The following is a 57,008-nucleotide window of genomic DNA, read 5'->3' on the forward strand; positions in this document are numbered from 1 at the left end:
GGCTGGAACTGCGCTGGATGGAACATCGGTAAACGTGCGGACCAGCGTCATGCCGGTCAATGATGCACCGGTCGCCAGTGGCAGCGTTATCCTGCCTTCCGAATACGCCAGTAGCGAGGAGGTGCGTGGCGAGAGTGTCGCAGCCCTGTTCGGGCCGACATTCTCTGACGCGGCGGATCAGCAGCGGAGTGCGGTCAACCCCGACGGGTCGGTAGCCGATCACCTGCAGGGCATTGCCATTGTGGGAAATACGGCCAACCCCGCAACGCAGGGCGTATGGCAGTATTCCACCGATAATGGGCAGACGTGGCAGCAGGTCAGCACATCCGTGTCCAGCACGGCCGCCCTGGTGCTTCCGGCAAATGCGGAATTGCATTTTGCGGCTGTGCTTGGCTTCTCCGGCACGCCCGGGGGCCTGTCGGCAGCACTGGTGGAGACCGGGGGTACCCTGGCGACAACGGCGCATGTGGCCGATGTCTCGGCCATGATGGCGGATGAAACCAGCCATATCTCCAGCGGCATCGTGCCGGTGACCACGCGGGCGACGTATGTACAGTGGGGCAATCCTGCCCTGTCCGGATCGACACTGAATAACGACATCAGTTCGTCCGACCTGCTCAAGACATCGGTGGAGGACGGCTTCGAGACCGAGTTCCAGCGCGGTTTTGGGGTTGCCCACCAGACGTGGATACGCGGTACGTCGATCTATCGCTTTGTTACCACCGGCGAGCAGTATGATATCGACGTACCGTCCGGGGCATTCATCAGTTCGGACGGGACGGACCTTAACCTGACACTGACGGCACGGCAGGCTGGTGGCGCGCCGCTGCCGGACTGGGTTTCATTCGATGCCCAGCGGCGCAGTTTTTCCATGATCGCACCGGATGACGCCACAGGCTCCATCGACCTGACGGTTATCGGTCGTGATGAATATGGTCATGAGGCCGAGGTGGACGTGCATGTGGTGATCGGGCGGGAACATCCGGCATGGCAGGTCGCCGATGACCCGTCCATGGTTCAGGCAGTGGACCGCGCGATGCAGGTGGTGGAGCAGGACATGAACTGGCTTGCCTTCAATCCCGATTTCCATCGCACTGTCCACAAACCCGCCGATGCGACACATGGCAAGAGGGGGCTGCGGGCGCAGATGCGCCAGATGGGGCTTCGCGCCGCCCATGCGCGTGGCCGAAACCTGATCAATCAGTAGCAGCAGGCAGCGGGACGGGGATGGCGGCAGGACCGGATGGACCTGCCGCCATTCGTGTATTTTGACCGGGGCGGCTGCGGTCCGGACAATGGATCAGGCCATGATCCGGCCTGATGGGGATATTGCGCGGGTCAGTTCACGTGACGACGCGCGCGGGAAAACAGGCCCAGACGCCTTATTCCGGCTTCTGGTCCAGACGGGTTATCTTCATATACCTGAATTCGGTCATGCCGTTTTCGGAGAAAGCAATGATGCGGTCAGCTTCGACAGGCGGGAAGATGAGGTCCGTTATGACGATGGAACCGTTTCGTGACAGCACTTCGACCGAATTACGGTCGATAATGACATGCAATGAAATCTCACCGTTCGGGGCAGGCATGGAGACGGCATGTTCAGGACTGAATTTGGGTGAGAAATCGGTCAGGCCCGAACGCGACCGGTCAACGATCAGCTCATGCTTTTTCATATCATAAACAATACAGGTGCCGATCTGGCCATCCGCCGTGGCCCGTACGAACAGACCGGCACGATCCGCGTCCTGTATACGCATGCTCATGTCGATATCCAGGACCTGCCCACGCGCGTGATCGGGCAGCAGATGGCGTTCGGATGACAGGCGCAGCCCATCGAAGGAAAGTGCCGGCCGGTCGTTGGCAACCAGCGTGGTGTAGTGTTTTTCAGGGGTCAGGCACAGTTGCGGGCGGCCCCCAATGGTCCGCAGGGCCATGGTCATGGGGAGGGTCATCTGGCCTTTCCATGGTGAGGTCGGCATCTGGACTGCGTAGTCCCAGTTGCTCATCCAGCCGATGGTTACGGGCGGGCTTTCAGGCAGGCCGGAAAAGACAAGGGCGGCATAATGATCCGCGCCGTAATCGAGCCAGTCATATGCCGCGGGGTCCGATCCATCGGGTGGCAGTCCCTCGGCATGGAATGTCGTACCATCGAAGGAGCCGACGAAATACATGCTGCCCGATCCGCCCGCGATGCTCCATGGATTGATCCCCAGCATCAGGACCCATTTCTGTTGTGCCGGATTTTCGTCCAGAGGCAGGGGAAACAGCGAAGGCATTTCCCACAACATGTCCGGGTGGACAAAACCGGTCGGCCCGAAATCGCTGAGGAACGTCCATTCCGTCAGGTTGGTGGATTTGTACAGCTTGACCATCTGTTCATTGGCAACGACGGCCGTCATGACCCAGTAACCACCGGGTGCGTACCAGAACACGCTGGGATCACGGAAATGGAGCGAGTCCGGTGACAATGTCAGCACGGGATCCTTGCCGTAAGGCTGCCACGTCCGCCCGTCATCCAGGCTGTATGCAAGGGACTGGGCCTGCACGCCTGCTGGTCTGGGGGCGTTTTCCTTGAAAACACTGGTGTATAATGCCACCAGCGGCGGATTATCCGTCGTGCCAAGCCCGGACGTGTTATGTGTATCCACGACGACCGTGCCGGAAAAAATATCCTTCGTGTCGCTGAACGGGACGGCCACATCATGTTCATGCCAGTGCAGCAGGTCCGGGCTGGTCGCATGTCCCCACGACATGTTTCCCCATTCCTCGCCAAGGGGATTGTACTGGTAGAAAAGATGATAGACCCCCTTGTAAAAAAAAGGACCATTGGGATCATTCATCCAGTTACGCCGGGGCGTATAATGCAGTAGCGGACGCCACTGAGGGGTTGTATCCTGCGATGGGGTGGAGAGTGCCTGCTGTGGGCTGTCGGCTGCCTGAGCATCTGGTCGCATGGTGTTGATATCTCCCCTTCAGGATACGGGTGCTATGGGACGGACGGTTCCTGCAGTATGGTTGTGGTACGAATATGGCTGGTGGCCTTCCGGACCGTGGCAGGTTCCGTACAATCCTCTTCAGTCCAAATCATACCGGTTTGCCAGCATATTGCCAGACCTCCCCGGTCCGTTCAGACCATGACACAGACTGGTCCATTATTGTTGCGCCACTGATCTGGAGTTTTAGGGCTGGCGCTTCCCCACGGGACCGATCCGGTTTTGCCACCAGCAGTGAACCCGTCTGACAGAAATGGCGGCACGTAAGGCCATGCCGGACAATCCGGCTTTATCGGTTATGGTGGCCGCAATGCCTGTCAGGGCGGCCTGTATGCAAGGAGCCAGTCGTGCGCAATCTTGATTTCAGTTCATGGCACAGCCTTCTTGCCACAATGATCGGGTTGTGCCTGATTACCTTGATTGGCGTTGGTATCCGGCTGCTGGTCATGGTCGTGGTCCAGCAGCGCCGGGAGCGCATGAACCGCCAGATCAATGAACGCCTGCGCACCCTGATCGCCGCCTATCGCACCCTGGGTGGTTCCTTTACCGGGGATCTGGCTGTGGATCCCCGGCATCGACGGGACATGCGGATGGTCGGGAATGGGGAGATGCTGTCCCCCGATGGCGCCAGTGATGGAACAGATACGTCTACCGTGGCAGGTTCCGACCGTGCCCGGCGTATCCGTGATGCCGTGGAGGCTGCCCTGTCAGATATCATTTTGCTGGGAACGGGCGAACAGGTGCGCCTGGCCACCCACGCGGCGCGGGAACTGGTTACGGGACAACGCGTGCATACACATGATCTGGTCGTCTCCCTGCGGGATTTTATCCGCAAGGCGCTTGATCTCGAACCCGTTCCGTCTGACCTCGACCTGCCCATGCAGGGTCCCGCCCGGATCCAGGCGACCGGCAGCCGTGGCAAGGACGACGGCAAGAAGGAGGGGGGGGGCAATGCCGGTGGTGGCGGAGGCATGCAGTCAGGCGGGGATACGGCCGTCACCGGTGAAACAGGCCTGGACGGTCACGAAAGCATGCCACAGGCCTGATGGGTTCATATCACGAACCATGTCCCCGGCGTGGCAGGACCGACGGAACCGGAATGGCACGGTGGTCGGTCCTGCTGGCGTGTCCGTTCTTTTACGGACGGGCGGTTGGAACATGGGTTGCATAACGGGCCCAGTTCCCCGTGAGGGTATGCGTGACCGCGCTGCCAACGCGCCATGCCGCCTCATAGGCGGGCATTCCCTCATCGGGATATTCAGCGGTCACGGATTGCAGGGCCGTCTGACCCTGCGGCGGCAGGGTATAGTTTGAAGCGGTACGCAGCACCATCAGGCGCTGATAGTCGACCCGGTGCATCCGGTCGAGCCGGAACATCGCGGTGGCAATGGCGGAATCTTCCATGTTGCTCATGGCGAATACGCCATGGGACGCCGTGAACATGTGCACCCAGTCGCGGGCATACTGGTTGAGGTGGATTCCGTGCCAGTACTGGTCAGAGGCAAAGCTGTCCCCCAGGATGACGGCCGGCTTGTGACGCGCACCGGGGTAGTCTGCCCACCCTTTGGAAAAGTCACGCATCTTTGGCGTATCCATCAGGTGCGTGGCGCGGGTGGTCCGCCATGCCCACTGGGCCAGTCCGGCGTTGAGTGGAAAGACAATCGGGTAATCCGCCAGGGCACCATGGTCCGTTCCGGTACCGTCCAGCGTATCGGGACGCTGCGCCCCGTTGGCGTATATCCCGTATGGCCAGTCTTTGGGGGCCTCGCGCATGTCGATGGACTGCGCAACGTCATTGACGACATAACGCGCCCATGCGGCAGACCCGACCGAGGCAACCTGCGGATCAACACCCGCAATGCCGGCAACAAGCCAGTAAGCCTGATGGAGGTCAAAACGGGGATCCGTTCCCAGCGCCATGATGGAAGTCCCCGCATTGACCAGCGACATGCCGGTCACGACCGCGATGACCGAATGATCCGGCGTGGACAGGATGGAATGCACGCCACCCGGGAAGTCTATTTTTTCGCTCAGATGCTCGCGTTCGGCCCATAGCTGGAGTTCACCGGGCTTGTCGCCGGTGTCGGCGCCGTTTTCGAATGTCGTGACAATGACGACCTTGACCGGCCATGGCGCATCCGCCGCCAGGGCCAGCGACGGCGCCGTGCATAAGGCACCCATGAGCAGCCCGGCAGCGCGAAACCTGGTCATGAAAGAGAAGGACATGATGTTTTTTCCTTATAGTTGGGCGGTGCAGGACAGGTCCATCAGAATGGATGGGCCAGCGCCTGTGTTTCAAACCGGGCGATATCGTGTTCCAGCCGCCATTGTAGGGCCGCCTTTTCGCTACGGTGCAGTAATCCGGCGCAGGTGAGTGAGGGCTGCGGGGCATCTGTCGGGGCGCAGGCCGCAACGGGCATGCCGGGCGTGTGATCGCGCCACAGGCTTTCCCCCGGCAGGAACGAGAATTCCAGCGCGTTGCGCACGATCTGTCTGATCTGATGGTAATCAAGATGCTGATCGACGACGGCGCTGACATATTCTTCCGTCAGGTCCGTGCGCAGTACGCCGGGATCATCGGTCGAGAGCACCACCGGCACGCCTGCGGCCAGATAAAGGTGCAGCGGATGGGCGCGCCCATGTACGCCAAGGATGACATCGTTGCTGGTCAGGTTGACCTCGATCGCTACGGGGCGTTGCGCCATCCGGGTCAGGGTTGCGCGCGCCTGATCTTCCATCGCGATATCGACACCGTGGCCAATGCGCGACGCACCGGCCTCAACCGCCTGGGCAATGTGTGACGCCAGTGCCGTCGGTGGCGCGACCGCCCGCGTCAGTTCGCCCGCATGTAGCGAGAAACGGACATCGGGATACCGAGCGGAAAGATAGCGGAACATTGCCATATGCAGCGCATAGTCCCGGACGGCGGTCACATTGTCTTCCGGTGCAAGGATGTTGACCCCCACCACGCGCGGGTCGGCATGGGCCAGGGCAAAGGCTGCCAGCATTTCGCCAAACACGCGGGCGGGCGTGCCCGTGCGGGTTACGGTGGCCAGGAACCGTACCGTGACCCCGCACGGACCCGCAGTTTCGCGCAGGGGAGCGGTGCAGGCCTGACGCTGGTCCGCACCTGCCATCCACGTATCGATTTCCTGCCGGGCTGTATCCAGCATGGTTGGCAGGGATGGGGCCAGCCTGTCATGCATGATGTCCAGCCGGGCAGGGTCCAGATGCATGGAACTGGCACGCTCGCCCATGGCGTCAACGCTGGCGGGACTGGACATGAATTCGACATACGAACTGTTCTGCCGGGCCTGCATCGTGCGCAGCAGGGTCAGTTCATCAATGAGCGAACGGGAGGCCACGGGGCCCGCTACATAAAATGTTGCAAAAAAATGGTCATGGCGCGGCAGGACCGGACCGTTCACTGCGTCCTCGCTTAGCGCGGCAATCAGGGCTGTGCGCCGGGCGTCGTCCATGCGCGCGACTGGCAGTGCATGATGCCTGCCACACGGCGGCGGCACGAACCGGGGCGCACCGCGGCGGGTAACGCAGTAATTCCGGTCCTGCGCCCAGTCGATATCGGTCTCGGCAAAGGCGGTTCCCCATGAATGGATATGCAGTTCGCCACCTTTGGGCATGGGCTGGAGGAACAGCCTGACCCGTGCCCGGTCTCCTGCAATGTCGTGCAGGCGTCTGGCGACAGCAGCCTCGCGCCCTTGCATGGACAGGGCCGGATCCGCGCAGGCCACCCATGGCGCCAGAAGGACGCATATCGCAGCAAGGAAGGGAAGAACGCGGAAATACAGGTTGTGATGATATGTCACCGGATGCTGCGGCACGGTTTCAGTCTCTTCATGTCTCGACCGGCATCTTTCCGCGCGCCGCGTCCGCCCTTCCGTCCGACAGGCGGTGTGACCTGTCGGGAAACAAGGAACCTGCATTATGTGGCGGATGCCATCATGCCGGCCTTCCGGGCAAAATCATCAAGCCGGTCAAGATAGGTCTGGCGTTCTTCTTCCCCGATCCAGGCGGCATTGAAGGCGTTTCGGCTGATGGTCAGCAGTTCGTCCGGTGTCAGATGTGCGCCATCACGCGCCATTTTCATTGCTTCCGTCATATAGACACCCTGCATGTATCCCGGATCATCGGAATTGATGGTAATGGTCAGCCCGGCATCCAGAAGGGCACGGATATCCTTCTCGTTACTGCTGGGGCGGATCGCCATGTTGGGGAACGGGCAGACCGTGAAGGGGATATGCCTCTCCCGCGCCTGACGTAGCAGGTCCGGCTTTTCCAGAATATTCAGGCCGTGGTCAAGCCGCTCGCTGCCCAGGTCCTCCAGTGCCTGCCGGATGTGTTCATGTGTATTTTCCTGATCAATGTCGCAATGCATTGTCACATGCAGTCCCGCATCGCGCGCGCGTTTGAATACGTTTGCGAATTTGGCGGGTGGGTTGCCTTTTTCATCGGAATCCAGCCCTACGCCAACAATGTCCGACAGATAGGGCTGCGCCTGCGTGAAGGTTTCTTCCGCTGACTGCGCACTCATTTCGCGGATAAAGCACATGACAAGCTGTGAGCGGATACCGAAATCCCGCTGTGCATCCTTTCGTGCCCGGTTCAGGCCCGAGATGACGGTTTCAAAGGCAATGCCGCGACGGGTATGAAGTTGCGGGTCAAAGAACATTTCCGAATAAAGGACATTCTGTGAGGCGGCTTTTTTAAGATAGGCATGGCACAGATCATAAAAATCCTGCTCGGTATGCAGCAGTTCCACGCCTTCATAGTACAGGGCCAGAAAGGATGGCAGGTCATGAAACCCGTAGCTGGCCCGAATATCGTCTTCCGTCATGTCCTGAAGCGGATGGCCATTCCGGCGCGCCAGAATGATCTTCAGCCCCGGTTCAAGCGTGCCTTCCAGATGGACGTGAAGCTCGGCCTTGGGGAGTGCCTCAATAAACGTATCGGAAGCGGGCATCATGATGTGAAAGCCTTCTGAGGGTCATGCAGAAAGGTCCATCATACACGTATGTCACGAAAATGAAACGATATTGTAATGGCCGGAACCGGAGTGGCATTCCCCGCCCCGATGCCTGCATGCATGGTTCCGTGACCTGCGCCCCGGACTGGATATGGGACAGCAGCAGGGAAGGCTGATTTCAACCTGCAGCGGGCATATCCTGATCCCTTTGCGCCGTTTCACGCTGAGCGGAATGTATTCGGTTCTGCTATATATAATCACGGTATATTCCCCTACCTACTTATTGCAATATGTTTGCAAATATAGGAAGAATCGGCAGGGATTGAGCATGTCCAGCCTACCGGGATGCCATCATGGATATTTCGATGCCCCGCATGTTATTTCCAGATTTGCATTTTTATTCATTTATATAGCTTAATTTTCCGTTACGAAAGTCATGGGTATTTTTGAATAAGAAATACGGTTTGTACGGGAATTATTTATTTTATGGTCAAAAATAACATGTTGCAACATAACATTGACACGTTATGACATTTAATAGTTAAAGCTGCATTTCTGGGAATTTAGGGCCAGATTTCTAAAGTGGAACGCAAATCGATATCGATGCAGTTGTTTTTTTAATTCCGGGACAACGGCTGTGCGCAAACCTGTTCCAGTTAAAAAACAGATTGAATACCAAAGTCCCACAATCCTGCGTTCCCATGGGTAATGCACGGCCCTGACAAGTCTGACATCATGGCGAAATCTGTTCCATGGTATAAGGCAGAGCCTGCGCAAGCGGGGGGACAGGGGCGCAGTCAGGCCGATATCGACAGCCATCCTTGTTCTGGGCTTTCCGGTCGCGGCGTCGGCCCAGTGCGTCACAAGTGGAAGTTCCATTCCCTGTACAAGTGGAACACAGACAACTACCGTGGAGGGTGTCACAAACGGACTATCCGTTACGGTCGGGGCGCAACCATTGCGACGACCAGCAATGCGGCCACCAATCCTTCAACGACTGATAACGATGCGATTGTCGTGCGGACAAATTCCAGTATCGAGGTGGCCGGAACGGTCGAGACCCAGTCGAATAATATAGTCGGCAAGGGCGGCACTATCCCGGGTCTGAACAGTACCGATACAATCGAAGGGGAAAACGGGACGACGATTACTGTCGATTTCGGTGGGCAGGTCTTCTCTGCGGGAACCCAGAAAACGGCAGAGGCCATCAACCTTACCGGTGAAGGCAATACCATTATCAACAACATTAACATTGAAGCGCAAAATGTCGATGCAATGTATTTTGATGATGAGAAAACGAGCGTTGGCACTGCGACCACTACCGCGACAATAATCAACAACGGTACCATTGCAGGATATCTGGCGGATAATACAGCAGCCAATCCGAATGGGAACGCCAACACCGTTGCGATTGGCGAAGGTGGTGGCGAGACATTCAACATTACCAATGAATCAGGTGCCACGATCGAGGGGGAGATCGTCTTCAACAAGGGCGTCACAAACCTTACGGTTGATCCGGGCTCCACGATTACCGGCAGTGTTCATGCCGATGGAGTTGCATCCACCAATACGGTCATTCTTGGCGGCGATTCCTTATCAACCGGCATCATGTCTTCATCCCTTCAGGGCGTGGTCGACGGTTTTTCCACCCTGGACAAGACCGGGACAAGCACATGGGAAGCCGACAAGTCCATTAATTCGGAACTGCTTAACAGCAAGGGTGGCGCAGAGGTGGTTGCGATTGATGTAAAGGAGGAACCCTTGCCCTGACTGGGAACGGCAGCATTGCGGATTCCCGTGGCGTCACGGTTAATTCGGGCGGGACGTTCGATATCAGCGGCACGACATCCGGCACGTCGGTCCAGCCCCTTGTGGGCACGGGCGATGTTGCGCTGGGGGCGAGACCCTGACGCTGTCTGACGCCAATGGTAATTATGGCGGCGCACTGTCGGGAACGGGTGGCTTGACGGTTGCTGGCGGGGTGGAAATCCTGTCGGGGCAAGAACAGCAGTTATACCGGCACGAGCACTGTGGCGTCCGGCGCGGTGCTGCAGCTTGGCACGCGTGGGACATCCGGTTCGCTTGGGGCAGCCTGTCGCCTTCAGGACATGCCTGCCGGCTGGCTGTATCGCGCCACCTGCATTCGATGCATCGACCCTTTCTCATCTGCGGACCAGCAAAACCATGCAGATTGTCGCGGTTTCCGTGCGCGGACAGACGATTGCTTTTCCGGTCTCCCTGAACGGTTTTTCCGGCGCATTTGACCGTATCAGGACAATAAGGAAACAGGGTTGGGGCATATTGCCAGCCATGCCATGACGGACGGACAGGTTGCTTTCAGCCTGTCTGTCGTAGCGTGTTCCATTTTTCCGGACCGGCACCAGTGTTTCGAAGGCGGTGCGGTATGCCGTTTCCCACCATAAAATGAAAGGCTGATGCTCCACGGCGTGCAGTCATCCTGCCGGGTCGGGAGGCTGCCATGCCATGCATTCGGACTGAAGTGGCGGACGCTCCATTCTGATTGCCTGCATGCGGTGGAGCATCAGGCAGATGGGCTGCGTCCGGCAGATGATGGCTTGCAATGCCGTGTCACTGGTCCTGCCCGGCATCCCTGACAGTGCGGCATCACGCCCGCACAACGGACCGTATGGAGATATATGTGGCCCTCAGCCCTGCACGGGCTGCAGGATCTGGCTCAATATGGTCGCGGTGACGGGATCACGGTGGAAATCGAGGCAGCTTTCAATGCCTTCCAGATGCCGCGCCATAAGGAGGGACGCCTCGGCATACTTTTCCGCCAGCAGCAGGTCCAGCAGGTCATGATGGTCGGAAGACAGGCAGCATGTCGCATTATGCCGTTCATACATCGTGATGATCAACGACATGCGCAGGATCAGTTCCTCGGTAATGCTTTTCAGGACTTCGTTGCCCAGTTCCTCGATCAACGTAAGGTGAAACTGCCCGGAGACATGGATCATGGCAATTGCGTCGTGTTTTTCATGCGCCTCGGCTTCCTGCGCCATGATCCTGCGCAGTCGCGTTACCCCCTGTGTCGACAGCTTGCGGTAAGGACGCGCCAGCAGGCTGACTTCGATCAGGCGGCGGCTGGCCAGTACGTCACGTGCTTCCTGCGGAGAGGGACGACTGACAAATGCTCCGCGGCCGGGTTCCAGCGTGACGATATGGGAACGTGAGAGCGAGAGCAGCACCCGCCGGATCTTGGCGCGGTTGGAGCGGAAGATCTGGGCCAGTTCCTCCTCGGGCAGCTTGCTGCCGGGTGCCAGCTTGCGTTCAAGGACCGCCTTGCGCAAGGCATCAGCTATGCGTGCTTCTTCCCTGGCAGATGATCCCATGGCCCGTGTTCCCCCCCGGTTTTGCTGAAACGCATTTCTGTTGGGACAGTCTGCTGTTCCCGTCAAGGGGTTTGATATTGTGAACAATAATGGTTGACGAAATGCGTTTCCAAACCATACTGACTGACAAAGGTCGCTGATATGACCTGCCTCATCACGATTGGATGCCCTGCCCGTGCCGCGCCTGCTGCTTATCAATCCGAATACCGACACGGACATGACGCGCCGCATGGTGACTTATGCTAATGCCCTGTTTGACGGTGCAGTTGCGGTGGAAGCGGTAACCGCGCGTTTCGGGGCGCGCTACATTACCGACCGGGTATCCGTCACGATTGCGGGCCATGCGGTACTGGATGCACTGGCATGCGCACGTGGACCGTTTGACGGAGTGCTGGTGGCCTGTTTTGGTGATCCGGGCCGCGAAGCACTGGCCAGCATCTGTCCGGTGCCGGTTGTGGGCATGGCGCAGGCTTCCCTTATGCGGGCGGCCCGGCTTCCGGGGCGGTTTTCCATCGTGACGGGTGGTCAGGAATGGAAGCCAATGCTGGCGGAGCTGGTACAGGCCTTGGGGCTGGGCGCACACCTGGCCTCCATCCGGATCCTGCCCGCGGCGGGGAACGTACTGGCTAAGGGGGGGGCTGCCGCCTGCCGGCAGATCATACGGACCTGTAACGATGCCGTGCAGCATGACGGCGCGGCCCGCGTACTGCTTGGCGGTGCCGGGCTTGCCGGGTTTGCCACGCGGATTGCCCCGGATGTCGCGGCGCCCGTCATGTGCTCCCTGCGCGAAAGCCTGCAGGAAGTCCGTAACCTGTTATCGCACCCCGCGCCGTCCCTGCGCCATCGTGCCCCGATGGAGACGGTGGGCCTGTCCCCCGAACTGCAGCGTTATCTGGCATCCGGGACGGATATCTGCGCGTATCAGGATTGAAATCCATTTTTGTAAACAATATGCGTTGACACGCATTTTGTACGCATATTATTTTACATCTGTAACGAGAGACATTTCTCTCAAGTATCATTTCACGTCGCAATCCCGACCCTGTCGTGCGGGATAGAGAATAAAGGACACCGGCAATGTGCCTTGACGGAAAAAGCCTGATCGGATCGTATTCCTCCAGGTTGGCCGCGCCGCTGCCCCGTTTTTCCGTTCAGCCCGCCAGCCTCCGGGTTTTCCTGGCCATTACCACCGCGCTGGCGCTGAGTGCGCCACGCGGGGCCGCACTGGCCCGCACGGTCCAGACCCATTCCGCGCATGCCCGCCCCGCGACCGCGCAGCATACCGATACGGCAGCGCAGCCGCAGGGCGTCCGTGCCACCGGCGGGGCTGAACAGATCCGGGTGGGCGCGAGTGTTGTCCATTCGGCCGACGGCGTGACCGGACGCGCGCCCGGTGGAGGGCTGATCCAGAAGCAGACTGCCCCCAAGGCGCGCAGTACCGTGACGCCTGACTACATCATGAAGCAGTCCCCGGCGCAGAACGCCTATAACGCCGTCAAGCTGCTGCCGGGCATCGTCGTGGCGAACACCGACCCCGCCGGCCACGAAAAATCTGCCCTGAGCATGCGTGGCCTGACGCAGGACCAGATCGCCAATGTGTGGGAAGGCATGCCGCTGAGCAGTATCGGTGGCTACAACCTTGACGTGGCATGGGTAACGGACAGCGAGAATATCGGCAGCGTATCCGTGCAGCCCGGTTCATCCAATCTCGACACTCCCGCCATCAACGGGTCCGGCGGCATGTTCGAGTTCAAGACCCGCGATCCGTCCAAGAAATTTGGCGGACTGGGGGATGTGGGCGTGGGCAACCGTGACTATACCCGCCAGTTCCTGCGCGTGGATACGGGGGAATGGGGCAAGACGGGCATCCGTTCCTACATCTCGTTTTCCAACCAGCATGATACGTTCTATCATGGGCCCGGTCAGGAAGACTTCAAGCACATCGATTTCAAGATCCTCAAGGAATGGGGGGATGGCAATCGCGTGTCGCTGGTCGGTGGCTTTACACGCGGTATTATCGGGAACGAGCCGTACTGGGACATGACCATGGCCAGTTGGAAGCAGAAGGGCCTCAAGAATGAACTGTCCGGCTCCTACGACCAGAACAATGCCGACGGTGGCACCGATTACTGGAAGCTGAACTGGCTGCATTCCAAGACCTTCAACATTGCAGCGCCATCGCATTTCAATTTCGGGCGTCTGGCGCTGGATGTAACCCCTTACGTGGCCGCCAACCAGAAGGTCTATGGCTCGGGATTCAACCTGAACGATCAGGTTTATTATGGATATGGCGGCAGCCCGCAGTCCATTTCGATACCCAATCAGTTGCCGGGCCAGTCCTATGGTGTGACGGAGCAGTACAGCAGCCTGAATGAAATGCGTGGCGGCGTGAATGCCAAGCTGAGCTACAAGGTCGGGCACCACCACATCTACCTTGGCTACTGGTTCGATTATGACAATTCGACCAATCTGGTTGGTTATACCGGTGTCAGCAGCAGTGGCGATCCGGCGACATCATGGGGCAAGGCAAGCAAGTCACTGCGGCTGGCAAATGGCCAGATCTTCTATTCCCAGAATTACAGTGACATTTCCACTGTCAATGGGATCTATGCCGGCGATACGGTTACACTTCTGGACGGGCGGCTGGTTCTGGATGGCGGCATGCGCGTCACCATGATCCATCGGGATGGCACCGATAATATTCCGGGCCTGCAGCGCAAGGTCAGCGCTAACGAATTCATGCCCCTGCCGACACTGGGCGGCCATTTCCAGCTGAACAAATATGTGCAGATCTTTGGTGGGGTCTCGACCGGTGCCAAGGCGCCCCCCGACAGCGCCATGATCACCACCATCAATCCCAATACCGGGCAGATCGCCAACCAGGGCGCAACCCACATCCATGATGAATACAATATCACGGAAGAAGTGGGCGTGCGCTATACCGGTAAATACATCATCGGGTCCTTCACCTATTTCCATTACAACCTGTCGCATCATCAGGTTTCCACGTCCATGTTCCTGGGGAACGAGGCTATCGGGCAGGTCATTGACGCAGGCAACCAGACCACCAACGGCTTTGACGCGGAAATCGGCACGCGGCCTATTCACCATTTCCGCCCCTATGCATCAATGCAGTACCTGCATTCTACCATCGACAATGATATTCAGGGCCTGCCCACCAAGGGAAAGATGGCGGTCAATACGCCCACATGGGCGGCCTCGCTGGGGGTGGACTGGGATAACGGGATTTTCTTCTGGAATTATGGCCTGAATTACTTTTCCAAACAGTATTCGACCTTCATGAACCAGGAAGCCCTGCCGTCGCTGTACACCATGAATGCGACCGTAGGTGCGCGCCTGCCACGCAACAGCCTGGTCGGGCGCGGGCTCAGCTTCCTCAAGAGCCCGGAAATCATGCTGTGGGTCAACAATATGATCGACAGCCATGCATATTCCGCCATCAACAGCGTCAGCCTGACCAATACGACCATTGGCAAGATTCAGGGCACGGCCCCCACCTACAATACGCTGGGTCGTTTTTCGGCTGTCGTGACCTTCCGTGCAGGGTTCTGAGCGGGCATCATGTAATGGGATACACACGCGGGCATGACCTTCACACGGCAGGCACACCCCAGCATAGTGTCCTGCGGAGGTTACGCGCATGAACATGCACACACGACCGGAAGCCGTTTCACGTTTCCCGGTCATGCAGCCAGGGGGGGAAGATGACAGGTTGCGTAATCGCGACCTGTTACCTGCGGAACGGCAGGACTGGAGCTGGTACGATTACCTGTCCTTCTGGATGTCGGATGTGCATAGCGTTGGTGGCTATGTAACTGCGGGAAACCTGTTTACGCTTGGCCTGCCTTCGGGGCTGGTCTTTGCTGCCCTGCTGGCGGGTGTGCTGATTGTCAACGTCCTGTGTAACCTTGTCGCCGTGCCCAGCCAGCGCACGGGCACGCCGTTTCCGGTTGTGTGCCGCATGTCCTTTGGCGTGCTGGGGGCCAATATCCCTGCCCTGATACGCGGTGTGATCGCCGTATGCTGGTACGGGATACAGACGTGGCTGGCGTCGAATGCGCTTGTCGTGCTGGCCCTGCGGCTTGTTCCCGGCCTGACGCCATGGGCGGAGGTCAGGCTGCATGGTATGCTGGGGCTTTCCACTGTGGGATGGGGAGCGTTCGCCCTGTTATGGCTGGTGCAGGCCGCCATTTTCTGGCGCGGGATCGAGACAATCCGCCGGTTTATCGAACTGGCCGGGCCTGCCGTTTATGCCGTCATGATCGCGTTGGACCTGTATCTGCTCCATCGTGTGGGGTGGCGCCATTTTTCCCTTCAGATTTCCGGTGTCGGCGCCCCCCTGCATGGCGGCACGCTTGTATGGACGGGCGTGAATGCCGTGGCCCTTGTGGTCTCCTATTTTTCCGGGCCGATGCTCAATTTTGGCGACTTTGCCCGGTATGGGCGCGGTGTTTCGGATATCCGGCGCGGTAATTTCTGGGGGTTGCCGTTCAATTTTGTCGGGTTTTCGGCCCTGACGATCTGTACCATTGCGCTGACGGCCCCCGCCTTTGGTCATGTCATGATCGATCCGGTGGAAACGGTGGCGCATATAGATAGCCTGACGGCGGTCATATTTGGCATGCTGACCTTCATCATTGCCACGGCAGGCATCAATATCGTGGCCAACTTCGTCTCGGCCTCGTTCGATTTTTCCAATCTGTCACCCCGGCATATCAGCCTGCGTGGTGGTGGCATGATTGCGGCGGCGGGCTCCATCCTCATCATGCCATGGAAGCTGTATGGCAGCCCGCATCTCATGCACCTGACACTGGATGTGCTGGCCACGTTTATCGGTCCCTTATTCGGTATTCTTGTGTGCGACTATTATATCGTGCGCCGCCGTCAGGTCGATGTGGCGGCACTTTATACAACCAGCCCGCAGGGCTGCTACTGGTACCGTAACGGGATCAACCCGGCTGCGGTCGTCGCCCTTCTTATCGCCGTCCTGGTGGGAAGCGCGGGCGTATTCATACCCGCATTATCGGCGCTGTCCGGATTTGCATGGTTCATGGGGTGCCTGACAGGGGGGGGAAGTTATCTTGCCCTGATGAAACTGGCCCGGTGAAGTTTTTTGCAGAAAGCTGCCGGGAACGTTGCCTTTGTAAAAAAGGCGGTAACCAAAAGCGTTTGTTTTCCAGGGTCTGTTAGGCCTTGATGTGGCCTGCCCTGGCAGCAATGGGAATGACGAGGAGGAAGGACGCAGCTGCCTTTTCGTAGCGTGTGGCAACAGCCCGCCATTCCTTGAATCTTGCATATAGGTTTTTAACCAGAAACCGATGCCTGTAGGCCCATTTGGGACAGGCGACTGGAGGAACATTTTTCCGCGGCGGGATGACAGGACGAGATCCCCGGCTCCAGAGAGATCCGCACGGAACATGTGCGGGGCATGACCACGATCACAACCGATGTAAGCGGACGGTCGAGGCAGATCATCAGGCACAGCATAAACGCACAACAGTTCCTGCGCCTGACCGGGCGAAAGCGTGAAAGACAATGCCCTGCCATGACCATCCATGACGACGCAGACCGTAGTGCCAAATCGGCCAAGAGTTCACGCTCTTTTTGGCGCTCTCCGTGTTTCCCTTTTTAGCCGCCCCGGCCGTCTTGTGATGGGCACGGATCGTTGTGCCATCAAGAAAGACCATACTCAATGACAGGCCCGTGCTTCTGATCTTCTCAAAGAGGCGCTTCCATACACCACGCTTCGAGCATCGAATGAACAACTGCGCCGCAATCCGTCAGAAGCCAGACTGAGGCGGCAGGCCGCGGGCTGTCAATTCAGCGGGTTGGTCGCCGGTTCGATACGGGGCAGGGCATCCTGCCGGTCCTTTGAGGTATCGACCTGACCTGTTCCGAAGGGACGTTTACAGCTTTGGTTGGCCCGTCGGGATGCGGTAAATCGACACTTCTGCGGCTTGTGGCAGGTCTCGACCACCCGGATGAAGGCACGATCCGGTTCGGATCACACGATGGGGACAGCTGCACGCCCGACGACCTGCGTCGCCAGGGCGCGCTGGGCATGGCGTTTCAGGATGCGGCACTCCTTCCGTGGCGGGACGTGCGTGCGAACATGGCCCTGCCTCCTGAACTCATCGGGCGTGACGGTCCACAGGCGCGGAAGAGGATCGAAAGCCTGCTTGCACTGGTGGGCCTGCAGAATTTCGGCGGGGCGCTGCCGGCGGCGCTGTCGGGTGGCATGTGCCAGCACGGCGCATTGGCCCGGGCGCTTGTGACGCATCCGCGCATTCTTCTTCTTGATGAACCTTTTGGGGCGCTGGATTTCGTCCTGCGACGCGAGATGGTACGCGAACTTCAGCGTATCTGGTTGGAAAGCGGGGCAACCGCGCTTATGGTGACGCATGGGATTGATGAAGCCGTCTTCCTGGCTGATACGATTGTCGTGATGGGGCGCGATCCGGGGCGGATTATTGCGACGGTCGAAGTTGACGTGCCACGTCCGCGTCCTGCCGGTTTCTTTGTCGATCCGTTTTTTCATGCGCTGTGCGACAGGATCGAACGGCTGTTGGAAAGCGCGTCATGACGTCGCAGATCAGGCAAAGGGAAGGATGGGTGAGGAAGGTGCAGTCGCGCTTGCCTGCCTGGCTCTCTGGCAGGGCGTTGCCATGCTCCAGCCGGACATGATTCCGGCACCGGGGGCGTCCTGCTTGCCGCATGGTGCGCGCATGACGCCCTGCTGACGGACCTGCAGGCGACGGCGCTTCCTGCGCTGGAGGGGTTTGTCATTGGCAATGTGCTTGCGGTAGCGGTGGCGTTTGTATTGTGGCGCCCGCTGGGGCATGTGTTTTCGGGTGTGGTGGCGGTTTTATACGCGCTTCCGCCGATTACGCTGGGACCGCTGCTTGTTCTGGCGTTCCGCAGCTCAACGTCGCAAGTCATCCTTGCCGCTATCTGCGTCTGTTATCCAACCCTTCAGGCCATGCGGACAGGATTGCGGGATATAGACCCACGGCTGAAGGATGTCGTGACGCTGTATGGTGGCAGTGCGGTCTCGACATTATGGTATGTGCGGTTACGCTCAGGCCTGCCTGCGCTTTTCGCGGGACTGCGCATTGCGGCCCCCGGCCGCGATTCAGGGCGCCATCCTTGCTGGGTTCGGAAGCGGCGCGCCGGGCATAGGGTCCGCCCTGCTGGCTGCAATCGGTCGTGGCATTCCTTCCGAACTATGGGCTGTGGCACTACTGGTTGCAACGTTCTTTTCCGCGGTCGTGTACGGACTGGTTGCGCAACTGGGGCGAATGCTGACGGGGAAAGATGTGCCGGCAACGCTGCAACCGGGGCACGAAACGGCGCCGCATGCCGGACGATGGGAAGGCATGCTGTGGGCCGGCATGGCCTGTATGCTGCCGCTGGTGATCTGGCAGTGCCTGCCATGGCCGGCCGGTGTCTCACCAATCCTGTTCCGGCCGCCTTCCGCCGTGTTCCGCTATCTGGTCACCAGCCCATGGGCACATGATGTGTGGGCAACGTTTGTTCCCGCCATGGTTCAGACCGTCACGCTGGCGGTCGGGGGAATGATCGTGGGGCTTGTGCCAGGTTTTCTTCTGGCTGTGGCTGTCTGGTCGTGCAAACGCGCGGAACCTCTTGTCATGCAGAGCATAGAGCATGTCCCTCATCGTCTTTACGCCCATTATCGTGACGGTGCTTGGCCGTGATGTGCCGGGAACCCTCGGGATTGCGGCCCTTGTGTCGTTGTTCCCAGCTTTTGTCGTGATGCTGGAGGGCATGAACCGGACGCCGCGTCCGGCCAGTGATGTTCTGGACCTGTATGGGGCGTCGCGTTTTGCCCATCTGCGCTATCTCGTGATACCTGCGACCATACCCTATTTCTGTACTGCCGCCCGTCTTGTGGCGCCGTCAGCCATACTGGGCGTCATGACTGCGGAATGGCTGTCAACCGGGTATGGGCTGGGTGGCGCTCTGGATGAGGCGAGGGGCGAACTGGATTTCGGCATGAGCTGGTCCATCGCCTTTATCACGGTGCTTGTTTCGCTCCCGCTTGTCGCATTGACGTCCTTGATTGAGCGGTCAATCCTGCAGAGGTACGGCAGATAGGCCCGCGTGCCGTATCCGGACGATGACGACAGTGCGGAGGGGGAATGGTATATCAGCACCGCGCAGGGGCTGGATCAGCCCGTAGAGGCGAAAAACGTAGCCAGACCCACCCGATCAGTGCGGCAATGACCGATCCGGTAAATATCCCTATTCTGGCCGGGGTCTCAAATTCAGACCCCGAAAATGCAAGGTCGGCAATAAACAGACTGATGGTAAACCCGATCCCGCATAACAGGGAAAGTCCGAACAGCATTCCTATGGATGTTGCCGCCGGAAGTGGAGAGAGTTTCAGTTGGAAAGCCAGCATTGTCGCGCCAAAAACCCCGGTTGGCTTGCCAACCAGCAGCGCAAGGATGATGCCAAGCGGCACGGGGGCCAGCAGCATGCTGGCATGCAGGCCCACCAGCGACACCCCGAGATTGATGAACCCGAACAGCGGCAGCACACCCCATGTCACCACGGGATTCACTACGGCAGTCACGGTATCCAGCGGTGATCGCTGTTTCCCTGTCGTGCCGGATGGCATTGCGGGCAGGCACAGCCCCGTAACAAGGGCAGCCAGTGTCGGATGCAGTCCAGAGTTCAGGAAGGATACCCAAAGCAGCATCCCACCGCCGGCATACGGCCACAATGCCCGGATTCCCGCCCTGTTCAGACAGATCATGCCCAGCGTGACGAGGCCCGCGACCAGCAGCGCAGGCCAGCACAGCGCGGTCCCGTAAAACAGGGCGATGACCAGAATACCCAGAATATCGTCGAAAACAGCCAGCGCCATCAGCCATGTTCTGGCCCCGGCGGAAACACGTGACCCCAGCACCAGCATGACCGGCAGGGTGAACGCGGCATCGGTCGCCACCGGAATGGCCCAGCCGTGGGATGTTCCGGCATGGCCATGGGTCACCATAAGGTAGGTCAGCGCGGGCATGATCATGCCGCCTGCTGCCCCGATCAGGGGAAGTGCGATCTTTCGCGGTGAGGACAGATGCCCCGAGATGATTTCCGTCTTGATGTCCGCAATGACCACCAGAAAGAACAGGGTCATCAGTCCGTCCGAAACCCATGATCCCATATCCGTCGGGCCGTGTGCGCCCAGAAGGGGGAGCCGCATCGGCAGCGTGACCAGTCGATGGTAGTACGCGGCCTCCGGGGAATTGGCCAGCGCAAGCCCCAGCATGGACGCCAGCAGCAGGGCAGTCGTGCCAGCGGAGGGAGATATGAAAAAGCGGCGGATGCCCCCGGGTAGCGTGCTGGATGTGTCAGTCATTCCGTCATGTTGGCGGAACGGGACATACGGGACAAGAATGATCGTGATGGCTGCCGATCACACTGACGGGCCGTATGGGCAGCACATCCCGTTGGTGGATCAGCCGTCCTTGCCCCCGCACTGCATGGGTGGCGCGTCATTGGGGGACTGGACCGCGCCATGGTCGCTGCCGGTTACATAATCCTGCAGTTCCCGCGCTTCCTGTTCGGCATTTTCAGCACGCAGTTTGACAATGTCCCCGATACTGACCAGTCCCGCCAGTTTCCCGTTTTCCATAACGGGCACGTGCCGGTTGCGCGAATATGTCATGCGGCAGGCAATGTCATAAATACTGTCGTCGGGCGTTGCGGTTGGTGTATCCCTTGTCATGATATCTTTTGCAGTCAGGGCGGATATGTCCGCGCCGCGCTGGGATAATGCATGAACGATCACTTTTTCCGATATCATGCCCACCAGCTGGTCATCGGCGCCCAGAACCGGTGCGCCGCCAATATTGTGTCGCGCCAGCGTGGTCGCGACATCCAGCACAGGGTCGTCTGCCCGGACAGTAATGACCGTGTTGCCTTTTTGCGCCAGGATGTGAAAGACACGAGAGGACATGGGAAAATCCTTTCCATGTTTGGGTCATCGCAGGTCGGCCCGCCAATGCGCCGTCTCATCCCGCATTTCAGGCGGGGCAGGGCGCATGGGAAGAAGCGGGTGGATGGTACGGACGGGAAAAAGGCCGCCGATGACCACGATTATGGTCAGAACGATGACAAGCGCCGTCAGTTCCGGGCGACTGTCCCGGCTCTGGCTGGCGGATGGGAATGACGGGGTCGCCAGCATGACGCGGATGATGTTCAGGTAATAATACAGCCCGATAATGCTGCCGATGATGAGTACGCACACCAGCAGGTCACGCTGGTGTGCGACCCCGGTTGCGGCGATCTGGAATTTGGCAAGGAAACCGATGCTGGGCGGAATGCCAGCCAGTGAAAGTAGCATGAGCGCCATGACCGAAGCCAGGAAGGGACGGCTGGAAAACAGCCCCGCCCATTGCGCGACAGCCGTGCCTTCCGGCCCGTCAGGGGCGGCAAAGGCGGTCATGGCTGCAAATACGCCCAGCGTACTGGCGCTGTATGCCGCAAGATAAACGGTTATGGCCCCCGGTTGCAGCAGGCCGGGACACACGAAGGCGATCAGCAGATATCCGACATGTGCAATGGATGAACAGGCCATAAGCCGCGGAAGGGTGGTCTGGCGCAGCGCAAGCAGGTTGCCCCCCAGAACGGTCAGGATAATGACGGCATACAGGATGTCATTAAGGAACGGGGGCGGCTCTCCCATGCCGAAATAGCGGACAAGTGAAGAAAATATCGCAATTTTCGAGACCACGGCCAGAAATGCCGCCACGGGCACGGGGGCGCCCTCCATCACGTCCGGAAGCCACATATGAAAGGGCACGGCAGACAGCTTGAAGAACATGCCGACAAGGATCATGACCGTTGCCGCCACGGGCAATGCGGCGGGAACATCCGCAGTTGCAACGGGCGGTACGAAGCGCAGCGATCCCGTCACGCCATAGGCCAGGCCGATCCCGAACAGAAGAATGGCCGACGAAACCCCGGACAGTATCAGGTATTTCATCGCGGCTTCATGCCCCGCCGTGGCAGGACGCCGCCGAAAGGCCACAAGTCCCATGAGGGAGACGCCCAGTATTTCCAGCCCCACGAAAAAAGGCATGTAATTCGCGCTGAAGACCATGGCCAGCGCGCCAAGCGTGCCCAGCATGAACAGCAGGACATATTCATCCCCCGTCCCGGCCCCTTCATGCGCCGTGTCCCGCCATGACATGAGCAGGATGCACATGCTGGAAAACATGCTCAGGGCGGCTGTATAGGTCGTCCAGCGATCCTGAATGAACAGGGTGTCGCCTTTGCTCCCGGGGATGTCGCCCGTATGCAATCCTGTGACCGCAAGGGCCAGCAGCAGCGTCACCATGCCCCCCAGCAGGCTGCGCCCCGCCGAACGCCGCCATGCCGTCGCCGCCAGCATGATCATGATACCGAAAGACAGCGCCAGCAGCGGTGCGGGCAGGAAAACGTCATGCCCGATCATGGCGCACCATCCTTCCCACCGGTCATGGCCGCAACGGGCAGGGGAAGGGAAAATGCCATGAAAGGCTGCGGATACAGGCCCAGAACGGCCACAAGGGCCATGACGCAGGCCAGAACCGCCATCTGCCGGGGTGGAAAATCCGGCCCGGGTGACTGGCCGGCCCGGGGTGCGGCCAGGAATATGCGGTTGACCATCCGCAGCGCGTACATGGCGGCAGGCACCAGCCCTGCGGCCGCCACGGTCGCGAGGGGCGGGCTGACATGCCACGTCGCCAGCAGGACAAGGAACTCGCCCGTGAAATTACCCAGTCCCGGCATGCCAAGCGCCGCCACGGCAAAGAACACGCCCGCGCTGGACAGGCGTGGCATGGCCGCCCACAATCCGCCAATACGGCGCATGTCACGCGTATGCAGCCGGTCCTGTATGGTGCCCGCGATCACGAACAGTGCTGCCGTGCTCAGCCCATGGGCCATCATCTGCATGATCGCCCCCTGCATCCCCATGCGCGACCCGCAAAATATGCCGGTCAGCACGAACCCCATGTGGCTTACGCTGCTATAGGCGATCAGGCGCTTGACATCATCCTGCGCACACGACAGCCATGCCCCGTACAGGATCCCCACGACACCCAGCCCCATGGCAACGGGCGCGAAGCGGCTGGCCGCATCGGGAAACAGCATGACGTCGAACCGGATCATGCCATATCCCCCGGTCTTGAGCAGGATCCCGGCCAGCAGCACGCTGGCCGCCGTGGGGGCCTGCGTATGGGCGGCAGGCAGCCAGACATGAACCGGCACGACAGGCAGCTTGACGGCAAAGGCCACGAAGAACCCGACCATGATCAGCATGGACAGGGCGGGGGACAGCGGCGTGCGCGACAGCGTGACATAATCAAATGTCAGCACGCCCGTTGCCCGATAATGCGCCATGACCAGTCCGAGGATGGACACCAGCATGATCAGCCCACTGCCCTGCGTGAACATGAAAAACGTCATGGCCGCACGCTGCCTGTCTTCATGCCCCCATGCGGCGATCAGCACGAACATGGGCACCAGCATCAGTTCCCAGAAAAAGAAGAACAGGAACAGGTCGGTTGCAAGGAACGTCCCGATAATGCCCGCAAGCGTTGCAAGGAAAAGGAAATGGAACGCCCCGGCATTCACCGTGACCTGCCGGGTGGACAGGAATACGCATGGAAAGCACAGAACGAGCGAAAGCCAGATCAGCGATAGCGAAAGCCCATCCATATCCAGCCTGATCGCAATGCCCATGGCGGGAATCCACGGCATCGAAAAATGCGCCAGCCATGGTTCCGCATGGGGCTGATGGCCGAACGTGATCAGCGCCAGCAGCAGCGTTTCCATGCCCAGCGTTACAAGTGCCACCCACCATGCGGCATCGCGCGACGCCGGTGTGGGGACAGGCCGGATGCGTCCGGCCACCCATGCCACCCCACCGCCCAGAAGGGGCAGCAGCACAAGGGCAGGCAGGGCGATCATGACAGCACGGCCACGGCAAGCGCCATGCACAGGCCGCCGGCAATCCATGCCGCATACCACCGCATGCGACCATTGTGCAGCCGCTCCAGCATGCGCGCGCCCCGCCTGCCGATGCGCCCGCTCCATCTGGCCAGCATGTCCAGAAAACCGGCCCGGACCGCGAAAACCCGGGCGCTGGCGGCCCGCATCAGTGCCCCCGCTGCGATGCCAGCCCGGTCAGGGATGTCCTGCCATCTGGACAGGACATCATGCCGCCCATCCGGTCCTCCGGCGGTGCGGGCACCGCGCATGACGGATGACGGACGTCCCCACAGCATCCATGCAAGCGCAAGCCCGGCAAGGGGAACGACCGCGCCGGCCAGCACAAGCCAGACCGGCTCATCCGCATGTGACAGGGGTGTTGCCGGGTCCAGAAGGGCGCTGAACAGGTGAAGGGAGGGAAGTGTATCAGGCATTTCAATCACTCCACCGCACAGCGACAGAACGCACAGGCAGGCAAGGGGTACGGTCATGAGGCGTGACGTCCGGCCTGCCACCACGGTTCCCGCTTTCCCGAAAAACACGATGAAAACGCAGCGGAAAATATATAGCGCGGTCAGGAAGGCTCCCAGCAGCGCCATCGCCCATAACGGGTGTCCCGTCACGGTCCAGTCCCGCGTCAGGCCAAAGCGCACATGCCATACACCTGACAGGATCATTTCCTTGCTGTAGAACCCCGCCGTCACCAGTGGCAGGCCAGCCAGCGCGGACGCGCCGATGACAAAGGTCACGGTCAGTCCCGGCATGGCGTGGCGCAGCCCGCCAAGGTGGAAAATATCCTGTTCATGGCGCGCGCGCATGATGACGGCGCCCGCCGCAAGGAACAGCAGCGCCTTGAAAAAGGCATGGGTCATCAGGTGGAACAGCGCCGCCTGCCACACCCCGCACCCAAGGGCGAGGAACATATAACCGACCTGGCTGATCGTGGACCATGCGAGGATGCGCTTGAGGTCGGACTGAACCAGCGCCGCGCACGCCCCCACAAGCAGCGTCAGCGTCCCGAGCACGGCTGTCAGCGCCATGACGGGGGCCGCCATGACGAACAGGTCATGCAGCCGCGCGATCAGGTAGACGCCCGCTGTCACCATGGTGGCAGCGTGAATCAGGGCGGAGGTCGGCGTCGGCCCCGCCATGGCGTCCGGCAGCCATGCCTGGAACGGGACCTGCGCCGATTTGGCCAATGCCCCCAACAGTATGAAGAATGCCGCCATGCTGATGCCGGATGCGGATACCTGCCCGTTCGTTACTGCCGCCAGCACCGCGCCGATGCGCGGAGAACCCGTCGCGGTTGCCAGCAGCAGCAGGCCACACAGCAGTGCCACGTCTCCCACGCGGGTCACGTAAAAGGCCTTGCGGGCGGCGGCGGTATTGGCCGGATTGTCATACCAGAAGCCGATCAGCAGGTAGGAACACAGCCCCACGCCTTCCCAACCGATAAACAGGCACAGCAGGTCGGACGACAGCACCAGAACCAGCATGGCAGCCACGAACAGGGTCATGCAGCCAAAAAATCGCGCAATCCCGGGATCGTCCCGCATGTAGCCTGCGGCATAGACATGGATCAGCAGTCCGACGATCGTAACGATAAGGATCATGATCATGGAAATCCGGTCCAGGATGAAGGCGATATCAGCCGAAAATCCCGCAGCATGTACCCATGGCCACAGCGTTACCTGCAATTCCCTCCCCGTCGGTCCCGACAGAAGGATGACGGACACGATTATGCTCAGGACAGCAGCCACCCCGATCCCGGCGCAGGCAACCGTCCCGGCCCCGCGCGCGCCCATCCGTCCTGCGGAGATGAATATGATCAGGGACGCAGCAAGCGGGCAGAGGACAAGAAGGGGGAGCAGGAACGTGGCCATGGCCCTATCCTTCCAGAAGGTTGCCGGTATCGGCATCCAGCGTGGGGCGTCCGTGGGCGTGCAGGCGCAGGATGATGGCCAGCCCGACCGCCGTTTCCAGGGCGGCAAGGGCAAGGATCAGCACGAACATCACCTGTCCCGCCGCATCGTGCCAACGCGTGCCCGCGGCCACGAATACAAGGGCGGCGGCATTGAGCATGATGTCCAGCGACATCAGCATGAACACCATGTTGCGCCGGACCAGAACGCCCGCCAGCCCGACCGAGAACATGATGGTGGCCAGCACAAGCGTGTCGTTGAAGGAAAAGGCGGGCATGTCAGTGACCTCCCTCCCGGTGGCGTCCGATATGAAACGCCGTCACCAGACCGGCCAGCAGCAGGAACGATACCAGTTCGACCATCAGCACGTAGCGGCTGAACAGGCTGAGACCCACGTCATGCACCGTAATGGGAAGGGGCAGGCGCACGGGCCCGGAAAGGGGACTGGCGCAGTAAAGAAGTTCCGTGCACACGATGGTGGCCAGAATGCCCGGCCCCAGCCACGCGCGCGGGTGCAGCCATTCCTTTTCACGCTGGCTGTCCGGCTGGCCCAGATTGAGCATCATGATGACAAAGACGAACAGCACCATGATCGCCCCGGCATAGATGATGACCTCCAGCATTGCCGCGAATGACGCGCCCAGCAGGACAAGGACGACTGAAAGCGCCAGCAGCGTCACCACCAGATACAGCACCGCATGCACCGCCACCCGTCGGGTGATGACCATGATCGCCCCCATAACGGTTACGCCGGCAGCAAGGAGGGCCAGGGCATGCATGGCGGTTACGGCAGCAGGGAATGGAGGTCGACCGGCGGGCGTTCGCGTTCGGCCGTGCCGCGCGCCTTGCCGGGAACGGGAATGCCCGTGACAGCATAGAAACTGTAATCGGGATATTTCCCGGTCCCGCTTATCAGCAGGTCTTCCTTTTCATAAACAAGGTTTGAGCGTGCGTATTCGCCCATTTCAAAATCGGGCGTCAGCTGTATGGCGTAGGTGGGGCAGGCTTCCTCACACAGGCCGCAGAAAATGCAGCGGGAGAAATTGATCCGGAAATATTCCGGATACCACCGGCCATCGGCTTCGGTTTTCTGCAGGCTTATGCAGTCCACGGGACAGGCGACGGCGCACAGGCTGCACGCGACACACCGCTCCGCCCCGTCGGGATCGCGCGACAGGATGATCCGCCCGCGATAACGCGGCGGCAGGTACGGCTTCTGTTCGGGATACCGCACGGTCGCGCGCCGGTGGAAGGCATGCAGTGCCGTCAGGAACAGGGTACGCAGGGTATCAAGCATGGGATATGCCTTTGCAGCAGGCGTGTCACAGGGACGCGCGCAGCATGAGGATGGTTCCGGTCGCCATGACATTGAACAGCGAAAGCGGCAGCAGGACCTTCCAGCCCAGCGCCATCAGCTGGTCATAACGCGGGCGGGGCAGGCCCGCGCGCAGCAGGATGAAAAATACCACAACGCAACTGGTCTTGAGCGCGAACCACACGCCCGCAGGCAGCCATGGCCCGCGCCATCCCCCAAGGTAGAGCGTGGTCACAAGGCATGAGACCAGGACGATCCCGGCATATTCGGAAATGAAGAACATGCCGAATTTCATGCCCGAATATTCAGTATGGAACCCGGCGCCCAGTTCGTTCTCCCCTTCGGGCAGGTCGAAGGGCAGGCGGTGCGTTTCCGCAATGCCCGCCAGCATGAAGACGCCAAAGCCAAGGCATTGCGGGACGATGAACCACAGCCCCGCCTGTGCCGCCACGATATCGCGCAGACTGAATGACCCGGCCATCATGACCACGCCCAGAAGCGAAAGCCCCATGAAGACCTCGTAGCTGATCATCTGCGCCGCCGCCCGCATGCCACCCAGCAGCGCGTATTTGCTGTTGGATGACCATCCGGCCAGCACCACGGAATAGACCCCGAGCCCCATCATGCCGAGGATGAACAGCAGCCCCACATTCATGTCGCCCGCAATGCCCGCGCGCGTCGTGACGGGAATGGCGGCAAAGGACAGCAGGACCGTCATCATGCCGATGGCGGGTGCCGCGACAAACACGCCGCGGTCGGCAAAGGGGGGAACCCAGTCCTGCTTGAACAGGATCTTGGTCCCGTCCGCCACCGCCTGCAGCACGCCGCCCGGTCCCACGCGGTCGGGGCCATGCCGGTCCTGCCATAATCCCAGCAGCCGCCGTTCAACCCATGTCAGCACGGTGGCAAGGCCAAGCAGGACAATGGGCGTCAGGATGATGGTCAGGATTGCCGGATATGTCATGGCCCTTCCCCTGCGTCCGGCATTCTCTCCAGCCGGGCCATGCGCGGGAAACGGAACGCCCGCGCGACCATGTGCGCAGGGCACAGGGCAATGCCCGCAGGCAGTCCGGGCACGGGTTCCACGGGAAGGATATGCGGGCCGTCTTCCAGATGCAGCGTCATGCGGTCTGACCTGACCATGCCGGCAGGTAGCCCCAGTGTCGGCGCGGTGGCGCGCGCCATGACGGGGGGTGAGGACATGCTCAGTTCCTCGCTGCCGAACAGGCGCGTATCGGGCAGTACCAGCATGGTGTCGGCCCGTGCCACATACGCCGTGGGAATATCCGTGGCGTAGGCGTACGGGCGGCCTGCGTCATCCGGTCCGGCGGACGGGAACAGCCGGATACCGGACGCCCCGCCACGCATGTCCCCCCCGATTTCGTGCTGGAAACGGTTCAGCGCCTGGACCGAGTTCCATGGCGATGCCTGATATCCCGAAACCAGTGCGGCTGGCATGTCGGGACCATACGCGCCCTCCATTGAACTGCTGAAGGGGGTATCCGCGCTGGCGGGCGGCGGCTGGTCGCGCACGCTGACAAAGGAACGGATGACGGTCCGTCCGCTGGCGCGATAGGTCTGGCTGCGCAGTTTCTGGCCGTCCATGCGGTAATGCGCGTCCGGCGCGGCCCTGGCTGCGGGGGCAAGATGGGGAAACGCTGCCGCCAGTGCTGCAAGGACATCATCCAGGTCCCGCCAGCCGGTCAGTTCCGTCATATGCGGCGCGGCCGGTTCAGCGCTCTGGCCCAGCGCCTGTATCCAGCGCCAGCCGGCCTGTATGGGGGCAGGGGGAAAGACCGCCTGAAAGGAACGTTGCGCCCGGCCTTCGTGACTGATGAACGTGCCGGTGCACTCGCTGAAGGCGGCAGAGGGCAGGACAAGGCTGGCGTGCTGGCACAGCGGTGTCACCGTATGGTCGATGACGACAATATCCGGGACTGCCGCCACAAGGTCCGCGACATCCGCCGGGGACAGGTGGCGGGTCAGGTCATTTTCTACAACGACCAGCGTGGAAATCGCGCCAGCCCGGGCCTGTTCCATCACCGTTTCCAGCGGCAGCCCCCCCATCATGGCCAGCCCCATGGTGTTGCATTCCGGCAGTACCAGCGACAGGCCCGCAGAAGGCGTGGCGCGCGCAAGGGCCGCGGCGATGCTGGCGGCAGCCTGCATGAGTGCAGGCGACCCGTACTGCATGCCGGACACGACCACCGGCGTCCGGGCGGCGACAAGCGTCCGGGCAATGCGGGTGACAAGCCGTGTGTCATCAGGCGCCAGATCCGCGACGGGCGGGGCGGCGGGATCGATTTCATGGGCAATGGCGAAGCCCAGACGTGCAATGTCATCGGGGGCGGCGCGCACGCTGTCCGCCGCCACGTCATCCAGTGCGGTTGGCGCGGGAGTCAGGACATGCAGGGCGGATGGGCATTCAGCCCCCAGCGTGCGTACTGCCGCATCCATCCAGCGTGGTACCCTGGCCTCGTCTGCCGTGTGGAAGGATGGCTGGCGCACCGACTGTCGCAACGCAAGGCCAAGCCGGGGGGCGGTGGCGTAAACATCCTCGCCCAGTACCAGCACCGCGTCGGCGCTTTCCATGTCATGAATGGTGGGCAGCCTGCCGGGGTGGCGGCCAAGCAGGGCGTGGGCCAGTTCCGCGCATGACTGTTCCTGCCGTGTCTGGCCGGTGGAAAAATGCTGCGGTCCCGCCAGCGCATGCAGGCTGAAACAGGTTTCCAGCGCCGCGCGGGGGGAAGCGATGCCCACAATCTGTCCATCCGCCGCCATCCGTGCGAAGCGGGCAAGGGCATCGGCCACGGGAACGGGCACCTGCTGGCCGTCCGTGGCGCACAGTGGCGTGCGGATGCGTGTCGGTGCATTGACAAAGCCATGCCCGAAGCGCCCCCGGTCACACAGCACGTAGCGGTTGATGTCCGTATTATAGCGGTTGAGGACACGGCGGACCGTTTCCCCCCGCGCATTGACAATGGTGTTGCACCCCACCGCGCAGTGCACGCAGACGGAGGGCGCGCCCCGCATGTCCCACTTGCGGGTATAGGTGGCGGAAAACGGCCTGTCGGTAAACACGCCGGTCGGGCAGATTTCCACCAGGTTGCCGCTGAAGGCGTTTTCCAGCGTGCCATCCGCCGCACGGCCAAAATACACATGATCGTGCGAGGCAAAGGCCGCCAGATCATCCCCGCCTGCGTAATCACGGTAAAAGCGCACGCAGCGGTAGCAGGCGATGCAGCGGTTCATTTCATGCTTTACGAACGGTCCGAGGTCCTGATTGCGGTGGGTCCGTTTCGTGAAGCGGTAGCGGCGGGTGTTGTGCCCGGTCATTACCGTCATGTCCTGCAGGTGGCATTCGCCGCCTTCCTCGCATACGGGGCAGTCATGGGGGTGGTTGACCATCATCCATTCGATCACGCTGGCGCGGAAGTCACGCGCCTCGGTATCGTCAATGGAGACGATGGTATCTTCGCCAACGGGGGTCATGCAGGCCATCACGATGCGGCCTTTCGTATCATCGGGGCCGGTGAACTGCTTGATCGCGCACTGGCGGCATGCCCCGACGGAGCCGAGTTCGGGATGCCAGCAGAAATACGGCAGGTTGGCCCCGGCTTCCAGGCAGGCCTGCAGCAGGTTGACGCCGGTGCGGGTCGGGCACTCTTTGCCGTCTATGTGGATGCGGGTCATGACGGTGCTCCCTGTCGTGTGTTCATGCCGCTATGCGCAGCGGGCAGCGGCCGTGCCGGATGTGGTCGGTGAAATCCGCGGCAAACAGCTTCAGCCCGCTGGCCAGTGGCGCCATCGCCCCCGGCGCATGGGCGCAGAAGGTCCGGCCCGGCGCGCCCAGCATGCGGGCATGGCGGGCGAGATGGTCCATGTCTTCGGCCTGTCCCGTGCCATCCTCGATCGCGGTTAGCAGCCGTTCCACCCACGGCAGCCCGTCACGGCATGGCGTGCACCACCCGCATGATTCCTGTGCGAAGAAATGTTCAAGGTTGCGGATCATGCCGATGGGGCAGGTCCGGTCATCCAGTATGATGGCCATGCCGGTCCCCAGTCGGCTGCCCGCCTTTTCCACCGATCCGTAATCCATGGCGACATCAAGCGACGTGGCGTCAAGGAAGGCGGTGGACGCCCCGCCGGGCAGCAGGGCGCGCAGGCGGTAGCCGGGCAGCATGCCGCCTGCATGTTCCTCGATGATCTGGCGCAGCGGCGTGCCGATCGGCAGTTCCCACGCCCCCGGCCTCGCCACCCGGCCGCTTGCGCCATAGATCTTGGTGCCGCCGTCCTCCCCCAGCCCGAGGGCCGCGAACCATTCCGGTCCGTTGGCGATGATGTGGGGCAGGTTGCACAGGGTCTCGACATTGTTCACCACGCTTGGCGCGCCCCACAGGCCGCCGGTCTGGGGAAAGGGCGGCTTGCTGCGTGGGGTGGCGCGGCGGCCTTCCAGCGCGGTCAGCAGGGCGGTTTCCTCGCCACATATGTAGCGTCCGGCGCTGGAATGGACGTGGATGTCGAAACTGAAGCCGGAGCCCAGTATATTCTCGCCCAGCCAGCCCTGCTGGCGTGCCTCCCCGATCGCATGGTGCAGGCGGGTGCAGGCAAGGTGGTATTCCCCGCGCAGGAAGACGATGCCATGTCCCGCCTGCACGCCATAGGCCGCAACGATCATCCCTTCGACCAGTTGCAGGGGATTGCCTTCCAGCAAAAGGCGGTCCTTGAAGGTGCCCGGTTCCATTTCATCGGCATTGGCGATCAGGTATTTGCGGCGTTCGGATGCGGGGTCCTTCGGCACGAAGCTCCATTTCTGCCCGGTGCTGAATCCGGCTCCTCCACGCCCGCGCAGTTTCGAGCGTGTCACCATGTCGATGATGTCAGCCGGGGCAAGGCCACCCAGCGCCCTGCGGGCTGCCTGCCAGCCCCCGGCGCGCCCGTATGCCGCGCAGTCCGGTGGCCCGGCGGCAGGGTCAATCATGGCGGTCAGGGGCCGGTCGGACAGGGGCGTCATGGCGTGTCCCTCAGCGTGTCGATTAGGTGGTCGAGGCATACCGTATCCACATCGCCATGCAGGGTGGTGTCCACCAGCATGGCCGGGGCATGGTCACAATGCCCGATACACACCGTGGGCAGCACGGTGATGGCGTTGTCCGCCGTGGTTTCCCCCGGCTGGATGCCCAGTGTCCGGCACAGATGGTCGCAGAGTGGTTCGCCCCCCATGATCCAGCACGACACGCTGTCACACAGCATGATGACGTGCCGCCCGACCGGCCTGCGGAACAGCAGGTTGAAATAGGTGGCGACGCCATCCAGATCATCGGCCGACATGCCCAGCAGGTCAGCCACCTCGCACAGATGCCCGGTGCTGACCCAGCCAAAGCGCGCCTGCACCAGCCGCAGTGCCGCGACAGCCGCCCCGCGCGGGTGCAGTTCCTGCGCCGCGAGGACCAGGATTTCCGCCCGCAGGGGCGCAGGCAGGGGGGCGTCAGCGGTCGACATCGGCCATCACGAAATCAATGCTGCCCAGGATCGCGATCAGGTCCGCGATCATGATGCCGCGGCTGAGCAGCGGGATCATCTGCAGGTGGGCAAATGACGGGGTGCGTATGCGGGTACGGTACGATGTGGTGCCCCCATCGCTGATCAGCGTATAGGTATTCACGCCTTTCGTGGCTTCGATGCTGGCCCGGGCTTCCCCCGGTGGAATGACCGGCCCCCAGCTTACGCTGAGGAAATGGTGGATCAGGGTTTCGATGTCGTGCATCGTCCGTGCCCGGGGCGGCGGGGTCGTCAGCGGGTGGTCCGCCTTGACCGGGCCCGCGGGCATGTTGTCCACGCACTGGTGGATGATCCGCAGGCTCTGGCGCATTTCTTCCACATGCACGGCAATCCGGTCATGGCAGTCGCCACGCGTGCCGGTGGGAATGTCGAATTCAAGCTGATCGTAACAGGCGTATGGTGCATGTCTGCGGTAATCCCACTCCCGCCCCGTGGCGCGCAGCCCCGGGCCGGTGACACCCCATTCAACGGCTTCCGCCGTGGTGTAGGCGCCGATCCCCTTCGTCCGGGCGCGGAAGATTGGGTTGCGCATGACCATGGCATCGTATTCGTCCAGCCGCCGCGGCAGGTCATGGAGGAAGGCGCGGATCAGTCCGTCCCATCCTTCGGGCAGGTCCATGGCCACGCCGCCAATGCGGAACCAGGCGGGGTGCATGCGGAAGCCGCAGATCGCCTCGATAATCCCGAACACGCGTTCGCGGTCGGTAAACATATAGAACACCGGCGAAAGCTGCCCCACATCCTGTGCCATGGTACCGTAGAAGACGAGGTGGCTGGCAATGCGGAACAGTTCCGCCAGCATGACGCGGATCATCTGTGCGCGTGGCGGCACGGTGATCCCGGCCAGTGTTTCGACCGCCATGACGTAGGGGAAATTGTTCATGACCCCGCCGAGGTAGTCCACCCGGTCGGTGTAGGGGATATAGCTGTGCCATGTCTGGCGTTCGCCCATTTTTTCCGCGCCACGGTGGTGGAAGCCGATATCGGGCACGGCATCGACAATCCGCTCGCCTTCCAGTTGCAGCATGATGCGGAACACCCCGTGTACGCTGGGGTGGTTGGGACCAAGGTTCAGGAACATGAAATCGCTATGGTCGCCATGTCGCCGCATGCCCCATGCGGACGGGTCGAAGCGCAGGGCGTCCTGCTCGCGTGCTTCATGCTCTTCCGTCAGGCTGTAGGGTGGCATTTCGGTGGCGCGGGCATGGTGGTCCCTGCGCAACGGGTGCCCGGTCCATGTGGGCGGGGTCAGGATGCGGCGCAGGCAGGGATGGCCATGGAAATGAATGCCAAACAGGTCCCATACCTCGCGTTCGTACCAGTTGGCGTTGGGCCACAGGTCACAGATGCTGGGCACGGCAGGGGCGTCGGCGCCAAGGGGCACCTTGATCCGTACCTCATCTGCGCGGCTGGCAAGCGAGATGAGGTGATAGACGACCGTGAACGCGGCCTGTGGCTGGCCCGCGCGGTGGGCGCGTTCGCGTTCGTCTATGGCCGTCAGGTCCAGCAGCATGAGGCAGGCGGCGGACGATGCCTTCAGCGCCGCAAGGGCCGGGCGCAGGTCAGACGCCGTAATCCAGATGGTGCAGACACCATCGCATGTGGATTGCGTGGCAAGCGCCCCGTTGGGCAGGTGGCCGGTTATCTGTTCCACAAGGCCCCGGTTACGGGCGGGCGACACGAGGGCGGTCATGGCATCAGATCCCGTCGGGCGTGCGCAGGTCGCGCATGCCCTGGCGGTGGGCGCGCTTTTCATCGCGCAGGCTGGGCGGCGTGACGGGTTCGGCACCCTGTGGTCCCACCAGCCAGCTTAACGGCCTGCGGCGCGTGCCGATGGATTGCTGCAGCAGCATCAGTCCCTCCAGCAGGGCTTCGGGGCGGGGAGGGCAGCCGGGGACATACACATCCACCGGCAGGAAGCTGTCCACGCCCTGCACGACGCTGTAAATGTCGTACATGCCGCCTGAATTGGCGCATGACCCCATGGAGATGACCCATCGTGGTTCCAGCATCTGGTTGTACAGATGCTGGATGACAGGGGCCATCTTGACGAACACGGTGCCGGAAATGACGATCAGGTCGGCTTCGCGTGGTGTCGCGCGCAGCACTTCGGAGCCGAAGCGGGCAATGTCGAAGCGGCTGGTGAACGCTGTCGCCATTTCCACATAACAGCATGACAGGCCGAAATTCAGCGGCCAGATGGAGTTCTTCTGTCCCCACGCCACGAAATCCTGCAACCGGCCCATGACCAGGTTGCGGCGGACCGTTTCGCTGAAGCTGGACGTGGGCGGCGTTGCCCCCGTGGTATCGGGCGATGACAGGAACCAGTTCATGGGGCACGGTCCTTTCCATCATGGGCGATCGGTCGGGGGACGATCAGCCGTGGCCGCGGCCCCCAGTCCAGCGCACCGGCGCGCCACAGATAGGCAAGGGAGATGGCCAGGAAAACGGTAAAGAGAACGGCTGCGCCATAACCGATCCATCCGGTTTCGGTCACGACCGTTGCCCATGTCAGGAGAATGGCCGTTTCAACATCAAATATGACAAAAAACATGGCCAGCAGGTAATACTGCACGGGCAGGCGCAGATGCGCCGACCCTGTCGGCCGGATACCGGATTCAAACGGCATGGACATCGCCCGCCCACGTGCCGCGCCACAGCGTCGGGTGCCGGTTATGGCGGACAGGCCCAGCATGCAGGCCAATAGCATGGCTATGACAGCTGCATAGGTGAATACAGGCCATATATTGGAAACAGGTTCCATGGACAGGGCATTCCGTTTCTGTGTTTTTTATCTGGGCGGAAGGCGTCTTGTGTAACGGTGTCCGTATTGACGGGCGTTTATTGCCACGGGCATAGGGGAACAGGTTTATGTTTCCCCTGATATTCCGGCATGGATGCATGGAGCGCCAGAATATGCTGCCAAGTGCCTATACGTTGTGGTGAAAGGGAAGTTCCGGTCAGGTCATGCAAGTTTTCATGCATGTGCAGGGATATGTGGTGGACGTGTTGTCTTGCCTGCGAATGCCGTGTCTCCGTATCATGCCTGCATCAGGATGCTGGCTGCCGACAGGAACGATATGACCGTACACCCCGTACTTTACAGTTTCCGCCGTTGTCCGTATGCCATGCGGGCGCGGCTGGCCCTGCTATCCGCTGGTGTGGAATGTGAAATACGCGAAGTAAAACTGGCGCAGAAACCTGCCTGCATGCTGCGGGTTTCGCCCAAGGGGACAGTTCCTGTCCTGGTCCTGCCGGATCAGGCCATTATCGATGAAAGTCTGGATATCATGCGATGGGCCCTGGGGCGGCATGATCCACAGCACTGGCTGGTCAATGTCCGCAATGACCTGATTGCGTATAACGATGGTCCGTTCAAATACCATCTGGATCGTTATAAATATGCCAGCCGCCATCACTCCGACCCCATGTATCACCGGGCCGAGGCGCTGAATGGACTGGAACGGTTAGATGTCGCGCTGGACGCGAACCGCTTCCTGCATGGTGACCGGCCGGGCCTGACCGATGCCGCCGTGGCACCCTTCGTGCGGCAGTTTGCTGCAACGGACCCGTGCTGGTTTGCCACAGCCTGCCCGGATGGGGTGCAGGAATGGCTGCGGGCCTTTATGGCCCTGCCGGTATTTGATCGCGCCATGTGTCGCCTGTCTCCCTGGCGGGAAGGGGATATGCCGGTCCTGTTTGACTGACCAGCAAATATCGATGTGCTGACGGGAAACCCGCGCCGGGCGATATCCGTTATCGGGCGCAGGCCATGCTGCCGCTTCCCTTGCTGCCCCGGACAGGGAAGGATGGTTCCGTTCTGGCCAATAGATAAAAATGAAGGCAATAAAAATGATAAGAATGTTCGCCTTGTTTTTAAATAAATAAGTAAAAAATACCCATTCGCATATAAAGCCGAAATGATGATGGATGCTGCCAGTATCGTCGCGCGCCATGCGTGGCGGCGCATGCCGTACTCATATGTCGTGCGTGTCTGTGCGTATGGGGTGTTTTGGATCGTCCCCTGAAGCCATGAGGTCCTGGGCATGCGCGTTCCCTCCGGATTTTTTTTACTGTCATATTTTCATTGGTGTTCTGAGTTCATTACATATAGATACGGCCGGACGGCAATGATGGCGCTGATCCGCACTGTCGTGTGTCTGGGGCTGTTCCTGTCCGTTGCCTTTCCCGTTCATGCGGCGGATGTGGATGTAACCCGGACAACCGTAGTACAGGACAGGAAGGCGCATGAATATCCCGGCTGGGTGCGCAGGATACTGGGTACAAAGGCGGATACACACAAACTGCCAGAAGTTTCCAACCCCACGCCGTATGCCGAAACGCAGCCGACGACGCCCTTTTATGAAACAACCCCCGGCTTCCTGCACGCGCCCTATGGGCCGCCTTCATTTGGTCCGCCATTTGGCACCACGCATCTGCTGGGGGACTGGGGTGGCGTCCAGCCGTGGTTGCAAAGCCGTGGGCTTTATCTGGCGGTTGACGTTTATGAAGACCTGGCGGGGAATGTGGCAGGTGGCAAAAAGCGCGATTATACCGTTGCAGGACAGGTTGGTACCACGCTGGATGTCGACTGGAACAGGGTGCTTCATTCCCGTGCATGGGCACGGGACCTGTGGCTGCACATGCTGGTGGTCAACGGCCATGGCCGGAACCTGAGCCGGCTGTTTGGTGATAACAGTAACCAGGTCCAGCAGATTTATGGCAGCCGCGGCAATGTGATTGCGCATCTTGTCTGGGCGTATTTTGAAAAGGCATGGCTTGACCGCAGGGTGGACCTGTCGGTTGGGTGGATCCCCACCGGGGTGTTTTTCCAGAACTCGCCATGGGTCTGCAACTTCATGAACGTGTGGCTGTGTGGTGGGGAAAGTCCGACCAAATTCCTGCGCGGGGGGCGGGGCTGGCCTTCGGGAAATATTGGCGGTGTCCTGCGTGTCATGCCGATAAAGCAGCTTTATGTCATGGGGGGACTGTTTGCCGTATCTCCCCATAACTACAACGGGGGTATTTCGGGCTGGTCATGGGCGCAGGACGGGTTGGGCAAGCTGTCGACACAGGCTGAAATCGGCTGGATCCCCGCCTTTGGCCGGGATCATCTGGCGGGGCATTACAAGGTGGGCGCCATGTATGACAATGCGCGGTACGAGGATCTGTATGAAGACATCCACGGCAATTCATGGGTGTTGACGGGACAGCCAGCTCGAAGGCAGAGCGGCCAGACCTCGGTCTGGGTCATCGTTGACCAGATGCTTGTCCGTCGTGGAGCGGGGGAGATGAATGGCCTGATACTTGGTGGATACTATGCCTATGCTTCAGGGCAGACATCACAGATCAATCACAGTTTCATGGCAGTCCTTATGGATACGGGCGCCCTGTGGCACCGTCCGCTGGATAGCGTGGGGATTGCGTTCCTGTGGGCCGGTTTCAGCCGTTCCGCCATCCTGTCGCAGGAAGCGGCGGCAGGCCGTGGCCTTGCCCTGCCGGGGGGGAATTTTGGCATGCCGTATGGCATTCAGGGGCATGAGACGATCTATGAAGCCTATTATGGGTTCCATATTGCGGACGGCCTGTCGATCAAGCCCGACTTCCAGTATGTCAATCATGTTGGGGGCACGACGGTGTTCAGGGATGCCGTGGTGCTGAGCACCGCCATGAATGTTGCTTTCTGACGTGGTTACTTTTATTTGATATTTCCATTAAATGGTCTGAGTTCTTAAATCTTTTTCCTGAATTGTGCGTTTTTTTACTGACCGGTCACATTCTGTGGCGTGGGATCTGAAAAAGAAAGAGGACCTTCATGTCTCTTGTCGGTAAGGTGGCTGTTGTCACGGGGGCGGCACAGGGTATCGGGCGTGGCATTGCGTTGCGTCTGGCGCGCGACGGGGCGGATCTGGTGGTGGTGGATATCGCGCAGGACCGGCTGGACGGGGTGTGCGAAGACATACAGGCGCTTGGCCGCAAAGTTCTTGCAGTTGCAGCTGATATCAGCGTGCGTGATCAGGTCTTTGCCGTGATCGGGCAGGCAGTGCAGCACTTTGGCGGCGTTGATATCATGGTCAATAATGCAGGTGTGGCGCAGGTCAGGGCACTTGTGGATGTGATGCCGGAGGATATGGGGCGGATTTTCCAGATCAATGTCAATGGAACGCTATGGGGAATTCAGGCAGCGGCCCAGGCATTCAGAAAACTGGGGCGCAGGGGAAAGATCATCAATGCCTGTTCTATTGCAGGGCATGAAGGCTATGCTTTCCTGGGCGTCTATTCCGCCACCAAGTTTGCAGTCAGGGGATTGACGCAGGCGGCGGCAAAGGAACTGGCTCCTCATGGCATTACGGTAAACGCCTATTGCCCCGGTGTGGTGGGAACCGACATGTGGGTGGAGATAGACAGGCGCATGGCGGAAGCGACCGGCGCGGAAATCGGTGCAACCTATCAGAAATATGTCAATGGCATCGCGCTGGGGCGGGCGGAAACACCCGATGATGTCGCCGCTTTTGTCGCGTGGCTTGCCTGCGCAGATTCAGATTATATGACAGGCCAGTCAGTCCTGATTGATGGCGGGCTTGTGTTCCGCTGACCATGGTCCCTGAACGCATTATTCATGCCGGACCTGTGGTAGCAGGCCGGTTGCATGACGCCTTGGGGGATATGAGGTTCGGAATTATGTCACGTAATAAATTTTAACGGGTCAGTATCCTGTTCAGCAGCCCTCAGGGCACTGTCTTTTCATAACGGCTGCGCAGTGATGGGAACTGATAAAGCGGGTGTATTATCAGGTAGATGGCAGGAACGGCGGTCGCCAGACCATGCGACCGCCGTTCCTGCCATGATGACGGGTTTAGTTGCCGCTTTCCCGACGGGCTGCGCCATAGCGACGCATGGCCCACAGGCCCACCCCTGAAAATGCAAGTATGATCAGGCCTATGCCGCCTGTCCCAACGGCCGTTTTCCAGATGACGGCAATGAGGGCAGGGGCCACCAGTTTCGTTTCATGCATCATGTGCAACCACTGGAAGGTCCATTCCCCCCGGCGTATCTGCCCCGGATCACGGCTGATACGCACGTGCTCGGTATGGGGATCATACTGGACGGTGGCAGGGTGATTGGGCCCATATGCGGGCAGGATCACCTCAAATGCCTGCTGTGTTGGCTGTTCGCCCAACTGGACGGATAACAGGGTCGCTTCCGGCATCTGGCGTTTCAGCGCAGCCAGCCCGGTGTCCAGCCCTGTTTCGCCTGCAACGGCGGGAAGGGCCGTATGATGCGGGTGATTGTGCCGTTTGTCGGGGCCGTTGATGCCAAATAGCGGGCGCGCGAAAGGAAATGCCAGAATGGCCCCGCTCAGTGACAGGAACAGGAGCATGAAGGAAAGCCAGAACCCCAGGCTGACATGTATTTCACGCCACAGGCGCAATCCACGGGCGCGGCGGCTGATAATTATGGTCCTGCGCCATTTCCCGTTCTGCCACAGGGCGGGATGTGGCCACCATATGATCAGCCCCGTAAAGGCCAGCAGGCTGAGTACAACGCCCATGATGCCTGTTGCCGTCTGGCCATAGGGCAGCAGGAACAGGTCCGCATGCACATTGTGCAGGAAGCGGATATATGCCGGCACAACGTAGGTGCTGATGACGGATGGATGATCGGGGTTGACGAATACCTCGAAGGTCGGATGCCGTTCCCCTGCCGGTCCATAGGTCACCATGGCACTATCCCCATTCCAGCGCGCGGGGTTGAGGCGCAGCGGGATCATGCCCGCAGGCGCATGGGTGCGGGAGGCAGCGACCACGGCTTCAGCCCCGGCTGGTGCACCACTATCCGTAACATGCGGACGTTCTGGCAGCAGCAGGGGAAGGATGATCAGCAGTGTCCCGGTCAGTCCCTGCAACGCAAGGGGCAGCATGAGGAAAAGTCCCATCCAGCGATGGATTTTACGAAATGCGCTGCTCATTTTCCCCGTATGTCCGTGCCTGCGGCAATGGTATCATGACATAATCGGGGGCACCAATAATGCAGCCCCCCGGTTTGAAGTAAAAAAAGGTATCATCTGCCCGGTCGGTTTTCGGTTCCCTTCCGGTATCTGACCCGAACCGATCTGGTCCAACCCGCGTGCGATCAGGCTGTGTCGCACGTGGGCATGCCCATGGCAGGACGGAACGGGGCGGAGCCCCTTCCGGGATGGGGATATCAGCCATGTTGCGGGCGGTTTTTGGTGCCCCTGCCAAACGTATGATATGGCAGATGTGAACAGGCTAGGGCAGGCCACTTCCCCATGATGCAATTCATTACCGATTTTGCTGATCAGGCTGATATTCTGCCGGTCGTGGCGACGGCCGCCTGTGTGATGGGCGTGCGGGGATGGTGGCGGGGCATGTGGGTCTGGTGCACTGTTATCGGCCTGGCCCTGGGCACGATGCTGCTGCTCAAGATCGCGGGGCTGTATTATGCATGGTTCATGCAGGCCCGTGTATTCAGCCCCAGTGGTCATGTGGCCGCTGCCATTGTCACATATGGCAGTCTGCTGGTCATGCTGCTGCGGCGTGTGCTTGTTCGCCACCCGGTTGCCATGCTTGTCCCCCTGTTGGGCGTTGCGGGTGTTGTGGGATATACCCGCTGGCGATTGCAGGCCCATACCATGGGCGAAGTCATGGTTGGCACATGCGTGGGGTGTATTGCCGGACTGGTATTGGGAATGAAATGTGGTCCGGTGCCCCGTTCATTATGGGGATATATGCTGCCCTGTATCGCTGGTGTCGCTCTGCTGTTCCATGGGTTCCATCTTGGGGCGGAAGCGACGATCCGTCAGGTCTTTTCGCCAGAAGGGCTGTTTCCCGATCACCTGTAACGGACCGGACCTGTTTTTCTATCTTTTCGAGATTGGTTGATCATGACTTATCGATAAAAGAAAAAAGTTTTTTGGTGTCGTCTTTTTTCAAAAAAAGCGACGTCTTCCACAGTTTTCTGAAAGAACGTTCTTATGATGACCGGATATTTTCCGGACAGGCTTTTCAGGCAGAAATCTATACTGATCTGGTTCCGTGCGCGGGGTTGCATCGTACCCGGCTGAGCTGGATGAGGGGTCAGCTATCCCGCGACTGCTTTTGCGGGCAGGGTATTACGGTGTCCTGCCGGCCCACATGGCTGCGCGCACGACCATAACCGTAATAGATGGCCAGTCCGGTCATGCCCCATGCCGGCAGAACCAGTATGGCGACCAGATCCAGCGACAGATACAGGTAAAGGCACCCAAGAATGGCAAGTGGCGCAATGACCCATATGGCGGGTGCGCGAAACGGACGTGCACGCATGGGATCGGTCCGGCGCAGGATCAGGACGGATATCGCCACCATGGCGAATGCGAACAGGGTGCCGGAATTGGAATAGTCAGCCAGGGTGCCCACCGGCAGGAAAGCAGCACCTGCTGCCGCGCCAATGCCGGTGACAATGGTGACGACATGCGGCGTGCGGTAGCGGGAATGGATACGGGCAAGCCCGGCGGGCAGCAGGCCATCGCGCGCCATGGTGAAAAAGATGCGTGTCTGCCCGAATATCATCATCAGCACGACGGAGGGCAGGGCCATGGTCGCGGCAAGGCCGATCAGGTTTCCGACCCGGTTCCACCCTATGGACCGCAGGATATGGGCCAGTGCTTCGTGCGAGCATGGCAGCGGGGTAGGTGTCCCGCCTGCCACGATTGTCTGGCACCTGTGTTCCAGCGCCAGCGTGCCGGGGGCCAGCACGCTGCCATCCGCCGCCATGACGGGCTGTGCGCCAAGGGGGGAACCAATGGCTCCAAGGGCAACCAGCAGGTAGAATGCCGTGCAGAAGCCAAGGGAGGCGATCAGCGCGAGCGGAACATTGCGTTGCGGATTTTCAGTTTCCTCGGCTGCGGTGGAGACGGCGTCAAAACCGACATAGGCAAAGAATATCGACGCGGCCGCTCCGGCCATGCCGGTGATCCCGGTGGGCATGAACGGGGTGAAATGACTGGTGTTCATGACCGGAATGGCCAGGACGGCAAACAGCGTCAGGGCCATGACCTTGATCCCGACCAGAATGGCATTGGCGCGCGCGCTTTCGGTCGTGCCCAGAACAAGAAGCCAGGTAATCATGAGGATAATGACGACCGCGGGCAGATTGGCGTACCCGCCTGCCTGCGGGCTGTTGACCCATAGGGGGGATATGTCAACATGAAGCAGGTTCCGGACCAGTCCCACCATATACCCTGACCAGCTTGACGCCACGGCGGCCGCCCCGATGGCGTATTCCAGGATCAGCGCCCGCCCCACCATCCATGCCAGCCGTTCCCCCATTACGGCATAGGTATAGGTGTAGGCCGATCCCGCAGCCGGAACCATGGACGCCAGTTCGCAATAGCAGATCGCCGCACACATGCAGATGAAACCGGCAAGGATGAAACTGAGCATCATGCCCGGTCCTGCCTTCTGCGCGGCTTCGGATGTCAGCACGAAAATACCGGTGCCGATGATCCCGCCAATTCCCAGCATCGTAAGCTGGAACGCCCCAAGCGAACGGTTCAGCGACTTCTTTTTCGATGTCGCAATGATTGCGTCCAGCGATTTTACGCGATCAAACTTCATTCACCCGTTTTCCCCGTCCTGTCCCTGCCGGGCATTATACGCTGTCCCGCAGGGAGGAACCTATGGATAAACGCGATATGTGCAAGCATGGGACGGGCATGCCGCATGTATGCCGATGCGGGCGAGTGCAGGGCTGTTGCCCCGCCTGCCTGATCATGAAATGTGAATTGATCTGATGGCCCTCAGGGTGCTTGGCTTGCTTCGGGTGCAACAGGGCTGAAGATCTATCCTGATATGGAGTGTCCAAGCATAACCGCATGGCGTGTCGCCCGGCATCGGGCAAGGCATCAACTGCTGGAAAAGGGAGCGGTCTTCGCTGATCCGCTCGCGGTCCTGATCTCGGGCGGGGACAGTGCACAACCTGGTATGGAGGAAGACGCGCCGGGCGAGAAAAACTTCCGTCTCTTCATGGCCATTCGAAGCCGCATTGCAGAAGACAGGCTGGCGGCAGCCGTGCGGCGTGGCGTGCTGCAGGCCGTTGTGCTGGGGGCCGGCCTCGATACGCTTGGTCTGCGCAGCCCGCATGGAAAGGACGGCCTTACCGTGTTCGAGGTAGACAGGCCCGCCATGCAGGACTGGAAGCGCGGGCATATTGCACGGTTGGGGATTACGGCGCCGGATACCCTGACCTTCGTGGCCGCTGATTTCGAACGGGATGACCTGGGGGACTGTCTGGTCCATGCCGGGTTTGACCCGGACCGGCCTGCATTTTTTTCGTGGCTGGGCGTCGTGCCGTATCTGGGGCGCGACAGTATTGAAAAGATATTACGCTTCGTTGCGACCATACCTGATGCTGAAATTGTATTCGATTACGGGGAACCCGTTGAAAATTACGACGGGGACCGCAGGAAACTGATGGAAGAACGGGCGCATTTCGTGTCTTCCGTCGGTGAACCATGGCTGAGCCGCTTCACTCCCGCAGACATGCACGATATTCTGCGCAGGGCCGGATTCAATCATGTCACGGATTATGACCGTGCCGGCATTTCTGCATATTTTGGTTGGCCCGTGCGGCAGCCAACGTCCGGAGCAGGTCCGCATGTTATTGATGCATGCATGGATGGTTACGAAATGTAGATTTTATTTTTATTACGAATAATGGAATAAATTAAGAATAGAATGATAAATCATATAATTAAAAAAGTTTTTGGTGAATATTTTTCCAAAAATATTCAAAAAAAACCACCTTCCTGAAAAAACAGGCTCCCGGCAACATTTATTCCCAGACAGTATGTCAGCCCGTCATGCGTTCAAGGAAGTCAAACAGGCGCGGGTTATCCGAATGTGCCACATTGAACCTGAACCATTGCGAGGGCTGTTCATCCGGGCGGAACAGATGACCGGGCGCCAGCATGATGTCATATGAACAGGCGCGTTCCGCCAGGGCGCGCACATCCCTGTCGGTTCCAAACCGGGCCCAGGCGAACATGCCGCCGGCGGGGTGAAAGTAAAGCTGCATCCCCGCCTGTTCCAGACGGGAGCAGACGCGTGCCTGTGCCCGCATCAGGCTTTCACGCAGATTCGCCAGATGGGGACGGTACAGTCCGCTACTGACAATGTTATGGACAATTTCCTCATTCAGGGGGGCGGTGGTCAGGTTACTGGCCATTTTCTGCCGCAGGATCCGCTGCGCGGTATCCGGGGCGCAGGCGACATATCCCACACGTAGCCCCGGTCCGATGGTTTTGGAAAAGCTGCCGATATGGATAACCGCATTCAGTCCGCCCAGTTGCGACAGTGTCTGCTGCCCGTCCGGGGCAAGGTCCAGGAAGATGTCATCTTCAATTACGGTCACATCATGCTTCCGGGCAATGCGCAGGACATCACGCATGTTGCGTGCCGTACTGCAGGTGCCGGTGGGGTTGTGCAGGATGGAGGTCGTTATGAACAGGCGTGGCTGGTACCGGCGCACCATGCGCTCCAGCTGTTCGGGGCACGGACCGTCGCGCAGGCGCGGAATGCTGGCGATCTGCAGGCCCAGCGCCTGCAGGGCCGGGTAGAGATTGCAATACCCCGGATCTTCCACCAGTATCGTATCACCCCGCGTTGAAAGACAGCGCACCGTCAGTTCCAGTGCCTGGCTTGCCCCATGGGTCAGGATGATGCTACCTTCGGTGCAGGCAATGTCCCGGCGTGCCAGCATCTGGCGGATATTGTGCCGCAATCCGGCATGGCCGTAGGGGTTGCCGTATTCCAGCATGGCCGCCAGTTTCTGCGGCGACAGTCCCGTCAGCGCGCGCTGGGTGGCCGATGTGAACAGCATGTCGGATGGCAGCCACCCGCATCCCGCCTTGATCACCGGGGCTTCGTCCTCATATGCGTGCTGAAGCAGCCACATGGAATCAATGGAGCGTTGCAGCAGCGGCGTGCCGCGTTCCGGCCCTATGACAAAATATCCTCGCGTGCCCCGGCTTTCCACCAGTCCCGTGCTGGCCAGCCGCAGGTAGGTATTGGCGATGGTAATGGTGCTGACCCCGCATTGCCGCGCCATGCGCCGGATGGACGGCAGCCGTTCCCCCCGGCGCAGGACGCCGCTGCGGATGCGGTCTTCAAGATCCTGTCCGATCTGGCCGACAAGGGGCGTGTGGCTGCGTCGGTCCGGATTGCGGAAGGGGGGGGATGTCATGGAAAAGCCGGTGCCGATCAGTACAGTTTCACAACGCGTGGCCGGATTGTACATATACAGGGCGCGGGCCGGGACTTACGGTCATGAAATGAATCGTCCTCGCATCAGGGACTGGGGCGGATTTCAGTGCAGGATTGTAACATGGCTCAGGATTCAGAAAAAGCAGAACTCCTCCGGAACGAGCGCGAGGGGGTGTACTGGCAACCCTTTACCGCCAACCGCCATTTGCGGGCCAACATGCCCCCCCGTACGCTGGTCAGCGCCGAAGGGGCGTATTACACAACCAGCGAGGGGCACAGGCTGTTCGATACCCTGTCGGGCCTGTGGTGCACCCCGCTGGGGCACGCCCATCCGCGTATTGTCGAAGCCGTGCGCAGGCAGGCCGAAACGCTGGATTTCGCGCCAAGCTTCCAGTTGACCCATCCCGGCGCCATCTCGCTGGCTGAACGGATTGCCGACCTTGCCCCGCAGGGCATGGATCACGTCTTCTTCGCCAATTCCGGGTCTGAAGCGGTCGATACGGCGCTGAAGGTTGCACTGGGGTACCACCGTATCAAGGGGGCGGGAAACCGTTTCCGCATGATCGGGCGCGAACGCGGCTATCACGGTGTCGGCTTCGGTGGCATGTCGGTGGGGGGCATCGTGTCCAACCGCAAGATGTTCGCCGCCGGCATGATGCCGGGCGTCGACCATCTGCGTCATACCTATGAACCCGCGCACATGGCCTTTACCCGCGGGCAGCCGGCATGGGGCACCCACCGGGCGGAAGATCTTGTCCGGCTTGTAACGCTGCATGATGCCTCCACCATCGCTGCGGTCATTGTCGAACCGGTACAGGGATCGACCGGGGTGATCGTGCCGCCGGTCGGGTATCTGCAGCGCCTGCGTGAAATCTGCACGGCCAACGGCATCCTGCTGATCTTTGACGAAGTCATTACCGGCTTCGGCCGCATGGGCGAGAACTTTGGCGCCCAGCGTTTTGGCGTAACGCCGGATATCATTACCTTCGCCAAGGCCGTGACCAATGGCATCGTGCCGATGGGCGGGGTGATCGTCACGGACGAGATTTACAACACCTTCATGACCGGCCCGGAAAATGCCATCGAGTTCTGTCATGGTTATACATATTCCGGCCACCCCATGGCGGCGGCGGTGGGACATGTCGTGCTGGATGTCATGCGTGAGGAAGGGCTTGTCGCCCGGGTGCGCGAACTTGAACCCGTGCTGGAAGACGCCATCCATACCCTGAAAGACCTCGATACCATTGCCGACATCCGCAATATTGGCCTGACGGCGGCCATTGACCTCAAACCGGTGGACGGCAAACCGGGCGCGCGTGGGCAGGCCCTGTTTGAAGCCGCCCTGCGTGGCGGCCTGCTGCTGCGCGTGACGGGGGAGACGGTCTCCTTCGGGCCGCCGTTCATTTCCACCGCGCAGGAACTGCGTGACATGGTTTCGACACTTCGCCAGCTCATCATTCAGGTCGGCTGAGCCTCGACGTTCAGACAGGAACAAGGAAAACATCATGCCTTTGCTGCATTTTCACGTTGTAAAAGGACAGCGGAACCCGGTGGAACTGCGCGGGCTGCTCGACGCTGCGCATGACGCCATGCTGGAAGCGTTCAAGGTGCCTGCACGTGATCGCTATCAGCTGGTATCCGAACACGAACCCACCCATATGGTGATCGAGGATACGGGGCTGGACATTCCCCGCACGCCCAAGGTCGTGCTGCTGCAGGTGGTTTCGCGCCCGCGTGGCAAGGAACAGATTGCTGCGTTCTACAAGCTGCTGGCGGAAACGCTGCAGGCCCGCTGTGGCCTTGCGCCATCCGACCTGATGGTATCGGTTATTGAAAACCAGGATGAACACTGGAGCTTCGGTCTGGGCCGCGCGCAGTTCCTGACAGGCGAACTGCCGCTGCCGGGCGCGCCAGCCTGAATGCGTATGGCCGGGCTTTTATGGGAAAGCCCGGCTGTATCCTGCACCGCGTCGTGTCACCAGGCCACTCGGTTCTGTCTTTCATGAAGCGACATGTTCAATTGACCAGTTGATGAAATACGGGACGAATCAGCAGGCAGCCTTTTTTCAAGGTTTTCTGTAAAAGCTTCACCTGGAATTTTTGGCGCCAGCGTGAGGAAGTGCCTTGCCCGGCATGCTCTGGCGATTGGTTTACCCCACCGAATAAAAATTCCGGATTGGTCTGCCTCCAGAAATACCCGATGCCGTTCGGGATGGTTTCGTGGCAATGATGGCATATTGATTACGTCGGATCGTGAAACCTGCCTGAACTTTATCCATAACAGTCAGTCCGGGCGATCATCACGACATGAACGCAATTCCGGCGTTTGAAAAGACTGCAGGGTACGATCTTGTCCATAACGTCCGGACCATCCTTCCCCTGTAATCAAATGGCCTATCGTATCGCGGTCGATGCGCATGGAAAGCTGTTTGAAAATGAATCATTAATAAAAATAAATAAAAGTTTTTGGATGTCGCCTTTTTTAAGACGAGGCTTTCTTCAGCTTTTTGAAAAAAAGTTTTACCAAAAAAATTCAGTAGATTTACAGGACGCTTCGTAAGCCGTTTTTTGGGTGCTGTCGGGCATGTGGATGCGGCAGCATGGTATTCATGTCACAGGTAAATCTGCCCTCTACCGGTCCTTCTCGGTATTGGCGAGGTCTATATTTTTCTGTCGACTGCGACAGGTCATGCAGGGGAATCAGGCCTGTATCCCGAAATGGATGTGGTATTGATACACTAATGTGACAATTCGCCATTGTTTTGTCGTGGGCTGATATCAGTTTAGGCGGAGAGGAGTACGGTAATGAAGTATATGAAATCCCTGATGACGGCTTTTACCGTCATGGCGCTGGCCGCCGCACCGGTTTTTCCGCTGTCGTGCGCCCATGCGCAGCATGGTCCCGGTGGTGGTCCGGGTGGCGGGGGACATGGCGGTCCGGGTGGACCCGGCGGTGGTGGTCGTGGTGGTCCGGGCTTTGGTGGACCCGGCGGCGGTCGGGGTGGCCCGGGGTATGGTGGTCCCGGTGGCGGCCCCCGCGGCGGTGGCTGGGACAGGGGGCCGCGTGGTGGCGGCTGGGGTGGCCCGGGATGGTATGGTCCGCCGGGTTATTACGATGGTTATGGATACGGTTACGGTTATCCTGCTTACGGGTATCCTGGCTATTATGGCTATCCTTATGGTGGCTATGTGGGCGGTTGGGGCTGGGGTGGATGGTAACGCCCGTCCGCTGGTTGGGATTACGCGGCCGTTCGGCGGCGTAATGCCAGCCACAGGGCCACAAGCAGGCCCGTAATCGACAGGCTGGCGAACCATGTCAGTATGCCTGTCATTCCATCAGACCGGATTGCCAGCATCAATGCACAGGCAGGTGCGGCAACCCGGCCCATGATTGCCATGCACCGCCCGGGTGGCGTCAGCCGTGCAAACCGGTAACGGGCTGGCTGCAGCCGCACATGGCACGCAAATGCCAGCAGCCATAGCCCGCAGATGATCGCAAAGATCATGTTCCGTCATCCCCGCAGTTGACGCCGGACATACAGCGCCATGATGGCGGCAAGCACGCCCATCCCATCCATTCCGGCATGGATTGCCCACAGGCTGCGGACCGCATGGGGGCAGGTCACGATATCAAGCACCGGCAGGCCGCCCCCCAGCAATGCGATCATGACCAGTTGTGGCCGCCAGGCCGTATTCATGGATGTGCTGGTGGAATGAAGGGCGGCATGTCCGGCACATAAAATCCATGCACCAAAAAGAAGGCCGGTTTCCAGCCTGTCGCGTCCCGTCATGGTGGCGGGCAGCAGGCGGTTGCTCCACAGGAACACCAGTATGCTGATGGGCAGTCCAGTAACGGTCGTAATGGTCAGACCTTCACCAATGCGAAAACCGATCCGGTGCCCTGATGCGCGGCGGCGTTTCATGATGAACAGCACCAGTCCACTGGCAATGATGCCCGTGGCGCACAGTCCCGACAGGAAATACAGCCACCGCAACCCCAACGGGGCAAAGCGGGCATAATGCAGTCCATGCATGGCCTGTATGGTATGGGCAATCGGGCCGGGTGCTGTGGTCGTGCCCAGCAGGTGCCCGTCCGGCAGGCTGAAATCGGCGTGGTCGCGGGTCAGGAATGGTCCGGATGCATCGCTGGCGTACAGGCTCAGCCGGTCAGGAGAAAAAAGGATAAATCCGATCTCGCGACCGTGCAGGCTGCGGCGTGCCGTCGCCAGAAGGGGGGCGAGCGCGGGCAGCGGCGGCGGAGCGGCGTTGGTGACAGCCGGACCGGTCGCGGGCGTTTCCGGATTTTCCGGGGCGAACAGGTGTGTCAGCGGTGTTGCGGGCAGGATGAGGTTCGCGTTGACCACGGTGCCGGTGTAGATGATCATGAGCGTAAATGGCAGGAACAACACACCGACCAGCAGGTGGGCATCCAGCCATCCCCGCAGCCGCGCAGCGGACAGGCGCAGCATGACAATGTCCGGCACCAGCGCGCGCAGGTGTATGACAACGCCCGACACGATCGTGACAAGCAGGATGATGCCAAGAATATCGACAAGACGGGTGCCCGTCGTTCCGGCCAGCAGCGTGTAATGGAAAGTGAAGAAGAACGTGCCCCCCATGGTGGTACGTACCGTAATCGGTACACCACTGCGCGGGTCAAACAGTGTGCCGACAAACTTCTGCCCGTCGTAATGCAGCACATCAAGGGTGGGCGACCGGGGGGATGGCAGGGTCAGGAAAACCGATGATCCGCGCACCTGCTGTTCATGGATCAGGGCTGCCGCGGCATCCAGCGCGGTGTCCGTCAGGGGGGCGTTGGCCGGTACCTGATTTTCAGGCTGCATCCACCGTGTCATTTCCTCATCAAATACCGACAGGGTGCCCGTCATGAAAATACACGTCGCGATCAGGCCGACCAGAAAACCGGCCCAGGCATGTAGCCACCCCAGACGGGTACGCAGGGTTTCACGCATTACGAAACCAGTTCGACAAGGACTGCAAGGCCGCCACCCATGCAGACTGACAGCAGCCCCGCAGACGAACTGAAACATAGCACGATCAACACGGGCAGGCAGGCAAGGGCGATGATCTGGCCAAGCTGCATGGTGGCGGCGCTGGCTGATATGCTGGCAATGACCATGGAATGGGCAAGCGCGTAAGAAACCAGGCAGGCAGACAGAATGCCGCCCACCCGGTTGCGTGTCAGGCGCATCCTGTCCTGTGTCATATCGATCGCTACGGCTCCCTTCCGTTACGGCATCATAAATAAATGCGACGCATTTGCATTTGTGTCTATGCCATGGAAAGCCCTGTCGTGCGAAGGGATACGGGATATTTTTTATTATGAACCGTAACGCCATCCACACGTCGCCGCTGGTCGCACTGAATTCATGCCGGCGGTCAGCGTGACGACCATGCAGCAGGCCATCATGCCCCCCCGGCGGACGCCATTGCGCACCGGTGCCCGTGCGGGTGGTCTCGGGTCAGGGTGCCGTGGGGCGCGCAAGCCGATCGCCAGCGTATCGGTCGGGTGTGTAATTACGACAGGTGCGGCGTGCCTGTCCCGGAGTGGAGCGCACGCTGGCGTATGAGGCGGACCAGATTTTCCAGCGCTGTCATACCGTCAGGCCATAGCCCGACACGGGCGTGATTGCCAATGTGGCCAACCGCGCCAGCATCGATCAGTGTCGCCCCCCACCGGGCCGCAAGGTCACGGGCACGGGGCATGCTCAGCCATTCGTCATCCTGACTGGCCATAAGCACGGCGGGAAAAGGCAGCGGTGTTGCGGGCAGTGGCGCAAAACCGGCCACCCGTGTCGCTTCGGGACCGTGATGATGGTCGATATCCGCCGGTGCGACCAGAAATGCCCCCACGATACCCGCAGCCCCCTGTTCGATCGCCATGCGTACACCCAGTATGGCGCCAAGGCTGTGGGCAACAAGGATAACGGGCCGGTGGCAGGTCTGCACGGCGTGTTGCAGGCCCTGCACCCAGTCCGGATAATGGGGATGTGTCCAGTTGTCCTGCTGCACCCGCCGCACCGTTACCCCATGCATGCGGAAAAACAGTTCCCATTGTGACTGCCAGTGCTGCGGCCCCGACCCGTCCAGCCCTGGCACGATGACGACGTCAAAACCGGACAGGGCCTGTATCACTGTCGTCCCGGCGGGCATCCTGCCATCCGGGGCAGGCGGCATGTCGGATGGAACAACAGGCATTATGGCCGAAGGCATCTGCTCAGGATGCATATGCAGGGACATTGTCGTACTCCCGATATGGGGAAATCCAGTGTGGCCATGGGCCACCCGTTCATTGTTTTCTATGCAGCCCGCGGGGTCTGCTTCAGGGGTGGACAACCTGCACCAAGCCCATGCGCCACGCGGATGATGTCAGTGAAATCGCGTTCCGTTGCGACCGGGTGGATCAGTGTACTGCGCACTGTATTACCGGGGTCCACAATGAAGGCGGCATGTTCTTCCATGTCCCCGCCGCCCGGTCCGACGTCCACCGTGACACCCCGCCACAGCGCGGCAATATGGCCTGTTTCATCATGAACGATCGGGAAGTCCGGCACCTCTGCCGCCGCTCTTGTGGAGGGGAGGGGAATCACGCCCGCCAGAAGGGCAGGGGTCATGGGTGCAAGGCCCAGCAGGCGCACTGGCTGCGCACGCGTACGCGCCCATCGCAGCCCGGCCCGCAGGCTGTGCATGCTGTAATCCCCCGGGTGCGTCAGGACAATACGCCAGCATCCATGACCCCATGTATGGAAACGGATTGGCCCGATGCCTGTCTCGGTCATGAAATCCGGGGCTTTCCAGCCGGGGAAAATTGCCATTGCCTGTCTCCTGATGACGGGGGCGCCACGGGTGCGGGTCGGTGGTTCCATCATTCCTTATGTGGATTATATAATCACATCCAGAAAAATGTGCATATAAAAAATGTCATATAAAAATTTAACAAAAAGTTATGACACTTTGATCGTGAAAGCCTCCCGCCATGCGCACTGTGCAGCGGATGCGCATGGGGAGGAAGGTATGTCCCCCAATCGTTAAAAGGCATTCCTGCAGAAAGAATTCTTGTTTAATGGACTGTAAACATTAAAAATGTCTTCAAAATGTCATAAACAACGAAAATTAAATGATATATGTATAATACCACTGTCATAATGTTATTATGTGTTGACGCAGGGCGTCTGACGTGTATTGTTCCCGCTGAAATACATACCGCTCCCATCATGCAGGATGATTCCCCATGATCCAGCCAGCCATGCGAATGCGTTGCTCCGGTCGATGTCGCACCATCCCTGCCGCTCCCGTCATGCGGGCGGCCATTCCATAAAACAGCCGGCGGAAATCCTGCCGGAAACCGTCCGTGCGTCGCCACGGACATGCAAGGGCAGTTTTTTCAATGCTTGAATCCCGTATCATCGAAATCGACGGCACGTTCCTCGGCACCGTCATTCTGGAGGCGGACCGCCAGACGCGCCGCTTCTATGCCACGCATGACAGCGTGCGGGCATTCCATAACCGCACCCTGCACGGATCGGATGACGTGACCAGACAGGTCGCGCGCCTTTACCGCCGTTCCCATGTGGACAGGCACGATGCCACAGGCGGAAAATGACAATGCGCCGGATCACATGCAGTCATGGTGCCGCATGAAGGGCAGGACGAATGCCTGACAGCCCGGACGGATACGTTCCGTCCGGGCTGTTCTGTTGTGATCCTGTCATGGGGCAGGGGCCGACCCGGCCATCTGCGTCAGGCTGGCTGGCCTGCGGGCGGGGTCAGCCGGCCGGGGTTGGCTTTCCAGTCACGTAGCGCCTCCTCGCAATACGGCAGGACTTCAAACACCGCCATCATGCCCAGCGCCCCAAGGGCATAGGGCAGGCCAAGCGGTTCCCGCTTCAGCCGCGGCGGCGTGGAACGGATGACCCTGCGCCCCAGCAGGGCCTGTACCTGCGGCCAGTGCAGGACTGCGATCAGGGAAACGGCCATGAGCGGCACCATTTCAAGGAAGCTGTGGACATGCTGCTCCACCGGTTGCACCTCGCGCCGTGTCACGGCGTAGCTGACATCCCACATGGCTGTCGCTTCATGCACGAAAAATGATGCGATCATGAACGACAGGACCGGGACATCGATTTCCATGAACAGTCCGGCCAGAACCGGAAAGGCCGCTTCCCCCAGCATAAGCAGGTGCAGGCCACTTTCCTTCAGGCCCGTGGTATGTTCGATATCCGTCCGCCGGTGGCACCACCAGTCGGTCAGGCCGGAGACCAGCCAGATGGGTATGACAAAATACTGTATGACCCGGCGCGCGACATGGCGCGTGGCGTCGGTTTCGGCCTGTGCATTCTCGACGGGCCTGCTTTCCCGTGCGGCCGGTTCCTGCGGGGTTGGTGCGGGCGTCGTATCCACCCTGCGGCCACGCCACCATGCAATGAACCCTGCCCCCAGCGTCGCTGCTGCGGCGCAGAGCATGGAAGATGCATAACATTTGAGAAAAGTGCGGTTTTCCATCATGTCCTGTCTCCCGTCCTATTGGGGGGCGTGATGGGGGGCTGCCGCAAAAAGCGCCACAATGGCCGGACAGAACGCTTTCAGGTCGTGCGGATTGCGTGATGTGACCAGTGTGCCATCGCTCACCACCTCTTCATCCACCCAGTGCGCACCCGCATTGGTCAGGTCCGCGCGCAGGGATGGCCACGACGTCATCCGGTGCCCACGCACCCCGTTGGCATTGATCAGGGTCCATGGTCCGTGACAGATCGCGGCAATCGGTTTGCTGGCCTGGACGAATTCCCTGACAAAGCGCACGGCGTCCTCGTCCATGCGCAGGTGATCGGGACTGGTCGTGCCGCCGGGCAGGACCAGTCCGTCAAAGTTGCGTGCATGGGCCTGTGCCACCAGCATGTCGACCTGATAACGCTGGGTCGGGTTCACATCCGACTTCATGGCCTGGATATAACCATGGGTGGGGGAGACAAGGACCGTCTGCGCCCCGGCCTGCTGCAACGCGGCGACGGGTTCGGTCAGTTCCACTTCCTCCACCCCGTTGGTGGCAAGGATCGCAATGGTCCGGCCATCCAGGGGGGCACGGCGCGTGCCACCATGCCGTTCGGCATCGGGATGTGTCCGTGCATCATGCGCGGGCATGGCGCCGGATGTCGGTGGCATATTGTCCTGGGCGGGGACCGTATTGAACACATGGTTGGCCATGATCGTTCTCCATCGGCTGTAAAAGACTGGGGCGGAGGCATATTTTCTGCCAGCTTTCCGCACACAATCTGCTGGTGTCATAACGACTGGTTGTGGGGGATGTTCCAATCATTCTGTGCCAGCAGGCGGGTAGGTGATGTTCATCGGGAATGGGCCGGTCTGGTTGACAGCAATAAAAAACAGGAACGGCATGTATTCATTTCTGAAATACATGCCGTCCTGCCTGTCCGGGTCAGTTGCCGCACCATGCGGCATGGTTATTTTTTGGGTCCGGTCGAACGCCCCTGGGCGGGAGGGTCGCTGGCGGGAAAACTTTCATCAAGCGCTTCATCGCGCCCTTCGTCTTCCTGCTTTTCCTCAGGGGTCTGAGGCTTTTCCCTGTCAGGGTCGGGTCTGTCCTGCATGGCCGTGGTTCCTGTCCAGTATGAATGCCCACCAGCCTGATGGTAGCAGGCCCGGTTGCGAAGTGGGGGTGGCTGCGGATCGGGGGTATCGAACGGGAACGGGTCCTGCGGGCCGAGGGGCGGATAATCGCGCGGCAGGGGCGGCCCCGGTGGCGGCAGGGGGGCCTGTCCGAAGGTGTGGATGGAAGATGTAAACATGGCTGTTCTCATCTGGCTTACGTATGGGAAACATGGGGCTGCACCCTGTTTCCCTGCCGGTTGGACCGGGTATGTCAGTATTGTTTACTGTTCACCGCTATCGGCGGGGGACGGGGTCTTGTTACCGCCGCGGTTGCTACGACCATAACTGTCGTGCATGTGTTTGTGGTGGGTGGACCGGGTGGAGGTGTCGCTACTCGTCGGTGGCTGTGTGCCAGGCTGTTCATCGACAGTGCGCGGGTTGTTCCACAGCTTGTCGGAAGGTTCCACCCGCTGCCCGTTTGGTGCGGTTGCGGAAGGCGGGTTCCTGCCCACTTCGGATGCCGCGGAATCAGCCGTTGGCGCCGGGACTGTTTCCGTGCCGGTCTGTGCCACGGCCATGACTGGCACACTGGCGATAAATGCCGCCAGCAGGGCGGAATGCATTGTCTTTGTCATGGTATCGTCTGCTTTCATTCAGGTGAATGGACTGACCACAAAAGCATTCTTGGGTCGAAAGGTTGCATCCTGTTTGTCAGACCGGTGCGCGTTCGTGCATCCCTACCCATATGGCCAAATACATCATTTATGCCGGAATGGATGAATACATGGTCAGGCCAGTGATTGTTCTTGGTTTTCGTATTGACCCGACTTGTCCATGCAGGTCAGCGCGCCCCGTCAGGCAGCATGCCCGCCGTCACCGTTTTGATGACTGATCGGATCCGGGCGTTGCCGGTGCATCTTTCTCGGCGGCGTGTTCGTCGCATCCCGCCTGATCCTGGTGTCTGCCC

At 60.2% G+C, this 57,008-nt stretch carries 54 protein-coding genes and 1 pseudogene (1 of these 55 running past the window's edge); 20 read left to right on the plus strand and 35 right to left on the minus strand.

Features of this window, described 5'->3' with window-relative positions; all coding sequences use genetic code 11:
* A partial coding sequence (locus HNO79_RS10215) for a putative Ig domain-containing protein (protein ID WP_214176807.1) occupies nt 1-1,207 on the plus strand: 1,207 nt, incomplete at its 5' end.
* 175 nt (nt 1,208-1,382) lie between these two features.
* Here the strand turns inward: HNO79_RS10215 and HNO79_RS10220 are convergent.
* Entirely contained in the window at nt 1,383-2,954 is a 1,572-nt protein-coding gene (locus tag HNO79_RS10220; RefSeq protein ID WP_214164560.1) for a glycoside hydrolase family 32 protein, read from the minus strand.
* Nucleotides 2,955-3,340: 386 nt separating this feature from the next.
* Here HNO79_RS10220 and HNO79_RS10225 point away from each other — a divergent pair, with 386 nt between their 5' ends.
* Nucleotides 3,341-4,039 (plus strand): hypothetical protein, encoded by a 699-nt coding sequence (locus tag HNO79_RS10225; protein ID WP_214164561.1) that lies wholly within the window; start codon nt 3,341-3,343, stop codon nt 4,037-4,039.
* Nucleotides 4,040-4,130: 91 nt separating this feature from the next.
* On the opposite strand, the gene HNO79_RS10230 is transcribed toward HNO79_RS10225, so the two are convergent.
* The 3 genes from HNO79_RS10230 to add all read right to left on the minus strand — a co-directional run bounded on the left by HNO79_RS10230 (nt 4,131) and on the right by add (nt 7,977).
* Nucleotides 4,131-5,219, minus strand: a complete 1,089-nt coding sequence (locus HNO79_RS10230) for a purine-nucleoside phosphorylase (RefSeq protein ID WP_214164562.1) — start codon at nt 5,217-5,219, stop codon at nt 4,131-4,133.
* Nucleotides 5,220-5,260: 41 nt separating this feature from the next.
* The gene (locus HNO79_RS10235) at nt 5,261-6,835 is read right to left on the minus strand and encodes an adenosine deaminase family protein (protein WP_214164563.1); all 1,575 of its coding nucleotides are present in this window, start codon (nt 6,833-6,835) and stop codon (nt 5,261-5,263) included.
* Nucleotides 6,836-6,936: 101 nt separating this feature from the next.
* A complete protein-coding gene (gene add / locus HNO79_RS10240; protein WP_214164564.1) occupies nt 6,937-7,977 on the minus strand; it encodes an adenosine deaminase in 1,041 nt (346 codons plus the stop codon).
* Nucleotides 7,978-8,712: 735 nt separating this feature from the next.
* Between add and HNO79_RS10245 the strand changes: the two genes are divergently transcribed.
* Together HNO79_RS10245 and HNO79_RS10250 are read left to right on the plus strand one after the other, a co-directional pair.
* Complete coding sequence (locus tag HNO79_RS10245) at nt 8,713-9,747, plus strand: hypothetical protein (protein ID WP_214164565.1); 1,035 nt, start codon at nt 8,713-8,715, stop codon at nt 9,745-9,747.
* A 294-nt stretch (nt 9,748-10,041) separates the two neighbouring features.
* Nucleotides 10,042-10,296, plus strand: coding sequence for an invasion associated locus B family protein (locus tag HNO79_RS10250; RefSeq protein ID WP_244987503.1), 255 nt, complete (start codon nt 10,042-10,044; stop codon nt 10,294-10,296).
* Between the two features lie 347 nt (nt 10,297-10,643).
* On the opposite strand, the gene HNO79_RS10255 is transcribed toward HNO79_RS10250, so the two are convergent.
* Nucleotides 10,644-11,330 (minus strand): GntR family transcriptional regulator, encoded by a 687-nt coding sequence (locus tag HNO79_RS10255; protein ID WP_200409718.1) that lies wholly within the window; start codon nt 11,328-11,330, stop codon nt 10,644-10,646.
* A gap of 175 nt (nt 11,331-11,505) precedes the next feature.
* On the opposite strand from HNO79_RS10255, the gene HNO79_RS10260 reads away from it, so the two are divergent.
* The 4 genes from HNO79_RS10260 to HNO79_RS10275 all read left to right on the plus strand — a co-directional run bounded on the left by HNO79_RS10260 (nt 11,506) and on the right by HNO79_RS10275 (nt 17,934).
* Nucleotides 11,506-12,261, plus strand: coding sequence for an aspartate/glutamate racemase family protein (locus HNO79_RS10260; RefSeq protein ID WP_244987504.1), 756 nt, complete (start codon nt 11,506-11,508; stop codon nt 12,259-12,261).
* A gap of 146 nt (nt 12,262-12,407) precedes the next feature.
* The gene (locus HNO79_RS10265) at nt 12,408-14,903 is read left to right on the plus strand and encodes a TonB-dependent receptor (RefSeq protein WP_200409720.1); all 2,496 of its coding nucleotides are present in this window, start codon (nt 12,408-12,410) and stop codon (nt 14,901-14,903) included.
* 88 nt (nt 14,904-14,991) lie between these two features.
* Nucleotides 14,992-16,458: an NCS1 family nucleobase:cation symporter-1 gene (locus tag HNO79_RS10270; RefSeq protein WP_214164567.1), complete on the plus strand. Its 1,467-nt coding sequence runs from the start codon at nt 14,992-14,994 to the stop codon at nt 16,456-16,458.
* 771 nt (nt 16,459-17,229) lie between these two features.
* Nucleotides 17,230-17,934: an ABC transporter ATP-binding protein gene (locus tag HNO79_RS10275; RefSeq protein ID WP_341460743.1), complete on the plus strand. Its 705-nt coding sequence runs from the start codon at nt 17,230-17,232 to the stop codon at nt 17,932-17,934.
* A 9-nt stretch (nt 17,935-17,943) separates the two neighbouring features.
* Here HNO79_RS10275 and HNO79_RS10280 read toward each other — a convergent pair whose 3' ends face one another.
* Nucleotides 17,944-18,192 (minus strand): hypothetical protein, encoded by a 249-nt coding sequence (locus HNO79_RS10280; protein ID WP_214164625.1) that lies wholly within the window; start codon nt 18,190-18,192, stop codon nt 17,944-17,946.
* On the opposite strand from HNO79_RS10280, the pseudogene HNO79_RS17500 reads away from it, so the two are divergent.
* The 3 genes and pseudogenes from HNO79_RS17500 to HNO79_RS10290 form a co-directional block, all read left to right on the plus strand.
* Nucleotides 18,193-18,414, plus strand: a pseudogene (locus HNO79_RS17500) (hypothetical protein); the annotation flags it as partial.
* A gap of 49 nt (nt 18,415-18,463) precedes the next feature.
* Nucleotides 18,464-19,066, plus strand: a complete 603-nt coding sequence (locus tag HNO79_RS17265; RefSeq protein ID WP_244987505.1) for a hypothetical protein — start codon at nt 18,464-18,466, stop codon at nt 19,064-19,066.
* Nucleotides 19,017-19,466 (plus strand): ABC transporter permease, encoded by a 450-nt coding sequence (locus tag HNO79_RS10290; RefSeq protein ID WP_214164570.1) that lies wholly within the window; start codon nt 19,017-19,019, stop codon nt 19,464-19,466. Before HNO79_RS17265 ends, HNO79_RS10290 begins: the two co-directional genes overlap by 50 nt.
* Before the next feature lie 52 nt (nt 19,467-19,518).
* Here the strand turns inward: HNO79_RS10290 and nhaA are convergent, their stop codons facing one another.
* From nhaA to HNO79_RS10365, 15 genes are all read right to left on the minus strand, one after another.
* Complete coding sequence (gene nhaA, locus HNO79_RS10295) at nt 19,519-20,730, minus strand: Na+/H+ antiporter NhaA (RefSeq protein WP_214164571.1); 1,212 nt, start codon at nt 20,728-20,730, stop codon at nt 19,519-19,521.
* A 99-nt stretch (nt 20,731-20,829) separates the two neighbouring features.
* Entirely contained in the window at nt 20,830-21,330 is a 501-nt protein-coding gene (locus HNO79_RS10300) for a CBS domain-containing protein (protein ID WP_010517130.1), read from the minus strand.
* Nucleotides 21,331-21,354: 24 nt separating this feature from the next.
* A complete protein-coding gene (locus HNO79_RS10305; protein WP_214164572.1) occupies nt 21,355-22,830 on the minus strand; it encodes an NADH-quinone oxidoreductase subunit N in 1,476 nt (491 codons plus the stop codon).
* Nucleotides 22,827-24,329, minus strand: a complete 1,503-nt coding sequence (locus HNO79_RS10310) for a complex I subunit 4 family protein (protein WP_214164573.1) — start codon at nt 24,327-24,329, stop codon at nt 22,827-22,829. The genes HNO79_RS10305 and HNO79_RS10310 overlap by 4 nt, the downstream gene beginning before the upstream one ends.
* Nucleotides 24,326-26,233 (minus strand): NADH-quinone oxidoreductase subunit L, encoded by a 1,908-nt coding sequence (nuoL, locus tag HNO79_RS10315; RefSeq protein WP_214164574.1) that lies wholly within the window; start codon nt 26,231-26,233, stop codon nt 24,326-24,328. Before nuoL ends, HNO79_RS10310 begins: the two co-directional genes overlap by 4 nt.
* Before the next feature lie 4 nt (nt 26,234-26,237).
* On the minus strand, nt 26,238-26,549 hold the full coding sequence (gene nuoK / locus HNO79_RS10320) for an NADH-quinone oxidoreductase subunit NuoK (protein WP_214164575.1): 312 nt from the start codon (nt 26,547-26,549) through the stop codon (nt 26,238-26,240).
* A gap of 1 nt (nt 26,550) precedes the next feature.
* Entirely contained in the window at nt 26,551-27,051 is a 501-nt protein-coding gene (gene nuoJ, locus HNO79_RS10325) for an NADH-quinone oxidoreductase subunit J (RefSeq protein ID WP_048856490.1), read from the minus strand.
* Nucleotides 27,052-27,056: 5 nt separating this feature from the next.
* On the minus strand, nt 27,057-27,569 hold the full coding sequence (nuoI, locus tag HNO79_RS10330; protein WP_048856491.1) for an NADH-quinone oxidoreductase subunit NuoI: 513 nt from the start codon (nt 27,567-27,569) through the stop codon (nt 27,057-27,059).
* A gap of 25 nt (nt 27,570-27,594) precedes the next feature.
* Nucleotides 27,595-28,551, minus strand: a complete 957-nt coding sequence (nuoH, locus tag HNO79_RS10335; RefSeq protein WP_214164576.1) for an NADH-quinone oxidoreductase subunit NuoH — start codon at nt 28,549-28,551, stop codon at nt 27,595-27,597.
* Nucleotides 28,548-31,280 (minus strand): NADH-quinone oxidoreductase subunit NuoG, encoded by a 2,733-nt coding sequence (gene nuoG / locus HNO79_RS10340; protein ID WP_214164577.1) that lies wholly within the window; start codon nt 31,278-31,280, stop codon nt 28,548-28,550. Before nuoG ends, nuoH begins: the two co-directional genes overlap by 4 nt.
* A gap of 22 nt (nt 31,281-31,302) precedes the next feature.
* The gene (locus HNO79_RS10345; protein ID WP_214164578.1) at nt 31,303-32,601 is read right to left on the minus strand and encodes a complex I 51 kDa subunit family protein; all 1,299 of its coding nucleotides are present in this window, start codon (nt 32,599-32,601) and stop codon (nt 31,303-31,305) included.
* Nucleotides 32,598-33,089, minus strand: coding sequence for an NADH-quinone oxidoreductase subunit NuoE (nuoE, locus tag HNO79_RS10350; RefSeq protein WP_200409735.1), 492 nt, complete (start codon nt 33,087-33,089; stop codon nt 32,598-32,600). Before nuoE ends, HNO79_RS10345 begins: the two co-directional genes overlap by 4 nt.
* Entirely contained in the window at nt 33,076-34,842 is a 1,767-nt protein-coding gene (gene nuoC, locus HNO79_RS10355; RefSeq protein ID WP_214164579.1) for an NADH-quinone oxidoreductase subunit C/D, read from the minus strand. Before nuoC ends, nuoE begins: the two co-directional genes overlap by 14 nt.
* A gap of 4 nt (nt 34,843-34,846) precedes the next feature.
* On the minus strand, nt 34,847-35,482 hold the full coding sequence (locus HNO79_RS10360; RefSeq protein ID WP_010516609.1) for an NADH-quinone oxidoreductase subunit B: 636 nt from the start codon (nt 35,480-35,482) through the stop codon (nt 34,847-34,849).
* Complete coding sequence (locus tag HNO79_RS10365; protein ID WP_214164580.1) at nt 35,479-35,913, minus strand: NADH-quinone oxidoreductase subunit A; 435 nt, start codon at nt 35,911-35,913, stop codon at nt 35,479-35,481. The genes HNO79_RS10360 and HNO79_RS10365 overlap by 4 nt, the downstream gene beginning before the upstream one ends.
* 316 nt (nt 35,914-36,229) lie before the next feature.
* Here HNO79_RS10365 and HNO79_RS10370 point away from each other — a divergent pair, with 316 nt between their 5' ends.
* From HNO79_RS10370 to HNO79_RS10380, 3 genes are all read left to right on the plus strand, one after another.
* The gene (locus tag HNO79_RS10370; RefSeq protein WP_214164581.1) at nt 36,230-36,856 is read left to right on the plus strand and encodes a glutathione S-transferase; all 627 of its coding nucleotides are present in this window, start codon (nt 36,230-36,232) and stop codon (nt 36,854-36,856) included.
* A gap of 423 nt (nt 36,857-37,279) precedes the next feature.
* Entirely contained in the window at nt 37,280-38,836 is a 1,557-nt protein-coding gene (locus tag HNO79_RS10375; protein WP_214164582.1) for a carbohydrate porin, read from the plus strand.
* A gap of 128 nt (nt 38,837-38,964) precedes the next feature.
* A complete protein-coding gene (locus HNO79_RS10380; RefSeq protein WP_214164583.1) occupies nt 38,965-39,744 on the plus strand; it encodes an acetoin reductase in 780 nt (259 codons plus the stop codon).
* Between the two features lie 261 nt (nt 39,745-40,005).
* Here HNO79_RS10380 and HNO79_RS10385 read toward each other — a convergent pair whose 3' ends face one another.
* Entirely contained in the window at nt 40,006-41,118 is a 1,113-nt protein-coding gene (locus tag HNO79_RS10385) for a PepSY-associated TM helix domain-containing protein (RefSeq protein WP_200409742.1), read from the minus strand.
* Nucleotides 41,119-41,439: 321 nt separating this feature from the next.
* Between HNO79_RS10385 and HNO79_RS10390 the strand changes: the two genes are divergently transcribed.
* Nucleotides 41,440-42,012 (plus strand): phosphatase PAP2 family protein, encoded by a 573-nt coding sequence (locus HNO79_RS10390; RefSeq protein ID WP_200409743.1) that lies wholly within the window; start codon nt 41,440-41,442, stop codon nt 42,010-42,012.
* A gap of 235 nt (nt 42,013-42,247) precedes the next feature.
* Here the strand turns inward: HNO79_RS10390 and HNO79_RS10395 are convergent, their stop codons facing one another.
* Nucleotides 42,248-43,768, minus strand: a complete 1,521-nt coding sequence (locus HNO79_RS10395) for an amino acid permease (RefSeq protein WP_214164584.1) — start codon at nt 43,766-43,768, stop codon at nt 42,248-42,250.
* 234 nt (nt 43,769-44,002) lie between these two features.
* On the opposite strand from HNO79_RS10395, the gene HNO79_RS10400 reads away from it, so the two are divergent.
* Nucleotides 44,003-44,845, plus strand: coding sequence for a class I SAM-dependent methyltransferase (locus tag HNO79_RS10400; protein WP_200409745.1), 843 nt, complete (start codon nt 44,003-44,005; stop codon nt 44,843-44,845).
* Between the two features lie 157 nt (nt 44,846-45,002).
* Here HNO79_RS10400 and HNO79_RS10405 read toward each other — a convergent pair whose 3' ends face one another.
* The gene (locus tag HNO79_RS10405) at nt 45,003-46,394 is read right to left on the minus strand and encodes an aminotransferase-like domain-containing protein (RefSeq protein ID WP_048856551.1); all 1,392 of its coding nucleotides are present in this window, start codon (nt 46,392-46,394) and stop codon (nt 45,003-45,005) included.
* A 141-nt stretch (nt 46,395-46,535) separates the two neighbouring features.
* Here HNO79_RS10405 and HNO79_RS10410 point away from each other — a divergent pair, with 141 nt between their 5' ends.
* The 3 genes from HNO79_RS10410 to HNO79_RS10420 all read left to right on the plus strand — a co-directional run bounded on the left by HNO79_RS10410 (nt 46,536) and on the right by HNO79_RS10420 (nt 49,633).
* Nucleotides 46,536-47,885 (plus strand): aspartate aminotransferase family protein, encoded by a 1,350-nt coding sequence (locus HNO79_RS10410; protein ID WP_214164586.1) that lies wholly within the window; start codon nt 46,536-46,538, stop codon nt 47,883-47,885.
* Between the two features lie 34 nt (nt 47,886-47,919).
* Nucleotides 47,920-48,333, plus strand: a complete 414-nt coding sequence (locus HNO79_RS10415) for a tautomerase family protein (RefSeq protein WP_200409747.1) — start codon at nt 47,920-47,922, stop codon at nt 48,331-48,333.
* A gap of 886 nt (nt 48,334-49,219) precedes the next feature.
* A complete protein-coding gene (locus tag HNO79_RS10420; RefSeq protein ID WP_050017594.1) occupies nt 49,220-49,633 on the plus strand; it encodes a hypothetical protein in 414 nt (137 codons plus the stop codon).
* A 20-nt stretch (nt 49,634-49,653) separates the two neighbouring features.
* On the opposite strand, the gene HNO79_RS10425 is transcribed toward HNO79_RS10420, so the two are convergent.
* From HNO79_RS10425 to HNO79_RS10445, 5 genes are all read right to left on the minus strand, one after another.
* The gene (locus tag HNO79_RS10425) at nt 49,654-49,920 is read right to left on the minus strand and encodes a hypothetical protein (RefSeq protein WP_214164587.1); all 267 of its coding nucleotides are present in this window, start codon (nt 49,918-49,920) and stop codon (nt 49,654-49,656) included.
* A 6-nt stretch (nt 49,921-49,926) separates the two neighbouring features.
* Nucleotides 49,927-51,387: a PepSY-associated TM helix domain-containing protein gene (locus tag HNO79_RS10430; RefSeq protein WP_214164588.1), complete on the minus strand. Its 1,461-nt coding sequence runs from the start codon at nt 51,385-51,387 to the stop codon at nt 49,927-49,929.
* Nucleotides 51,387-51,641, minus strand: a complete 255-nt coding sequence (locus HNO79_RS10435; RefSeq protein WP_010514870.1) for a hypothetical protein — start codon at nt 51,639-51,641, stop codon at nt 51,387-51,389. The genes HNO79_RS10430 and HNO79_RS10435 overlap by 1 nt, the downstream gene beginning before the upstream one ends.
* A gap of 311 nt (nt 51,642-51,952) precedes the next feature.
* On the minus strand, nt 51,953-52,675 hold the full coding sequence (locus tag HNO79_RS10440) for an RBBP9/YdeN family alpha/beta hydrolase (RefSeq protein ID WP_244987506.1): 723 nt from the start codon (nt 52,673-52,675) through the stop codon (nt 51,953-51,955).
* Between the two features lie 59 nt (nt 52,676-52,734).
* Entirely contained in the window at nt 52,735-53,250 is a 516-nt protein-coding gene (locus HNO79_RS10445; RefSeq protein ID WP_214164589.1) for a peroxidase, read from the minus strand.
* Between the two features lie 572 nt (nt 53,251-53,822).
* On the opposite strand from HNO79_RS10445, the gene HNO79_RS10450 reads away from it, so the two are divergent.
* Nucleotides 53,823-54,038, plus strand: coding sequence for a hypothetical protein (locus HNO79_RS10450; RefSeq protein ID WP_010514876.1), 216 nt, complete (start codon nt 53,823-53,825; stop codon nt 54,036-54,038).
* A gap of 137 nt (nt 54,039-54,175) precedes the next feature.
* On the opposite strand, the gene HNO79_RS10455 is transcribed toward HNO79_RS10450, so the two are convergent.
* The 6 genes from HNO79_RS10455 to HNO79_RS10480 form a co-directional block, all read right to left on the minus strand.
* Nucleotides 54,176-54,940 carry a hypothetical protein gene (locus HNO79_RS10455; protein ID WP_200409753.1) on the minus strand — a complete coding sequence of 255 codons (765 nt, stop codon included), beginning with the start codon at nt 54,938-54,940 and terminating at the stop codon, nt 54,176-54,178.
* Between the two features lie 15 nt (nt 54,941-54,955).
* A complete protein-coding gene (locus HNO79_RS10460; RefSeq protein WP_214164590.1) occupies nt 54,956-55,636 on the minus strand; it encodes a type 1 glutamine amidotransferase domain-containing protein in 681 nt (226 codons plus the stop codon).
* A gap of 108 nt (nt 55,637-55,744) precedes the next feature.
* Nucleotides 55,745-55,891: a hypothetical protein gene (locus HNO79_RS10465; RefSeq protein WP_214164591.1), complete on the minus strand. Its 147-nt coding sequence runs from the start codon at nt 55,889-55,891 to the stop codon at nt 55,745-55,747.
* 2 nt (nt 55,892-55,893) lie between these two features.
* The gene (locus tag HNO79_RS10470) at nt 55,894-56,238 is read right to left on the minus strand and encodes a hypothetical protein (protein ID WP_214164626.1); all 345 of its coding nucleotides are present in this window, start codon (nt 56,236-56,238) and stop codon (nt 55,894-55,896) included.
* 84 nt (nt 56,239-56,322) lie between these two features.
* A complete protein-coding gene (locus HNO79_RS10475) occupies nt 56,323-56,676 on the minus strand; it encodes a hypothetical protein (protein WP_214164592.1) in 354 nt (117 codons plus the stop codon).
* A 238-nt stretch (nt 56,677-56,914) separates the two neighbouring features.
* Nucleotides 56,915-57,008, minus strand: the final stretch of a protein-coding gene (locus HNO79_RS10480; protein WP_048856507.1) for a hypothetical protein. It continues 176 nt past the right edge of the window; 94 of the gene's 270 nt are visible here — the last part of the coding sequence; the start codon falls outside the window, past its right edge; the stop codon is at nt 56,915-56,917.

This window comes from Komagataeibacter oboediens (genome assembly GCF_018491655.1).
Lineage (GTDB): Bacteria > Pseudomonadota > Alphaproteobacteria > Acetobacterales > Acetobacteraceae > Komagataeibacter > Komagataeibacter oboediens.

Excerpts from the sequence above, each read along its gene's own strand:
- HNO79_RS10255 (WP_200409718.1), bottom strand. The coding sequence starts at position 11,330 with ATGGGATCATCTGCCAGGGAAGAAGCACGCATAGCTGATGCCTTGCGC.
- HNO79_RS10360 (WP_010516609.1), bottom strand. The coding sequence starts at position 35,482 with ATGAACTGGTTCCTGTCATCGCCCGATACCACGGGGGCAACGCCGCCC.
- HNO79_RS10405 (WP_048856551.1), bottom strand. The coding sequence starts at position 46,394 with ATGACATCCCCCCCCTTCCGCAATCCGGACCGACGCAGCCACACGCCC.
- HNO79_RS10445 (WP_214164589.1), bottom strand. The coding sequence starts at position 53,250 with ATGGCAATTTTCCCCGGCTGGAAAGCCCCGGATTTCATGACCGAGACA.
- HNO79_RS10310 (WP_214164573.1), bottom strand. The coding sequence starts at position 24,329 with ATGATCGCCCTGCCTGCCCTTGTGCTGCTGCCCCTTCTGGGCGGTGGG.
- nuoH (WP_214164576.1), bottom strand. The coding sequence starts at position 28,551 with ATGACATATCCGGCAATCCTGACCATCATCCTGACGCCCATTGTCCTG.
- add (WP_214164564.1), bottom strand. The coding sequence starts at position 7,977 with ATGATGCCCGCTTCCGATACGTTTATTGAGGCACTCCCCAAGGCCGAG.
- HNO79_RS10300 (WP_010517130.1), bottom strand. The coding sequence starts at position 21,330 with ATGTCCTCTCGTGTCTTTCACATCCTGGCGCAAAAAGGCAACACGGTC.
- HNO79_RS10305 (WP_214164572.1), bottom strand. The coding sequence starts at position 22,830 with ATGATCGGGCATGACGTTTTCCTGCCCGCACCGCTGCTGGCGCTGTCT.
- HNO79_RS10420 (WP_050017594.1), top strand. The coding sequence starts at position 49,220 with ATGAAGTATATGAAATCCCTGATGACGGCTTTTACCGTCATGGCGCTG.
- HNO79_RS10230 (WP_214164562.1), bottom strand. The coding sequence starts at position 5,219 with ATGTCCTTCTCTTTCATGACCAGGTTTCGCGCTGCCGGGCTGCTCATG.
- HNO79_RS10375 (WP_214164582.1), top strand. The coding sequence starts at position 37,280 with ATGATGGCGCTGATCCGCACTGTCGTGTGTCTGGGGCTGTTCCTGTCC.
- HNO79_RS10365 (WP_214164580.1), bottom strand. The coding sequence starts at position 35,913 with ATGGAACCTGTTTCCAATATATGGCCTGTATTCACCTATGCAGCTGTC.
- nuoG (WP_214164577.1), bottom strand. The coding sequence starts at position 31,280 with ATGACCCGCATCCACATAGACGGCAAAGAGTGCCCGACCCGCACCGGC.
- nuoE (WP_200409735.1), bottom strand. The coding sequence starts at position 33,089 with ATGTCGACCGCTGACGCCCCCCTGCCTGCGCCCCTGCGGGCGGAAATC.
- nuoC (WP_214164579.1), bottom strand. The coding sequence starts at position 34,842 with ATGACCGCCCTCGTGTCGCCCGCCCGTAACCGGGGCCTTGTGGAACAG.
- HNO79_RS10265 (WP_200409720.1), top strand. The coding sequence starts at position 12,408 with ATGTGCCTTGACGGAAAAAGCCTGATCGGATCGTATTCCTCCAGGTTG.
- HNO79_RS10270 (WP_214164567.1), top strand. The coding sequence starts at position 14,992 with ATGAACATGCACACACGACCGGAAGCCGTTTCACGTTTCCCGGTCATG.
- HNO79_RS10400 (WP_200409745.1), top strand. The coding sequence starts at position 44,003 with ATGGAGTGTCCAAGCATAACCGCATGGCGTGTCGCCCGGCATCGGGCA.
- HNO79_RS10220 (WP_214164560.1), bottom strand. The coding sequence starts at position 2,954 with ATGCGACCAGATGCTCAGGCAGCCGACAGCCCACAGCAGGCACTCTCC.
- HNO79_RS10415 (WP_200409747.1), top strand. The coding sequence starts at position 47,920 with ATGCCTTTGCTGCATTTTCACGTTGTAAAAGGACAGCGGAACCCGGTG.
- nuoK (WP_214164575.1), bottom strand. The coding sequence starts at position 26,549 with ATGCCCGCCTTTTCCTTCAACGACACGCTTGTGCTGGCCACCATCATG.
- HNO79_RS10390 (WP_200409743.1), top strand. The coding sequence starts at position 41,440 with ATGATGCAATTCATTACCGATTTTGCTGATCAGGCTGATATTCTGCCG.
- HNO79_RS10450 (WP_010514876.1), top strand. The coding sequence starts at position 53,823 with ATGCTTGAATCCCGTATCATCGAAATCGACGGCACGTTCCTCGGCACC.
- HNO79_RS10280 (WP_214164625.1), bottom strand. The coding sequence starts at position 18,192 with ATGCCCCAGCGGGCGCCACAATACAAACGCCACCGCTACCGCAAGCAC.
- HNO79_RS10440 (WP_244987506.1), bottom strand. The coding sequence starts at position 52,675 with ATGTCCCTGCATATGCATCCTGAGCAGATGCCTTCGGCCATAATGCCT.
- HNO79_RS10370 (WP_214164581.1), top strand. The coding sequence starts at position 36,230 with ATGACCGTACACCCCGTACTTTACAGTTTCCGCCGTTGTCCGTATGCC.
- HNO79_RS10460 (WP_214164590.1), bottom strand. The coding sequence starts at position 55,636 with ATGGCCAACCATGTGTTCAATACGGTCCCCGCCCAGGACAATATGCCA.
- HNO79_RS10465 (WP_214164591.1), bottom strand. The coding sequence starts at position 55,891 with ATGCCGCATGGTGCGGCAACTGACCCGGACAGGCAGGACGGCATGTAT.
- HNO79_RS10455 (WP_200409753.1), bottom strand. The coding sequence starts at position 54,940 with ATGATGGAAAACCGCACTTTTCTCAAATGTTATGCATCTTCCATGCTC.
- nhaA (WP_214164571.1), bottom strand. The coding sequence starts at position 20,730 with ATGACTGACACATCCAGCACGCTACCCGGGGGCATCCGCCGCTTTTTC.
- HNO79_RS10475 (WP_214164592.1), bottom strand. The coding sequence starts at position 56,676 with ATGACAAAGACAATGCATTCCGCCCTGCTGGCGGCATTTATCGCCAGT.
- HNO79_RS10245 (WP_214164565.1), top strand. The coding sequence starts at position 8,713 with ATGGCGAAATCTGTTCCATGGTATAAGGCAGAGCCTGCGCAAGCGGGG.
- HNO79_RS10395 (WP_214164584.1), bottom strand. The coding sequence starts at position 43,768 with ATGAAGTTTGATCGCGTAAAATCGCTGGACGCAATCATTGCGACATCG.
- HNO79_RS10290 (WP_214164570.1), top strand. The coding sequence starts at position 19,017 with ATGTCCCTCATCGTCTTTACGCCCATTATCGTGACGGTGCTTGGCCGT.
- nuoI (WP_048856491.1), bottom strand. The coding sequence starts at position 27,569 with ATGCTTGATACCCTGCGTACCCTGTTCCTGACGGCACTGCATGCCTTC.
- HNO79_RS10435 (WP_010514870.1), bottom strand. The coding sequence starts at position 51,641 with ATGACACAGGACAGGATGCGCCTGACACGCAACCGGGTGGGCGGCATT.
- HNO79_RS10380 (WP_214164583.1), top strand. The coding sequence starts at position 38,965 with ATGTCTCTTGTCGGTAAGGTGGCTGTTGTCACGGGGGCGGCACAGGGT.
- HNO79_RS10425 (WP_214164587.1), bottom strand. The coding sequence starts at position 49,920 with ATGATCTTTGCGATCATCTGCGGGCTATGGCTGCTGGCATTTGCGTGC.
- HNO79_RS10430 (WP_214164588.1), bottom strand. The coding sequence starts at position 51,387 with ATGCGTGAAACCCTGCGTACCCGTCTGGGGTGGCTACATGCCTGGGCC.
- HNO79_RS10385 (WP_200409742.1), bottom strand. The coding sequence starts at position 41,118 with ATGAGCAGCGCATTTCGTAAAATCCATCGCTGGATGGGACTTTTCCTC.
- HNO79_RS10345 (WP_214164578.1), bottom strand. The coding sequence starts at position 32,601 with ATGACGCCCCTGTCCGACCGGCCCCTGACCGCCATGATTGACCCTGCC.
- HNO79_RS10410 (WP_214164586.1), top strand. The coding sequence starts at position 46,536 with ATGGCTCAGGATTCAGAAAAAGCAGAACTCCTCCGGAACGAGCGCGAG.
- HNO79_RS10470 (WP_214164626.1), bottom strand. The coding sequence starts at position 56,238 with ATGTTTACATCTTCCATCCACACCTTCGGACAGGCCCCCCTGCCGCCA.
- nuoL (WP_214164574.1), bottom strand. The coding sequence starts at position 26,233 with ATGGCCACGTTCCTGCTCCCCCTTCTTGTCCTCTGCCCGCTTGCTGCG.
- nuoJ (WP_048856490.1), bottom strand. The coding sequence starts at position 27,051 with ATGCATGCCCTGGCCCTCCTTGCTGCCGGCGTAACCGTTATGGGGGCG.